Source organism: Desulfoluna sp. CYM3A, assembly GCF_056829965.1.
The window spans coordinates 2,169,795-2,225,336 of record NZ_CP186556.1 but is presented as its reverse complement, the minus strand read 5'-3'; the positions used below and the strand labels follow the sequence as shown (position 1 = coordinate 2,225,336).

The 55,542-nt window shown below is 56.7% G+C and carries 58 protein-coding genes, 6 tRNA genes, 1 pseudogene and 2 riboswitches (2 of these 67 running past the window's edge); of the genes and pseudogenes, 25 read left to right on the top strand and 40 right to left on the bottom strand.

Annotated elements, in window-relative coordinates; translation table 11 throughout:
• The 7 genes from ACOYW1_RS11520 to ACOYW1_RS11490 all read right to left on the bottom strand — a co-directional run.
• Positions 1-305 carry the 5' end (the start) of an HAD family hydrolase gene (locus tag ACOYW1_RS11520; RefSeq protein ID WP_482422905.1) on the bottom strand. Its footprint begins 376 nt before the window's first position, so the window shows 305 of its 681 coding nt (coding positions 1-305); its start codon is at positions 303-305; its stop codon lies off the left edge, out of view.
• Between the two features lie 369 nt (positions 306-674).
• On the bottom strand, positions 675-1,007 hold the full coding sequence (locus ACOYW1_RS11515; RefSeq protein ID WP_482422904.1) for a GNAT family N-acetyltransferase: 333 nt from the start codon (positions 1,005-1,007) through the stop codon (positions 675-677).
• Positions 941-1,258 (bottom strand): hypothetical protein, encoded by a 318-nt coding sequence (locus tag ACOYW1_RS11510; RefSeq protein WP_482422903.1) that lies wholly within the window; start codon positions 1,256-1,258, stop codon positions 941-943. Before ACOYW1_RS11510 ends, ACOYW1_RS11515 begins: the two co-directional genes overlap by 67 nt.
• Before the next feature lie 35 nt (positions 1,259-1,293).
• Positions 1,294-1,935, bottom strand: coding sequence for a hypothetical protein (locus ACOYW1_RS11505; protein WP_482422902.1), 642 nt, complete (start codon positions 1,933-1,935; stop codon positions 1,294-1,296).
• A gap of 239 nt (positions 1,936-2,174) precedes the next feature.
• A complete protein-coding gene (locus ACOYW1_RS11500; protein WP_482422901.1) occupies positions 2,175-2,987 on the bottom strand; it encodes a glycerophosphodiester phosphodiesterase in 813 nt (270 codons plus the stop codon).
• 102 nt (positions 2,988-3,089) lie between these two features.
• A complete protein-coding gene (locus ACOYW1_RS11495; RefSeq protein WP_482422900.1) occupies positions 3,090-3,701 on the bottom strand; it encodes a TetR family transcriptional regulator in 612 nt (203 codons plus the stop codon).
• Between the two features lie 129 nt (positions 3,702-3,830).
• Entirely contained in the window at positions 3,831-4,553 is a 723-nt protein-coding gene (locus ACOYW1_RS11490; protein WP_482422899.1) for a MipA/OmpV family protein, read from the bottom strand.
• Between the two features lie 238 nt (positions 4,554-4,791).
• Between ACOYW1_RS11490 and ACOYW1_RS11485 the strand changes: the two genes are divergently transcribed.
• From ACOYW1_RS11485 to ACOYW1_RS11470, 4 genes are all read left to right on the top strand, one after another.
• Positions 4,792-5,262, top strand: a complete 471-nt coding sequence (locus ACOYW1_RS11485; protein WP_482416347.1) for a MarR family transcriptional regulator — start codon at positions 4,792-4,794, stop codon at positions 5,260-5,262.
• Positions 5,263-5,702: 440 nt separating this feature from the next.
• Entirely contained in the window at positions 5,703-6,263 is a 561-nt protein-coding gene (locus ACOYW1_RS11480) for a class I SAM-dependent methyltransferase (RefSeq protein WP_482422898.1), read from the top strand.
• A gap of 100 nt (positions 6,264-6,363) precedes the next feature.
• On the top strand, positions 6,364-6,780 hold the full coding sequence (locus ACOYW1_RS11475) for a hypothetical protein (protein WP_482422897.1): 417 nt from the start codon (positions 6,364-6,366) through the stop codon (positions 6,778-6,780).
• 433 nt (positions 6,781-7,213) lie between these two features.
• Positions 7,214-8,560, top strand: coding sequence for a uroporphyrinogen decarboxylase family protein (locus tag ACOYW1_RS11470; RefSeq protein WP_482422896.1), 1,347 nt, complete (start codon positions 7,214-7,216; stop codon positions 8,558-8,560).
• A gap of 63 nt (positions 8,561-8,623) precedes the next feature.
• Here ACOYW1_RS11470 and ACOYW1_RS11465 read toward each other — a convergent pair whose 3' ends face one another.
• Positions 8,624-8,992 carry a hypothetical protein gene (locus tag ACOYW1_RS11465; protein WP_482422895.1) on the bottom strand — a complete coding sequence of 123 codons (369 nt, stop codon included), beginning with the start codon at positions 8,990-8,992 and terminating at the stop codon, positions 8,624-8,626.
• 549 nt (positions 8,993-9,541) lie between these two features.
• Here ACOYW1_RS11465 and ACOYW1_RS11460 point away from each other — a divergent pair.
• The 4 genes from ACOYW1_RS11460 (at position 9,542) to ACOYW1_RS11445 (ending at position 12,793) form a co-directional block, all read left to right on the top strand.
• On the top strand, positions 9,542-10,021 hold the full coding sequence (locus tag ACOYW1_RS11460) for a 3'-5' exonuclease (RefSeq protein ID WP_482422894.1): 480 nt from the start codon (positions 9,542-9,544) through the stop codon (positions 10,019-10,021).
• Positions 10,021-11,217 (top strand): DNA polymerase domain-containing protein, encoded by a 1,197-nt coding sequence (locus ACOYW1_RS11455; protein ID WP_482422893.1) that lies wholly within the window; start codon positions 10,021-10,023, stop codon positions 11,215-11,217. The genes ACOYW1_RS11460 and ACOYW1_RS11455 overlap by 1 nt, the downstream gene beginning before the upstream one ends.
• Positions 11,174-11,599, top strand: coding sequence for a hypothetical protein (locus ACOYW1_RS11450; RefSeq protein ID WP_482422892.1), 426 nt, complete (start codon positions 11,174-11,176; stop codon positions 11,597-11,599). The genes ACOYW1_RS11455 and ACOYW1_RS11450 overlap by 44 nt, the downstream gene beginning before the upstream one ends.
• 390 nt (positions 11,600-11,989) lie before the next feature.
• Positions 11,990-12,793 (top strand): DUF3786 domain-containing protein, encoded by an 804-nt coding sequence (locus ACOYW1_RS11445; RefSeq protein ID WP_482422891.1) that lies wholly within the window; start codon positions 11,990-11,992, stop codon positions 12,791-12,793.
• A 35-nt stretch (positions 12,794-12,828) separates the two neighbouring features.
• Here ACOYW1_RS11445 and ACOYW1_RS11440 read toward each other — a convergent pair whose 3' ends face one another.
• From ACOYW1_RS11440 to ACOYW1_RS11415, 6 genes are all read right to left on the bottom strand, one after another.
• The gene (locus ACOYW1_RS11440) at positions 12,829-13,497 is read right to left on the bottom strand and encodes a LuxR C-terminal-related transcriptional regulator (RefSeq protein ID WP_482422890.1); all 669 of its coding nucleotides are present in this window, start codon (positions 13,495-13,497) and stop codon (positions 12,829-12,831) included.
• Positions 13,497-13,685, bottom strand: coding sequence for a hypothetical protein (locus ACOYW1_RS11435; protein WP_482422889.1), 189 nt, complete (start codon positions 13,683-13,685; stop codon positions 13,497-13,499). Before ACOYW1_RS11435 ends, ACOYW1_RS11440 begins: the two co-directional genes overlap by 1 nt.
• A 13-nt stretch (positions 13,686-13,698) precedes the next feature.
• Positions 13,699-14,238, bottom strand: coding sequence for a GNAT family N-acetyltransferase (locus tag ACOYW1_RS11430; RefSeq protein ID WP_482422888.1), 540 nt, complete (start codon positions 14,236-14,238; stop codon positions 13,699-13,701).
• Positions 14,239-14,438: 200 nt separating this feature from the next.
• Positions 14,439-14,909, bottom strand: coding sequence for a hypothetical protein (locus ACOYW1_RS11425; protein WP_482422887.1), 471 nt, complete (start codon positions 14,907-14,909; stop codon positions 14,439-14,441).
• A gap of 77 nt (positions 14,910-14,986) precedes the next feature.
• Positions 14,987-15,667, bottom strand: a complete 681-nt coding sequence (locus tag ACOYW1_RS11420; RefSeq protein WP_482422886.1) for a TPM domain-containing protein — start codon at positions 15,665-15,667, stop codon at positions 14,987-14,989.
• 5 nt (positions 15,668-15,672) lie between these two features.
• Positions 15,673-16,431, bottom strand: coding sequence for a TPM domain-containing protein (locus tag ACOYW1_RS11415; RefSeq protein WP_482422885.1), 759 nt, complete (start codon positions 16,429-16,431; stop codon positions 15,673-15,675).
• Positions 16,432-16,925: 494 nt separating this feature from the next.
• Between ACOYW1_RS11415 and ACOYW1_RS11410 the strand changes: the two genes are divergently transcribed.
• Together ACOYW1_RS11410 and ACOYW1_RS11405 are read left to right on the top strand one after the other, a co-directional pair.
• Positions 16,926-17,609, top strand: coding sequence for a Crp/Fnr family transcriptional regulator (locus tag ACOYW1_RS11410; RefSeq protein WP_482422884.1), 684 nt, complete (start codon positions 16,926-16,928; stop codon positions 17,607-17,609).
• A 98-nt stretch (positions 17,610-17,707) separates the two neighbouring features.
• The gene (locus ACOYW1_RS11405; RefSeq protein WP_482422883.1) at positions 17,708-18,379 is read left to right on the top strand and encodes a GAF domain-containing protein; all 672 of its coding nucleotides are present in this window, start codon (positions 17,708-17,710) and stop codon (positions 18,377-18,379) included.
• Positions 18,380-18,421: 42 nt separating this feature from the next.
• Here ACOYW1_RS11405 and ACOYW1_RS11400 read toward each other — a convergent pair whose 3' ends face one another.
• Together ACOYW1_RS11400 and ACOYW1_RS11395 are read right to left on the bottom strand one after the other, a co-directional pair.
• Complete coding sequence (locus tag ACOYW1_RS11400) at positions 18,422-19,180, bottom strand: hypothetical protein (RefSeq protein WP_482422882.1); 759 nt, start codon at positions 19,178-19,180, stop codon at positions 18,422-18,424.
• A 234-nt stretch (positions 19,181-19,414) separates the two neighbouring features.
• Complete coding sequence (locus tag ACOYW1_RS11395; protein ID WP_482422881.1) at positions 19,415-20,341, bottom strand: transposase; 927 nt, start codon at positions 20,339-20,341, stop codon at positions 19,415-19,417.
• Between the two features lie 377 nt (positions 20,342-20,718).
• Here ACOYW1_RS11395 and ACOYW1_RS11390 point away from each other — a divergent pair, with 377 nt between their 5' ends.
• The gene (locus tag ACOYW1_RS11390) at positions 20,719-20,970 is read left to right on the top strand and encodes a hypothetical protein (protein WP_218951113.1); all 252 of its coding nucleotides are present in this window, start codon (positions 20,719-20,721) and stop codon (positions 20,968-20,970) included.
• A 123-nt stretch (positions 20,971-21,093) separates the two neighbouring features.
• On the opposite strand, the gene ACOYW1_RS11385 is transcribed toward ACOYW1_RS11390, so the two are convergent.
• The 13 genes and pseudogenes from ACOYW1_RS11385 to ACOYW1_RS11325 all read right to left on the bottom strand — a co-directional run bounded on the left by ACOYW1_RS11385 (position 21,094) and on the right by ACOYW1_RS11325 (position 34,805).
• A complete protein-coding gene (locus ACOYW1_RS11385; RefSeq protein ID WP_482422880.1) occupies positions 21,094-21,852 on the bottom strand; it encodes an energy transducer TonB in 759 nt (252 codons plus the stop codon).
• Positions 21,849-22,259: an ExbD/TolR family protein gene (locus tag ACOYW1_RS11380; protein ID WP_482422879.1), complete on the bottom strand. Its 411-nt coding sequence runs from the start codon at positions 22,257-22,259 to the stop codon at positions 21,849-21,851. Before ACOYW1_RS11380 ends, ACOYW1_RS11385 begins: the two co-directional genes overlap by 4 nt.
• Positions 22,260-22,432: 173 nt before the next feature.
• The gene (locus tag ACOYW1_RS11375) at positions 22,433-23,032 is read right to left on the bottom strand and encodes a MotA/TolQ/ExbB proton channel family protein (RefSeq protein ID WP_482416365.1); all 600 of its coding nucleotides are present in this window, start codon (positions 23,030-23,032) and stop codon (positions 22,433-22,435) included.
• A gap of 607 nt (positions 23,033-23,639) precedes the next feature.
• On the bottom strand, positions 23,640-25,601 hold the full coding sequence (locus ACOYW1_RS11370; protein ID WP_482422878.1) for a TonB-dependent receptor plug domain-containing protein: 1,962 nt from the start codon (positions 25,599-25,601) through the stop codon (positions 23,640-23,642).
• Between the two features lie 296 nt (positions 25,602-25,897).
• A riboswitch (cobalamin riboswitch) is annotated at positions 25,898-26,103 on the bottom strand.
• A 207-nt stretch (positions 26,104-26,310) separates the two neighbouring features.
• Positions 26,311-26,631: a sirohydrochlorin cobaltochelatase gene (locus ACOYW1_RS11365; protein ID WP_482422877.1), complete on the bottom strand. Its 321-nt coding sequence runs from the start codon at positions 26,629-26,631 to the stop codon at positions 26,311-26,313.
• Between the two features lie 97 nt (positions 26,632-26,728).
• Positions 26,729-29,897, bottom strand: a pseudogene (locus tag ACOYW1_RS11360) (cobaltochelatase subunit CobN).
• Positions 29,898-29,938: 41 nt separating this feature from the next.
• Complete coding sequence (locus ACOYW1_RS11355) at positions 29,939-30,658, bottom strand: cobaltochelatase subunit CobN (RefSeq protein WP_482422876.1); 720 nt, start codon at positions 30,656-30,658, stop codon at positions 29,939-29,941.
• Positions 30,659-30,900: 242 nt separating this feature from the next.
• Positions 30,901-32,487 (bottom strand): adenosylcobinamide amidohydrolase, encoded by a 1,587-nt coding sequence (locus ACOYW1_RS11350; protein WP_482422875.1) that lies wholly within the window; start codon positions 32,485-32,487, stop codon positions 30,901-30,903.
• Positions 32,384-32,731, bottom strand: coding sequence for a TroA family protein (locus tag ACOYW1_RS11345; protein ID WP_482422874.1), 348 nt, complete (start codon positions 32,729-32,731; stop codon positions 32,384-32,386). Before ACOYW1_RS11345 ends, ACOYW1_RS11350 begins: the two co-directional genes overlap by 104 nt.
• Positions 32,701-32,904 (bottom strand): hypothetical protein, encoded by a 204-nt coding sequence (locus tag ACOYW1_RS11340; RefSeq protein WP_482422873.1) that lies wholly within the window; start codon positions 32,902-32,904, stop codon positions 32,701-32,703. The genes ACOYW1_RS11345 and ACOYW1_RS11340 overlap by 31 nt, the downstream gene beginning before the upstream one ends.
• Positions 32,905-33,039: 135 nt before the next feature.
• Positions 33,040-33,411 carry a DUF2149 domain-containing protein gene (locus ACOYW1_RS11335; protein ID WP_482416370.1) on the bottom strand — a complete coding sequence of 124 codons (372 nt, stop codon included), beginning with the start codon at positions 33,409-33,411 and terminating at the stop codon, positions 33,040-33,042.
• The gene (locus tag ACOYW1_RS11330) at positions 33,408-34,052 is read right to left on the bottom strand and encodes a MotA/TolQ/ExbB proton channel family protein (protein ID WP_482422872.1); all 645 of its coding nucleotides are present in this window, start codon (positions 34,050-34,052) and stop codon (positions 33,408-33,410) included. The genes ACOYW1_RS11335 and ACOYW1_RS11330 overlap by 4 nt, the downstream gene beginning before the upstream one ends.
• Positions 34,053-34,073: 21 nt before the next feature.
• A complete protein-coding gene (locus ACOYW1_RS11325; protein WP_482422871.1) occupies positions 34,074-34,805 on the bottom strand; it encodes a DUF2162 family putative transporter in 732 nt (243 codons plus the stop codon).
• 206 nt (positions 34,806-35,011) lie between these two features.
• Positions 35,012-35,220: riboswitch (cobalamin riboswitch) on the bottom strand.
• 135 nt (positions 35,221-35,355) lie between these two features.
• On the opposite strand from ACOYW1_RS11325, the gene ACOYW1_RS11320 reads away from it, so the two are divergent.
• Genes ACOYW1_RS11320 through ACOYW1_RS11310 form a run of 3 tightly spaced genes read left to right on the top strand, consistent with a single transcriptional unit; the run spans position 35,356 to position 38,116 of the window.
• The gene (locus ACOYW1_RS11320) at positions 35,356-36,270 is read left to right on the top strand and encodes an ABC transporter substrate-binding protein (protein ID WP_482422870.1); all 915 of its coding nucleotides are present in this window, start codon (positions 35,356-35,358) and stop codon (positions 36,268-36,270) included.
• Positions 36,267-37,286: a FecCD family ABC transporter permease gene (locus ACOYW1_RS11315; RefSeq protein WP_482422869.1), complete on the top strand. Its 1,020-nt coding sequence runs from the start codon at positions 36,267-36,269 to the stop codon at positions 37,284-37,286. Before ACOYW1_RS11320 ends, ACOYW1_RS11315 begins: the two co-directional genes overlap by 4 nt.
• A complete protein-coding gene (locus tag ACOYW1_RS11310) occupies positions 37,283-38,116 on the top strand; it encodes an ABC transporter ATP-binding protein (protein ID WP_482422868.1) in 834 nt (277 codons plus the stop codon). Before ACOYW1_RS11315 ends, ACOYW1_RS11310 begins: the two co-directional genes overlap by 4 nt.
• A 6-nt stretch (positions 38,117-38,122) precedes the next feature.
• On the opposite strand, the gene ACOYW1_RS11305 is transcribed toward ACOYW1_RS11310, so the two are convergent.
• Positions 38,123-38,770 (bottom strand): PAS domain-containing protein, encoded by a 648-nt coding sequence (locus ACOYW1_RS11305; protein ID WP_482422867.1) that lies wholly within the window; start codon positions 38,768-38,770, stop codon positions 38,123-38,125.
• A 314-nt stretch (positions 38,771-39,084) separates the two neighbouring features.
• Here ACOYW1_RS11305 and ACOYW1_RS11300 point away from each other — a divergent pair, with 314 nt between their 5' ends.
• Complete coding sequence (locus ACOYW1_RS11300) at positions 39,085-39,681, top strand: hypothetical protein (protein WP_482422866.1); 597 nt, start codon at positions 39,085-39,087, stop codon at positions 39,679-39,681.
• A 136-nt stretch (positions 39,682-39,817) separates the two neighbouring features.
• Here ACOYW1_RS11300 and ACOYW1_RS11295 read toward each other — a convergent pair whose 3' ends face one another.
• Positions 39,818-41,536, bottom strand: coding sequence for a methyl-accepting chemotaxis protein (locus tag ACOYW1_RS11295; RefSeq protein ID WP_482422865.1), 1,719 nt, complete (start codon positions 41,534-41,536; stop codon positions 39,818-39,820).
• 1,197 nt (positions 41,537-42,733) lie between these two features.
• Here ACOYW1_RS11295 and ACOYW1_RS11290 point away from each other — a divergent pair.
• The 10 genes from ACOYW1_RS11290 (at position 42,734) to rarD (ending at position 52,932) form a co-directional block, all read left to right on the top strand.
• A complete protein-coding gene (locus tag ACOYW1_RS11290; RefSeq protein WP_482416379.1) occupies positions 42,734-44,014 on the top strand; it encodes a (Fe-S)-binding protein in 1,281 nt (426 codons plus the stop codon).
• Between the two features lie 11 nt (positions 44,015-44,025).
• On the top strand, positions 44,026-47,061 hold the full coding sequence (locus ACOYW1_RS11285; RefSeq protein ID WP_482422864.1) for an FAD-dependent oxidoreductase: 3,036 nt from the start codon (positions 44,026-44,028) through the stop codon (positions 47,059-47,061).
• A gap of 209 nt (positions 47,062-47,270) precedes the next feature.
• Positions 47,271-47,708: a hydrogenase iron-sulfur subunit gene (locus ACOYW1_RS11280; protein ID WP_482416381.1), complete on the top strand. Its 438-nt coding sequence runs from the start codon at positions 47,271-47,273 to the stop codon at positions 47,706-47,708.
• Positions 47,705-48,652, top strand: a complete 948-nt coding sequence (locus ACOYW1_RS11275; RefSeq protein WP_482422863.1) for a 4Fe-4S ferredoxin — start codon at positions 47,705-47,707, stop codon at positions 48,650-48,652. Before ACOYW1_RS11280 ends, ACOYW1_RS11275 begins: the two co-directional genes overlap by 4 nt.
• Before the next feature lie 150 nt (positions 48,653-48,802).
• On the top strand, positions 48,803-49,627 hold the full coding sequence (locus tag ACOYW1_RS11270; RefSeq protein WP_482422862.1) for a hypothetical protein: 825 nt from the start codon (positions 48,803-48,805) through the stop codon (positions 49,625-49,627).
• A complete protein-coding gene (locus ACOYW1_RS11265; RefSeq protein ID WP_482423706.1) occupies positions 49,567-49,836 on the top strand; it encodes a 4Fe-4S dicluster domain-containing protein in 270 nt (89 codons plus the stop codon). Before ACOYW1_RS11270 ends, ACOYW1_RS11265 begins: the two co-directional genes overlap by 61 nt.
• Positions 49,837-49,848: 12 nt before the next feature.
• Positions 49,849-50,694: an FAD/NAD(P)-binding protein gene (locus tag ACOYW1_RS11260; protein WP_482416384.1), complete on the top strand. Its 846-nt coding sequence runs from the start codon at positions 49,849-49,851 to the stop codon at positions 50,692-50,694.
• Between the two features lie 93 nt (positions 50,695-50,787).
• The gene (locus ACOYW1_RS11255) at positions 50,788-51,099 is read left to right on the top strand and encodes an IscA/HesB family protein (RefSeq protein WP_180145180.1); all 312 of its coding nucleotides are present in this window, start codon (positions 50,788-50,790) and stop codon (positions 51,097-51,099) included.
• A 140-nt stretch (positions 51,100-51,239) separates the two neighbouring features.
• Entirely contained in the window at positions 51,240-51,731 is a 492-nt protein-coding gene (locus ACOYW1_RS11250; protein ID WP_482422861.1) for a hypothetical protein, read from the top strand.
• Between the two features lie 292 nt (positions 51,732-52,023).
• The gene (rarD, locus tag ACOYW1_RS11245; RefSeq protein WP_482422860.1) at positions 52,024-52,932 is read left to right on the top strand and encodes an EamA family transporter RarD; all 909 of its coding nucleotides are present in this window, start codon (positions 52,024-52,026) and stop codon (positions 52,930-52,932) included.
• A gap of 120 nt (positions 52,933-53,052) precedes the next feature.
• Here rarD and ACOYW1_RS11240 read toward each other — a convergent pair whose 3' ends face one another.
• The 9 genes from ACOYW1_RS11240 to ACOYW1_RS11200 all read right to left on the bottom strand — a co-directional run.
• A complete protein-coding gene (locus tag ACOYW1_RS11240; RefSeq protein WP_482416388.1) occupies positions 53,053-53,493 on the bottom strand; it encodes a hypothetical protein in 441 nt (146 codons plus the stop codon).
• 276 nt (positions 53,494-53,769) lie between these two features.
• Positions 53,770-53,845, bottom strand: a tRNA-Lys gene (locus ACOYW1_RS11235).
• 5 nt (positions 53,846-53,850) lie between these two features.
• Positions 53,851-53,926: transfer RNA gene (locus ACOYW1_RS11230), tRNA-Val, on the bottom strand.
• A 36-nt stretch (positions 53,927-53,962) separates the two neighbouring features.
• A tRNA-Lys gene (locus ACOYW1_RS11225) sits at positions 53,963-54,038 on the bottom strand.
• A gap of 6 nt (positions 54,039-54,044) precedes the next feature.
• A tRNA-Val gene (locus ACOYW1_RS11220) sits at positions 54,045-54,120 on the bottom strand.
• A 61-nt stretch (positions 54,121-54,181) separates the two neighbouring features.
• Positions 54,182-54,257, bottom strand: a tRNA-Lys gene (locus ACOYW1_RS11215).
• Between the two features lie 6 nt (positions 54,258-54,263).
• Positions 54,264-54,339: transfer RNA gene (locus ACOYW1_RS11210), tRNA-Val, on the bottom strand.
• A gap of 238 nt (positions 54,340-54,577) precedes the next feature.
• Positions 54,578-55,393, bottom strand: coding sequence for an SDR family NAD(P)-dependent oxidoreductase (locus tag ACOYW1_RS11205; RefSeq protein ID WP_482416389.1), 816 nt, complete (start codon positions 55,391-55,393; stop codon positions 54,578-54,580).
• Between the two features lie 36 nt (positions 55,394-55,429).
• Positions 55,430-55,542, bottom strand: partial view of a hypothetical protein gene (locus tag ACOYW1_RS11200; protein ID WP_482422859.1) — the 3' portion only. The gene runs 73 nt beyond the window's last position; the window shows 113 of its 186 coding nt (coding positions 74-186); the start codon falls outside the window, past its right edge; its stop codon occupies positions 55,430-55,432.

Genomic DNA, 55,542 nt, shown 5'->3' with positions numbered 1-55,542 from the left:
TCCACAACGGCCCTTCGCTGAAAGTAGGCAAAGAAGCTGCGCCCAAAGGCAGCCCCGTCCACTCCCAGCACCGTGGCGATTTTTTGGGTGACCTCCCCTTCTGCGACTTCAAAGGTGCGTTGATGGGTCCGCGTGTTGTAAAAATCCAGGATGGAGACGGCCAGCTCCAGGTCGGGCGTGGTGACGCAGATACTGTTCTTCACCAGAAAATCGTTGATGGCATCGATGTAATGCTCGCTCCAGTTCAGCGGAATGCCGTCATAGGAAACAAGGGTCTCTCCGAGATCGAATACGACGAGGGTCATGATATCCCCACTGCTCACCCGGAGATATTTCCGGGCTACTGTTTAATACAGATAAACACCGAACCGTTCCTGCTCTCGATGGAAATCTTCCCCATTCGGTGAAGGGCAGCGCATTCTCTTTCACCATCCTGGCGGGACATGTGATCCGTCAACCGATCCGCAAGGCCGTCGGGATCCAGGCCTCCGCACTCTTTCAGGGTACTGAGTATCTTCAACTGGTTGTCGGTGAAGGCCGTTTCCGGGTTGCGCTTGTGGAAGGACTCGGCTCGTGATATATCCGGGCAAGGGAATCGAGGCGTTGCATTTACTGCATTCCATGGTTTCCTCCGGAAACAGTGATGAAGACACCTTCGCCCGCCCCCGGAAACATCAGGGGCGGGCTTCCCTCAACATGTAGCGGTTTTCCACATCGAACACCTGTGATGTGGCGATAACCTCAAAGCCGAAAAGCTCATAAAACATCACATTTTCATCCCTGTCTGTTTCCAGGTACGCCCTGGCGGCGCAGGCATCCACCTCGTTGCAGAATCGATCCATGAGCCTTGAGCCGATTCCCAGTCTCCGGTGGGATGGAAGGACGCCGATGGGCCCTAAGTGCCAGTGCAGCTCCTTGGGATCCTGAAGGGCCCATTCCCTCAGCCAGACGAATTTTCTCCACCGGATGTCCGTTTTGCCGTCGAATTCAGGCGGTCCGTCCGGCAAATCACGGCCGGAGCACGAATTAATTCCCTTACTGAGCCTAGGATGTCTCTCTCTTCTTTTGCCAGGAAGACAATGCCCGGCCTCTGAGTCAAAAGGTCATCAAACATGGCCTCGATTTCGAGGCGTTCCTGTTCGCCGCTGCCCAGGAACACGGCCTGATGAAGGGGGTTGTCGAGCATGGCGAGGCTGAGGACCTTTGCCGCTTTTTTGGCCTCGTTTTTTTGCATCAGCGAAATGGTTATGTTACCCATGGTACGCGCCTTCTTTTGAATCGGATCGATCCACGTTACGGGTTTACGGGCTCCCAGATCGATTCATCCGGCCGAAAACCGGATGTCTGGGTCAGCATCGCATAGATAAAGACATCTTCATCCACCCCACTCTCTTTGATTTGCTCTTCAAGGACCATTTCAGTTATCGAGAACATGGAGGTCAAGTCAATGCGCCATGTCTTGTCTTCTTTTCGAAAGGTAAACCCAAAGGGAGCCTCCCCCTCTTCATTGACGACATGGGTTTCTGCAACATTCTTTTCAATGCTTGAGACGGTTATCTCCAGGTTTGAAATGCTTTCCTTGCCGATCCACCCATTTTCAACGGCGTAAATAAACAGCTCTTCCCCGTTCATTTCCCTCAACTGTTGATTGCTGATGGAGTGACGGGCCATGGTAACGATCATCTTCGTGCCGAATGACATATTCTTTGTCTCGGATTCCGATGCTGTCATGACCTTGTCAAGGATCTCATCATAATAGGCCTTTGTGTTGGAATCTACGTAGAAATATGCCGTAAACCCGTCCTGGTTGAGAAGTGCAGATTTGTATTGCTGAAATGACTCTTTGACCATGGGGGCTTGATCCACTTTACTGCATCCGAAAGCAATAAAAGTCAACAATGCGGTTGCACAGATCATCTTTACCAATGACTTCATCGTGTTTCTAGCCTTATCACGTATGGGAAATCGGGCCTGAAAAAAGTGCGGAGACAACGTGTCTGATTGAAGGGGCATGAACATTGAAATTCTGAAGGGTTGAGTTTTAATGCATGACTCCCCTCAATAATAAATCAGGCATAAGAATTCATGTATCATCGATAAGAACATAGTTCCCATGCCTGTGCAAGGGCAAACTCGCTCTTTGAGAAGCAGTAAAACCCTACGTTACAGGCACATCACAAAGAAGGGTCGCCGCCGACCTTATCGGAGATCACCACCCCTACCCCTGCAGCCACCGCCTTTTCCATATCCTCAGGCCCATCGACGGTCCAGGCGTTGACCCGTTTCCCCAGGAGCTTTGCACCTTTCATCCAGATTTTTTCTCCGGCACCGGGCTTGGGAAACAGGGTAATTTCGGGGTGAAGGGTGTCTGCGCCCGCCAGAAACCCCTTGATGCCGGACCGGTTCAGCAGCGTGTTGACTTTGAACCGCCATTTTTTTTTGTCTTCGATCCGTACCGTGCGGTCGTTGAGGCGAAACAGGTAGGCCGTCTCGATGGTGCGATGAAAAAAGCGCGTGGTGATAAGGGTGTTCAGGTCAAAGGAGGAAAGGATCACCCGGTCGTCGATACCGTGATGCCGGATGACGTTGACGGCTTTTCGGGCGGTGTGGCAGACAAAACGGTGGCTTGACTTGATCTCCACATTGAAAATGCTCTCTTTCCTTGATGCAATGAACCCACAGGCATCGTGGAACAACGGGACCTCTATCCCCTCTTCCCGGGCCGTTGCCCGGAGCTCTGCCAGTTCTTTTTCCCAGGGGAAAAAACCGAGCCTCGCCTTGCAGAACCAGCGGTTGATGACAATCAGCTTGCCGTCGGCCGTGGACTCCACGTCGATCTCAATGCCGCGGGCACCCCGCCGGAAGGCCTCTTCAAAGGCTTCGAGGGTATTTTCTGTGACATGGGCGTGCCGGACGCCGCGATGGCCCAGGATGACAGGGTTGTCCGGGCTCTCTTCTACCAGTTTGTCGATAAGAGTGCTTCTCACGGCCGGGTGCCTTTACTCTGTGGGCAACCTTGGCTGAAGAGGGCTCTGTCAGGCAAGGTTGCCGGGTCAATGGGGAAGATAGATCGGGAAAAGGCCGGGGCCCTACCCTTTCATGGTGTTGATGTGCATCTCAAGGAGGGGATATCCGTCTTTGGTAAGGCCCATGATGGATTTATCGAGGAGCCACATCTCCACGATGCCCCAGGTAAAGGAGACCAGGGAGAGCCCGCACAACCTGGGGTCCAGGCCGGGCTTCAGCTCTCCTGCCTCGGCAAGGGCGGCGAACACCTCGGTGACGTTGGCGATTCCCTCCTCGGTATTGAGCTTTTGAGAGGTGAGAAACGAATGCATCTCGTCGGTGTACTCCACCTTGTACTTCAGGACACGGTAGAGCCTGGCATACCGGGTGTTGGTCTCCAGAAGGGCCAAATAGCTGTGGAGAGCTTTCAGCACCGTCTCCCAGGAGTGGGGCCCGGAGTCGGTGAGTTTGAATCGCCGGTCGTCGATGGTGCCTTTGACCCAGTCGCAGCATTGGGCAAGGATGTCCTCTTTTCCCTGGAAATGCCAGTAGATGGCTCCCCGGGTGACCCCTGCCTCATTGGCGATGTCTCCCAGGGTGGTCCGGGAGTAGCCCTTGAGGTCAAAAAGGGTCAGGGCGGCATCCATGATGCCGAGTCTGGTTTTTTCAGCGTCTTCCTTGGTTTTACGTGCCATGCAACGGCCTCCTGATGTTTTGGGTCTTGTAACATATTCGGCGACTCATTTCATCCGTCAACAGGCTCAGCTATTCTTTCATCGGGACCACGGCGACGAGACCGCGGCCCCGACCCCTTGGGCTTTGGGCTACAACAGGGTCACCACCACCCCCAGGTGCCCGGCCACGATGTAGTCCTCATTGACAATGGGGCTGTTGTGGATCTCATTGCCGAAGTACTCTGCCTTGACGCCCCCCACCATGTTCAGGTTGGCTGCCAGGGGAACGTCAAATGATAAAGCGACAAAGCCGCTGACGTCGGCCTCGGGTTTGTATGCTTTGCGAAAGTCGGTGGCCTCGTTTTCCCGCACACCGTAGTAGTAATCCACCTGTTTGCCGCTGCGCCAGGTACTCCCTGCCGACGGGATCAGGGTGAACCGCCGGGTGCGGATGGGCATCAGGTAGGCCAGGGTCGCTTCCCCGCCGTTGTGGGTATCCGATGCGTCCAGGCTGCCGCTGAGCTTGATGCCGCCCACGGGGCTCCAGTAAGTGATCCGTGCCCCGGCTTCGATGGCCTCCTTTCTCTCGGCCATGCCTTCAAGGTAAGGGCTGTCCGAGGCCTCGTATCCGTTGACCCCGCGTGCAATGAACACGTCGAGACGGCACTGCTTCATGTTGACGACCTTGACGCCCGCCTTGATACCTTCCACGAAAAAGCGACGGTCTTCGCCAAAAATCAACGGCATGGGCAGGTAACGTTTGTCGTTTTCCAGGTCTTTATAGAGACGTGAAGAGGCCGCACCTCCGAATCCGATACGGAGCTTGCGGCCGTCGTCGAACGCCTGGGCCCCACCGGTCCACAGCAGGATCATGAAAAACACCAGGACGCCTCGCACACGATAATTGCTTACTTCTTGCATTGCATAACCTTTCTTGGGTGATGTTATTTATACATTCATTAATGTATGTAAAATGTGCGGCAGTTTATATACACTCGTGTATGTATGCGTCAAGGGCTTTCAACGGACCCCCCTGTTTTTTCAGGGCAACAGGAATTTCCATCCCCTCCGGTGTATTGACAAATTTGTTTAGTGGCTATACAGTCAGGCCATGGAATCAGACTACCTTTCAACAAAATTTGCCGCCTTCGATGCCATCTTTCACCGGGTGATGAACAAGATGAAACGCATCGAACAGAAACCCCGTTATTTCGGGACGGACATTCTCCTGTACCCCTCGGAGATCCACACCATTGAGGCCATCGGCAAGAACCCCGGCATCAACGTCACCGATCTCGCCGCTCTTCAGGGCGTTACCAAAGGAGCGGTGTCCCAGGTGATCCGCAAACTTGTGGATAAAGAGATGGTGATCCGGATGAAAGATGAAAAGTCGGACCGGGAAGTCCTTCTGGTGCTCTCCCCCACCGGCAAAACCGCCAACGCCGCCCATCAGAAGTTTCACTCCCGCATGGACCCCATCCTTCTGGAGCTCATCGACGGGGCCGACGAAGAAAAGATCGCCTTTATGGTGTCGGTATTTCAAGCCATTGAGCGATTCTGCGACCAGGTCCTCAGCGAATAAATGCCCCAACGCTTTAACCTTTATTTTGTCCCTCCAGCCCACATACGTTGACGTGCTGCGCCGATTCAAAACGGCGCACCGCAACGTGCCGCCTCCACTGTCTGCATTTGTTGATAGCACGTTTTTTCCCGGGTCTCGGTCATGGTCGGGACCCTTTGCCCATGTGGCGGTACCACATCGCATCGCGGGACCAGGGCCCATGAAAGAAAGGGCCTCAGGCCCCCCCACGGGTCACCTCCATGGAAAGATGATGAGCGCCGCCCCTGCTTCGTCCCCCGGAAGAAACCGCGAAACGCAGGTGCTCCGTGGCTCTCTCTTACCTTCTGCAAAAACCTGTTTTTAAAAAATCGAAAATTGTGTTGACAGCTTTGTTTAGTCGCTATACCGTTTAATTAAAGTTTAGCACCTAAACCTTAAACCCATCTGCAAAGGAAACCGCCATGAACACAACCGTATGCCCTTTCTGGGTCGGCTACCTTCTCTTAAACCCATTGCGAAAAAAACTTCAGAATCCGGAAAACCTTTTAACTCCGTATGTGAAACCCGGCATGACTGTGGGAGACATTGGCAGTGCCATGGGGTTCTTTTCCCTTCCAATGGCTGAAATGGTTGGCCCCACCGGACGGGTTGTCTGTGTGGATATCCAGGAACGAATGCTCAAAAAACTAAAAAAGCGCGCCATCAAGGCCGGGGTGGACGATGTGCTGGAATATCGGGTCTGTTCCCCCACGTCTCTTCACCTGGAGACCCCCGGCCGTCCCTATGATTTCCTGCTGGCATCGGCAGTGGTCCACGAAGTCCCCGACGCAAAGGCTCTCTTTGAAGAATCGTTTGAGGTCCTTAAACCTGGCGGGCGCCTGTTGCTCTCCGAACCCGCCGGTCACGTTTCCCAGGCAACCTTTGATCGCGAAGTGGTCGCAGCCGAAGCGTGCGGGTTCCACGTTCTCAGCATGCGTCCAGGGCGACGGACCCTTGAAGCGATATTTGAAAAAGCAGCCTGATCTTTTTTTACCCTTATTGTTTAGCATCTAAACCTAAAGGCACGGAGACACGAGGGGCTCTACGGCCCCTTGCAGCTCCACAACCCACAGGAGGACATCCATGAAAAAACTGACGTTCAACAAACACCTGTTTCTCACTGCAGCCATGCTGCTGGCCCTTTTTGCCTTTGCCTCCCCGGCGTCGGCCGCAGGGTTTGACTTTCTCTTCGGTCCCAAGGCGACACCGGGAACGGAGCTTCATGCCCTGGGAGCCCGGGCCATGGAACGCAACGCAGGAGGCGCCACCTACTTTACCAACGGAAAGGGCCGGGTTCTTGAGGTACGGGCACGCCACGCCAAGGACGGTGCCCTTCGCGTGGCCGTCAACCGGACCTACATCCCGGAGAACTTTAACGGCAGCCGTACTGCGGAAACCCTGTATCGCCGCCTGGGTCGACTGGCAAAGGAAAACAAAGCCATCAAGGCGGGGCAATACACCCTCATCGACGAGGAAAACGGGTTGGAGGCCTATCAGTGACCAGCGGCGCCACGGCGGCCAAAGCCCTGGACAAGGAGTAAGTTCTGCGGTCATACAGCTTACAGGATTGATTTGCAGTTCATATGGGCCAGGTGAGTTTTTGCCATGACTCCCGGGTCACATATTCATGCCAGAATCACTCTTTGGTGGCCGGAACAGTCATGCCTTACCCGTCCGTTTGTCTGTTCGTTCTATATTGCAGTGCATTCCGTGTGAACACCCCAAAAACACAGCCCGATTCGACGATGTGCTCGGATCGGGCTGTGTTTTGCGCATTTCACAATATGGGATATAATATTTAAAATCCCATATTGTGTTGCGCTGTCGGTTTTCACGTGTCATAGTAGCGACGTTTTGAGGGGGACACCCCCTGCCCGCCCTTTATTAGTGCCGGGCAAAACCATGACACACCACAGACACCAGGAGGATGACGATGAATGGTAAAGCCCTTATAAAAAGCTTGGATCATACTGAAGAGGTCCCCCGCACACCCTGGGTTCCTTACACCGGGGCGCAGATCGCGAACCTCAAAGGGTATGCTGCCGATGAGATGTTTCAGGACGTCGATAAACTCGTGGCGTGCCTCCTTGAAGCCGAAGCCCAGTATGCGCCGGACGGCCTCCCGGTGATGTTCGACCTGCAGGTGGAGGCCGAGATCCTCGGATGCGACCTGAAGTGGTACCCCAACACCCCGCCCACGGTGAGCAGCCACCCCCTGGCCGATGAATTCACCATCCCCACCCGGCGCCTGACCAGAGAGGATGGCCGAATCCCCATCATCATGGAGGCCACCCGCCGCCTCAAAGAGATGAAGCCGGATATCGCCCTGTACGGCTTGGTCTGCGGCCCCTTTACCCTGGCGTCCCACCTGCGCGGCACCAACATTTTCATGGACATGTACACCGCACCGGATCAGGTCAAGGCATTGATCACCTACTGCGAAGAGGTGGTCAGCGAGTATTCGGCGTTTCTCGTGGAGGCCGGATGCGATGTCATCGGTGCGGTGGATCCCCTGGTTTCCCAGATCTCTCCGGTTTCCTTCGAGCAGTTTTTAAGCGAGCCCTTTGCCGCCTATTTCAAAAAACTGCGGGATCAACATATTCCTTCCACCTTCTTTGTGTGTGGGGACGCCACCAAGAACATCCCGGCCATGTGCGCCACCCGGCCCGATGCCATTGCCATTGATGAAAACGTGGACATCGTGGAAGCCAAAAAGGTGACCGACGAACACGGTGTCCTGATCTCCGGCAACCTCCAGCTTACCATCACCATGCTCTTCGGGTCCCAGCAGGACAACCAGAAGGCGGCCATCGACCTCATGGACGCCCTGGGGACCAAGGACTTTATCCTGGCCCCGGGATGCGACGTCCCCTTCAACGTGCCGCCGGAGAACATCGTGGGCATCGGCATGGCCGTCAATAACAAGGAAGCGGTGCGAAAAGCCCTTGAAACCTACGTAAAAAAAGAGGACCTGCCGGACATTGACCTGCCCGACTACCAGAGCCTTGATCACGTCCTCATCGAGGTGGTCACCATCGACGCCCAGACCTGCGCGGCCTGCGGCTACATGCTCGCCTCGGCCCAGGACGGCTCGGCCTCCTTCGGGGACAAGGTCAAGGTGGTGGAACGCTCCATCATGTATCCGGAGAATGTCTCCTTTATGGGAAAGGTGGGCCTTGAAAATGCACCGGCCATGCTCATTAACGGAGAGGTCAAGCACGTCTCCCTGATCCCCACGCGTGAAACCCTGGAAGCGGAGATCAAGGCCGCATTGGGTTAACGAGGAAGTTCAGTTGCCTCCGGCGGCCCTGCCGGAGGCCTGCTTTTATTTTTTCTGAAGCCCCTATTCTCCAAGGCGTCTTAGCGCCTCCATATCCAGTTCCGCCCCTCCGGAGTTCATCTCCGGAGGGTAGCTCCCCTTCCTGAACCCCTCCATTAAGAAAGCGGCTTCGTGACCCACGGTGGATATGCGGCAGTCCCTGAACGAAGAATAGATGCTGTGGACATTGGCGCACGGTTCCCGGGAATCCAGCAGCACCTGAAGTCGCGAAAGATGCTCCTTTGTCAGCCAGGCGTCCGGTATCTCCGGCACCACAACGGTGGGACAGGGATCGTCTTTTTTTGATTGTAAAAACGCCAGAAAGGCAAGGGGGTCTTCGCGGGCCCAGTCAAACGATTCGTGTGGTCGGCGTTGCCCCCATCTGTGTTGCACACGATGCGAGCATCACCATAAAGACAATGGCCGAAAGAATCAGAGGAAGGCGTTTGGATCGGGGCATGGTGTTTTCCTGTGTGCGTTTTTGGTGAGAACAGTTTAGGGTGTTGGCAAGGCAACGCAGGGCGCACACCGCGCAGCCGTTGCCGCCACAGCCCAATGGACCATAGAATCCAGGGAAATACAACGGCAAAGGGACAGGTTTAGAGGAACGGTTTATGGAATCGCTCAAAGGGTACATACTGACGCGTGAAGGGGTGGATGTGCGCGATTCACACCACCTCCGGTATGCCGGGACCAGTGACCGGGGGCCCTTTGAAATCACCATCACCACCCATCGCCCCCTGTTTTTTCTCCTTCGGGGAACCCCGCTTCCCACGGGCCTCCCGTCATGTGAGCGGCGCGCCGTCGAGTTGACCGATTTAGGCTGCCCGGGGACTGCCTCGATTTTGAAAGCCGAAACGCCCACTACAAAGCCCGGAAGCTTTTTGAGGAGTCGAGCATCCAGACCTTTGAAGTGAAGCGCTTACTGAAGACCGCTACCTCATGGAGCGGTTTATTTATGGAGGCGTGGACATCCATGGTCCCTCAAGGGTTCAGGATGGTGTGATCCGGTTCACCGACCCGGTCATCCGCAAAGCCGACGTGGAACCGATTTTTTCCCTTCTCTCCCTGGACATCGAGACCGGCCAGCGCGGCGAGCTCTACTCCGTGGCCTGCCACTTTACAAAACCGGTGTCAGGCGGTGTTGACGGAAGCCAGGTTTCCGAAGGCATCGTCCTGATGCTGGATCCTGGAGCGCAGAATCGAAACACCGCTGCCCCCCGCCTTCACGGCAGGCTCCCGGGAACCCCGTGCGAAGCCCTTCCCGGCGGGGGCGTGATGCACCGGTTTCCTGACGAAAAGGCGCTCCTTCACGGATTTTTCAGGGTGTTGAAAGAGTTGGATCCGGACATCCTCATTGGCTGGCACGTCATCGGCTTTACCTTCCTTGAGGGCAAAGTGAAATTGAGATCCCTTTCTTGATGGGGCGAAACCAAAAACCGCCCAGGATCCGCGAGGTGCGCAAAGGCATCTACCGGGTCGAGGCCTGCGGCAGGATTGTCGTGGACGGTCCCCCTGCCCTGCGGGGCGCCTTTTACACCTTTGACAACTTCCGACTGGAGACCGTGGCCACAGAGCTTCTGGGCACTGGCAAAGAGATCGGCGAAGACGTCGACAAGGTGGCGGAGATCGAGCGCCGGTTCCGGGAAGACAAGGTGGCCCTGGCCCGCTACAACCTCTTGGACTGCACCCTGGTGACGGATATTTTCGCCAAAACCGGCCTCATCGACCATCTCTTCAAGCGGGCCATCATCAGCGGCCTTCCCATGGACAGGGTGGGCATGTCCGTGGCGGCCTTCGATTACTTTATGCTGCCCCAGGTCCACCGCAAAGGGCTGGTGGCCGCCAACGTCCGGGACGTGGAGAGCGCTGGCCACGCCAAAGGAGGCTTTGTTTTCTCCAGGGAGGCGGGTTTTTACGAGCATGTGGTGGTGCTGGATTTCAAGAGCCTGTACCCCTCCATTATCCGAACCTTTCACATCGATCCCCTCTCGCGGCTCCGGGCGGAGACAGCCACTGTGTCCACCCCGCCAGGCATCGACTTTTCCCGGTCCGAGCACGTTCTGCCCGGTTATATCCAGTCCCTCATGGAGAAAAGGGAACAGGCCAAAAAAGCCGGGGACCCGCACCTCTCCCAGGCTATCAAGATTTTAATGAACAGCTTTTACGGGGTCATGGGAACCCCGGGGTGCCGTTTTTATCACCCGGATCTCCCTTCTGCCGTCACAGGTACCGGTCAGTGGGTGCTGAAGACCACGCGGAACCATCTGGAAGATCAGGGTTACGAGGTGATCTACGGGGACACCGATTCGGTGTTTGTCTGCCTCAAGGCTTCTGAAATCGCCGAAGGGGAGGACGCTCCCAAGGCGCTTGTGGCAAAGCTCAACGCCTTCATGGCCAGAACCATCCAGGACATGTTCGGTGTGGCCTCCCGGCTAGAGCTGGAATTTGAAAAGCATTTCACCCGGTTTTTCCTCCCCTCCTTGCGGGGCGGTGGAGAGAGTGCCAAGAAGCGCTACGCAGGCATGGCGCGTACCGGCCATGCAAAAACTTGTCATCACCGGTTTGGAATTCGTGCGCTCCGACTGGACCCACTTTGCACGGGACCTCCAGTTTGAGCTGTTTCAACGGATTTTCAACGACGACGAGGTGGAGACCTGGATCAAGCAGAAGGCTACAGACCTCAAAAACCACGTCTACGACGCGGACCTCATCTACCGCAAGCGCCTCACCAAACCCCCCGGAGAGTACACCAAGGCCATCCCGCCCCATGTTAAAGCCGCCCTTCTCCTGGGCAAGGCCGGTGAAAACGCCCGGGAGAGCCGCTACGTCATGACCCTTCGGGGGCCGGTTCCCGTTGAACTCCCCCACCCCGACCTCGACTACGGCCACTACATCGAAAAACAGCTGGTCCCCATTTTCGATGCGGTGATGATGTTTTTCGGGACGTCCTTCCATGAGATCATCCACGGCCGCCAGCTGAGCCTCTTTGACGATTGATTTAAGGCTTCCTTATTTATTTAAATAAAAGCACAAAAAACAGCCTCCGGCGGCAAGGTGTGCCACCTTGAAAACACCCATGTGGGGCTCTTCCCCCTCGTTCCTCGGGTCAAATCCCAGCGGTATTCCGACGAACCATTGTGTGATTATTTGTTTCCGACAGCTCTCCTCTGGCGGGTCCACGTCGTTCGTAAAACCTGTTTGTTCAAACCCCGGTTTCTATAAATCAGGCTAAACGTTTGGCCCCCGGCAGGGCCGCCGGAGGCTTTTTTTTAGGGCTCTCCCCCAAATGGGGGATGTTTTTTTACGGCCTCTCTCCTATGGATTTGTATGAAAGCACACACGGATCCCTTTCGGCTGCAATACAGCATCCACAATAAGGAGGACGCCATGAGTCAATTCCGCAACGCCATGGAGATTTTCAAGCATTTGCCCCGAACAAACTGCCGGGCCTGCAATGAACCCACCTGCCTTGCCTTTGCTTCCAAGGTGTTTTTGGGTCAGAAACCCCTGGAGCTGTGTCCCCATGCAACGCACATTTCCTGCGAAGAGAAAACAGAGGGAACCAGCATCAAGACCCTGGAGGAACAGCGGCAGGAGGGTCTCAAGGCGCTGAAATCAAAACTGGTCGACTGTGATTTAAAGGAAGCGGCCCAACGGGTGGACGGGGTCTACGAGAACGGCAAACTGACCCTTAGAATGTTTGGAAAGCCCCTGTCTGTGGACAACGCCGGGAATCTTTCGGCGGATATCCATATCAACCCGTGGATCACCTCCGTGGTGCTCAACTACGTCCTCTCCTGTCGCGGCGCCGAACTTACCGGGGACTGGGTTCCCCTGCGGGAGCTCAAAGGTGGACGGGAAAAAAACGGCCTTTTTGTTCAGTGCTCGGAGTCGCCTTTCAAATCCCTTGCCGATATGTACCCCGACCTGTTTGAAGAGCTCATTGTTCTCTTCAACGGAGAATCCATTGAGGAGCAGTTCCAATCGGACATCGCCCTTGTGCTCCGTCCCCTTCCCCGGGTTCCGCTGCTGGTCTGCTATTGGAGCCCCGACGAGGGCATGGACTCCGACCTCCATCTCTTCTTCGACTCGTCGGCCGACGACAACGCCGGTGTGGACACCATCTACACGGTTACCACGGGGATCGTGAGGATGTTCGAGAAGATTGCCCGAAGGCACTGGCGCATATAATTGGGAAGCGCGACTGTTGCAGAGCTGTTTATGGCTCAGATAATTTTGCGTCGGGCGGCCCAGACCGCGGCCTGGGTGCGATCGCTGACGCCCAGCTTGTTGAAGAGATGGATGACGTGGCTTTTGACGGTGTGGGGGCTGATGCCGAGCTCGGCAGAGATTTGCGGGTTGGTAAAGCCCCTGCCCAAAAGGGACAGGACTTCGATCTCCCGAGGGGTCAGGGCGGCAAGCAGGGAGGCGTTGGCCTCATCCACGGCACGGCCCGTGTGCACATCAGGATCGTGGGGTGGGGTGTGCTGTTGCGGAGCTGGGCGGGTGTCCACGTCAAAGGTGATGGAATCCACGGGGCGTCCGGCGGCGTCCAGAACCGGGTAGGTGACCTGCTCACTGATGGGAGGACCGAGGTGGGGACACTGGCCGGGAACGGCCCGTTGTTTGGAGACCATGGAGGCAAAGGCAAGGCAGGTGGGGTATCCGCAGGCCTTGCAGTTGGTCAGGGGAAGCAGCTTTAAAATATCCGGTACGGCAATCTTCCTGAAGACCTTGTGCTTGGGCACGATGGTCTCTTTTTTCTCCAGGATGGTGTTGAGTTTTTCCAGGAGCCTGTCCCTGAAGGCTGCGGCTTCGTCGCGGTCTTCAAAGGGCGTTGCGAGGCAGCGAAACGGGTAGAGCACGCAGAAGGCCCCGTCCAGCTCAAAGCGCATCAGTGCAGGTGTCTCGTGAAGTTCGCCGTGGCTGGTATGACCGCGTTGATATAAGGAAAGAGAAACGAGAGATCGGTGTCGAAAAAAAAGCCTGTCATCACCGAGGCGCGACGGACCGAGCCCGGTTTGGCCATGGGGCCTTCAAGGCAGGTGAAAAAGGTATGGTATTGGATGCGATTCGTCGTCAAGGCGTACCGTTCCTTACTCTGTTTCTTCCCGTAACAGGCCGTAGACCACAAGGTCCCTGTACTGATCGTAGAATTTTTCTACCCTGCGAAGGGTGCCTTCCTCAGTGAACCCGAGCCGTTCGGGGATGGCCCTGCTCCTGATGTTTTCCACACCGCACCGGATTTCCACTTTCTGCAGGTCCCAGTAATGATACCCCATCATGACAAGATCCTTGACGGCCCGTGTCATAATGCCCTTTCCGGTATATTCTTCCCCCATCCAGTACCCGATGTGCCCGATACCGTTGGCGTGATCCAGCAGGTTGTACCCGAGGACCCCTGCGATGCGCCCACGGTAAAAGATCGTTTCATGCAGGGCCAGGCCTTTACTGAAACGGTGCAGCTGGAGATCGATAAAGTGACGGGTGTCTTCCGGCTTTTTGATGGAGTCGAGCCAGGGCAGCCATTGTTTCAGGTAATCGCGGTTTTTCTCCGTGAGTTGAAACATCTCGTCGGCAAAATGAGGCACGGAAAGCCGGAGCTGAATGTGCCTGTCGAGCTGGCGGTAAAACATGGCAGGTTCTCTCCATCCTTTTGGGGACAGGTTCCCCTTGGTTTATCCTCTATAATATGTTTCATGAATCGAGTACGCCCATATTCAAGGCATCAGAGCTGCAGATGTGGTTGCTTCCCTTAAAGCCTTGATAACGAGGACGATGGATACACTTTGCATCTTTCCAACAGGAGGTGGGCGTTTGTCATGAAATGGCCGGGTTATTGCCCTTTCTTTTGCTCCCCCATCGTCCAGAGAGCCAGGGTACCGATTCCATAGAGGACCCCGATGGCAAGGGAGAGCACAGACGAGGCAAAGACAAATAAAATCCTGGTGTTCATCTCTTCCAGGTACGGATGCTCCACAAAGACGATCATCGGGATGCTGCCGATGCCCCGGGTCAGGTAGACACACGAGATCATCACAAGGGCCGCCCTGGTGAAGGGAAGCCTGCGGACATACCCGGCTCCGGAAAACGCATAGAGACCGAACACCAGAAAGATCAGAATAATCGCCGTCGTAATCCCCATGGGGACCCATGAGCCGTTTTCCGCCATGGCTGCCATGGACTCACCGGCGCCGAAAAAACGGTACCAGTCCCCACCCCCGATGACAATGACTGTATGCAGGGCGGCAATGGCCACGCTGCAACACCCTGCGACCGCAAGACATGGATTGCCGGTTTTCATCATGGTCGTCCCCATTGTTGTTGCCCCCGGCAGACCGCCGGGGGCTCAGTCGAACAGGCTCGTTACGGAAAAATTTTCCGTTAATCGATGAGGTACAGCGTATCCACCAGTTCGTTGGCATCGTCCGGGGCAACGGGAAAATGGCTGGCCAGGAGTTCGCCGCATCGCAGGATCCCCTTGCGCATCCCCTCTTCGGGCTTACCGCGTCTGAAGCCGCTGATGATGGTATCGCACAGGGTCTGCCAGTCTTCCCCGGTGAGCTTGGCGTTGATGGTGTCGTCTCCCACCACGTGGACCATATGCTCGTACAGGGAGACATAGATCAGCACGCCGGTGGCGTCTTCGGTTTTCCTGATTTTCAGTCGCTGAAAGGTCTCCCGTGCGCGGCACTCCACCTCCTCCTGCATCTCTCGTTTTGTGATGAGAGGAAGCCTCAGCACGGGAAAATGGCTCGCCAGGGCCATGCCCATAAAAAAGGAGACAGCAAGAACCGCCAGGGCAACGGCCATGGGAAGGCGTGATGCCGTTGAGGCACCCCAGGTATCGACAACGGGTGCCAGGCCCTGAATCCATCCCCAGGTGCACCCGAGGACAATCAGGGAGAACAGGAACCCGAAGAGATCCTCTGCCCTGTCGTAACGCCCGGAAGCGCTGGCAATGACCGGAACCACTTCGGCCGAGGTGTTCTTTTCCACATCGGCAATGGCTGCTTCGATGCTTCGAATTTCGTCGTCTGTCAACAGACTGGTCGCTTTTTTCATACCGGTTACCATGATCCTGTTGCCCCCCCGCCGCCGGAAAAGCCGCCTCCGAAGCCCCCGCCGCTTCCTCCGTCAGAAGAGGAGTCAGCCGAGAGCAAAATCTGGATAATAAATAAAAGAACGACGCCAAGAATTCCCAGGAGCACCCAGGCCCATCCCTTTCGCCCCGAACGGAACAGGTTGATGATAAGCATCACCATAAAAGCGATACCGCCCAGCACCGCGGGAATCACCCACCAGGGCCCTTGGGGTTTGGGCAGGGAGAGCCCACGTGCCATGGCATCCAGTCCACGGACCCCGTCGGCAATTCCTGTTGCGTAATCGCCCCGTTTGAACCCGGGGATAATGAGGTCATTCATGATCTGGCCGGCCTCATAGTTATGTACCCCGCCCCAGTCAGCCCCAAGCTCGATGCGGGCTTTGCGATCCCCTTCGGAGACGAGGAGCAGGATCCCGTAGTTGCGATCCTCCCAGCCGATGCCCCAGTGGTTGAAGAGGGCGGCGGCGTACTCTTCAATGCGCATGGTCACGGCATCCTGGACGGCAAGGGCATGTATGGTGACCACATACAATGGGATGTTTTCTTCGGCAAGGAGAGCCGAAGCGATCTCATCAATTTTGGCCCCTGTCCGGGCATCGATGAGCCCTGCTTCGTCCACGTAAAAATGCTCCGTCGGCGGCTTGTCCGGAAACGTTGCAGCCAGGGCACATATGGGCGTCAGCAACAGAATCGCTGCCCATGCAAACCATTTTTTTCTGTTCATCTATGAATTTCCCTTCAAGGTGTTGAGGTTAACACCTGCGACATGACGTTGAATATCAGATATAATCAAAGATAACCATACGATTTTACGCTGATGCCGTATGAGGTTACCCCTTCAAAACGAGGCGGGAGTGTGTTTCTACCTGCATCTCTAACAGCTGAAAAGGTGCCGGCAAAAGAACCTGTCCCCTTCTCTTCGGCGTGTAGTAATAAGATACGGCAGGTTTGTCAATTGGTTCCGTTTGTCGGGGCTGAGCCGTGCTGATTCAGGCCTGAGCGGTCTGGTGTTTGACGTGTTCCCTCCCCTTGCGCGATGGCTCTATTCCCTGTATTGAGTTAGATTCTTGGTATAGAAAATGCAATGAGTCACCTTTTCACTCCCCATATGTTTTTCACTCTGTTTGTAGCCGCTGCTACAGACAAGAATACTCTTCTATACTTAATAGAAGCACCATCATTATCTACAATCCAGGTGGAGTAAGAAAGGGTTGAATCGTGTGTCATGCTAAACAAATTGCAGGTAATGATATCAACAAATTGTCAATAGATTTTAATTTTGAAAACACGTATTCGCCGGAGTTTGAAGCCTTTATCGTCAAGGCAAAAAAAAAGAGAGCCGCCAAGGGAGATGCCCTGTTTCTGCAAGGGGCTGCCGCAGAGGAGCTGTTTTTGATTACCGCCGGGCGTGTCAAGCTGAACAAGGTGTTTGAGAACGGCAATGAATTGACGCTTGAGATGCGGAAGTCAGGGGATTTTGTCGGTGAAAATATTTTTCTCTCAGGGGCCCAGTACCCTGTCTCGGCGTACTGCATGGAAGACACGACCACGTGCGGTTTCAGCAAAACAGAATTTGAACAGCTCATTTTGGAATCCGAAGATAGGCCTTCCAGAGTAAATAAAAACATGAGCGAACGGATCTCATGGCTGACGCGTCGCGTGAGAAGCCTGTCTCTGCCCAATATCGAGGACCGCCTCTTTCATGTGCTCCTGAACATAGCCAAAGAGCACGGGATACAGAGCCCCCAGGGTATTATCATCAAATTTCCGCTGACCCATGAGGAACTGTCCATTTTAACCGGCGCCCACAGGGTGAGCATTACCCGTGCCATGAAGGTTCTCAAACGAACCGGTAAAATCATATCCGAAGATCGAAAACTCATTGTCCCCACCATCAAATAGATGTCGGGTATTCACACATGATCCTTCCATGGATACGTACGGTTTACTCCGTACCGAGGTACCGTTGGGGTCGGAATTACAGCAGGGCGATACCAAGGATGACAAAGGCAATTCACGTTCCCGAGCATATCAAGAAAACCTGGCAGGACATGACCGACCTCATAACCGAAATCACAGGAGCGCCCGTTGCCCTTATCATGCGGTTTTCCGACCCGTGCGTGGATGTGTTTGTGTCAAGCATCGGCACAGGCAACCCCTACTCCCCAGGTGAGACGATGGAGTTGAACAATTCAGGGTTGTATTGTGAGGCGGTCATTAAAACGCGGGAGCCCCTTGTTGTCTGCGATGCCATGAAGGATGAGAGGTGGCTGGCCAACTCCAGGTCCAATCGGGACATGACCTCCTATCTGGGGTATCCTGTCTTGCTTCCCAACGGCGAGGTCTACGGGACCCTGTGCGTTCTGGACAGGGTCAGCAAAGGCTTCCCCGATCCCGTACGGCACCTTCTGCATCATTTTACCAAACAGATGGAATCCCACCTTGCGCTTCTCTGCCTCAACCATGCCATGGTGGAACAAAATAGAAAAATCACGCGGAGTCTTGCCGAGCGACAGGTGCTCCGGGGGTTTATCACCATGTGCGCCAACTGCAAGAGCATCAAAGACGCCCAGGGCAACTGGCAGGATATAGAGAGCTTTCACCCGGAGGCCAACTTCAGCCACAGCATCTGCCCTTCATGCCGCCGCGTTTTGTATCCCTATTTAAAGTAATCGACAGGGGGAACCCCCACCCTTTCCCTTTTGGCTTATCCGCTATTCCGGGGTGTAGTTGAAATCCATGATAAAGGAGTGCTCCGAGGATTTGGAGGACGCATAGATGTCGTTGAGGACCTCCCGTGTGGAAAATACATCGGGCTGGGTGGCTTTCAGGGCCGCTCCGATAAAATCAAAGGCCCCTGCCCCGGCCTTGGTCTTTCCGCTGAGGACCGTTTTGACAAGGCCAAAGGGCACGTCCGGGTCATAAAAGTTCACCTGGGTCATGTCCGCGTCCACGGTGCCGAAAAACGGGTCTCCGGAGTGGTGAACCATCTGCTGGGTCTGGATGTAGACAACGTTGTACGATCTCCCTTTGATATCGAAATGCTGGGGTACGGCGCATCGTTCAAAGGCGACGCGACGGAAATAGCCTGATTCAGGGTTCTCGCCCTCAACCTTGAGAGGCGTGATTTCCCCTTTGTACTCCAGCTGCGCCTTGAGGACCTGCCCCCCATCCGTGACCCAGTAGAGTTTCCTGAAATCCATCATGTTTCTGTTCTCGGGCTCAATGGACACCAGATTCACCCTGTCTTCCTTGGACACCAAGGTAACCCGGCTCCCGTTTCCGGTCATGTTTTCGTTATCCGAGGTGTAAAACGCCGTGTCCCCCACCTTGGGGTCTGGGTGGATATAAAATCGCTCACAAACCGGCTCTTTTTTCATGCTCGAGACCACATAGCCCTGCAGGAGCGACATGCAGCCCGTGAGGGGAATCAGAAAGAAAAACGTCAAAACAAAGGACATGGCGCGTTTCATAAAAACTCCTTCTTAAGGGACAGGTTCATTTTGCACTTTGTAACACAAAGCCGAAAAATCGTGTGAGTCTCTTTGACTATCTGTGTTTTTTTTGCCCGGTTTGAGGTGGAACGCCTTCTAAGGGGCTATGAAAAAAACACTCACCGGAAAAAACCGATGCAAAAATGAGAAAAAAGGCGCACCCGGACACAAGGCCTCTTTAAGGCCGACAGGAATCAAGCTTTCAAGCATGCGTTAGGCGCCGACAAGCCGTTTTAAGGAGTACATCCCATCTATCCCTTTGACGCTTCGAGGAATTTTATCCCGTGCGGTTTGGTGCTTATCCTTGAACAAACCGTATGTTCTTTCGACAAAGGCCCTTGAGCCGATAATTCCTGAATCCGTGAAGTATCGCGTTTTAAACCGGAACCGTCTCACCCGGGCAATCTCGAAACCATGGGCTGTCTCCTTGGCAAGGATATGCTTTGCAAGGCTCGCCTTGCCCTGCTTTTCAACGGCACCCACATGGTAGAGGAATTTTCGGTAATCCTTCAAGCGAGCCACCCGGTCTGTGGTTCTAGAATCTTCAAGTCCCAAGTCCAATGAAAGAAAATCATCTTTGTTGCCCGTTTGCAGATGGTAACCTATGGAACACCAGCGGTAATCCTCGGGACGCTTCACAATTCCAGCCCGCAGAGGGTTCAGGTCGATATACGCGAGACAATGGATCAAGGAATGCCCCTGCTGAACAAGAACGCTTTTAAAGCGTTCGCCCCAGAGAGTCCCTTTGCGATTTTTTCGTTTGTTGTAATAGACGGAAAAACATTGCTTGATATCTTTGACATAGGCAGACAGGCTGCAGAACCTTTCCCGGTAATCGTTAAGCAACCCGTCCGGAAATTCGGCGTCTCTCCCGTAAAGAATTCTGAATCGCCGTTTTACCTCGTCGTCGGAGACCATGGATTCTGGGGCGATCTCCACAAGCAGGTGAAAATGATTGCCCATCACAGCAAATCCCAATACGTCAACAACATAAATTGAGGAAAGACGCTGAATGATGCTGACCAGCTTATCTTTATCGGCCTGGCCAAAGGGGAGGCCTTCAAGTGCTGTCCGACTGATGATATGGTACGCGGTCTTTTGTCCTGGATCCGTGACAACCAAACGGGGAATTCGCGGCATAACACCCTCCTTCCTGAAAGCCGGAATTGATACGGCGATCGGTTGGTGTGAATCATTTAAAAATAAATTCTTTATAATTCAAGGATGATATCTTCGCAACCACTGTCTCATACATGGCAGAGGAAAGTCCAGCATTAATAGCCTGTCCCCTAATGTGAGATGAGCTTGAAGTCAAATATAAATGTCAGCATAATGGTGAGGTGATGGCCTGCAGTGAACCTTACAGACAAGAGAGGTGTTCCATGAGGCTTGATTTATACCGCCCCCTGGCAGGAGGATGGGTGATCGTTCTGTTGGTCGCCTGTATGACTCTGTCGTGTACAAAAACCACCACAACACCTTTAAACGCGGAACAGGAAACACCAGGAGACGTGATTGTGTTCTACAGCCCCCCGACGGACCGGGAGTACGTGGAGCTGGGGCTTGTGACCACCCAGACAGGGCAGACCATTTTCCATGACCGAAGCGCAGAAGGTATGATTGAAAAACTCAAGGAAGAGGCAGCCAAACTCGGGGCCGATGCCGTGATCGTGCGGTCTGCCAACGAAGGGACCTGGGGACTGAAGGGCGGAGGCACCACCGGCTTTGATCGTGGCAACGCCCAGGCCGTTGCCATCAAGTTCAAGTGAAACATGAAAATCGAATAACCGGTATATCTTGAAATTCTAAAGAAATCACGCCCCCCGCCGGTTGATCCATGGGGCAAGACAAAAAGAACCTGTCCCCAAAAGGAAGCCAACAGAAATAATGAATTACATTCCGCGCAGTTCGAATCTTACGGGCAACGTGACCCAGGTGGGTTGGGTAGATCCGCTGGCGGAAAATCGCCATTTTTTAACCCCTTTTAGGGCGCTGCGATCCAGAACGCCGTGGCCGCTCGACGTCTTCAATTTTACCTCCTCCACGTGGCCGTCACCGGCCACCAGGATATCGAGAAGAACCACACCCTGATATCCCCTGCGGATGGCCGCCTTGGGATAACGGGGCTCCGGCGCGTAGACCGACGTGGGCTGTGCGTCGGTGAGGGTTCCCCCGACGGCAGGTGCAGAGGCAGGCTCAACGGTTTCTTGGGACTCCTGATCGGTCTCTTTGGCCATGGCGACCGCAACCGGGGCAGACGGCTCGTCTGGTGTGGGCGAGGGCTCCGGATCTTCAACCGCCACGGGCGGAGCAGGCGTGGGAAGCTCCTCCACGGGCTCAAGAACGGGGACCTTCTTTTTTGCCGCTTTCTTAGGTTTGATGCGCTTTGCCTGTGTTTTCTTTTTTTGAACAGGAGGCTTTTTGGAAGGAACCGGTTTTTTCTTTTTGGGGGGCGTTTTCTGGGGTTTCGGCTTTGTCACCGCTTTGGGCGGGACAGCGGACTGCACCGACGGAACAGTCATGGAAACGGAAATGGTGGTGCCGTGGGTGGGGGCAGACGGTGGTGTAACCGATGCCGTGGGCAAGGGCACCAGGAAAAAAAAAGCATGCAGTAAGGCGGCTGCACAGGCGGAAAGCATCAGGCGATTCACGACTTTGCCACCTCCGCCTGAAGGGCGATGTCACAGATTCCCGCGCCGCGGATGGTGTCCATGACATGGAAAAGATTTTGGTACGACAGGTCTTTGTGGCCGCTGAGAATGACCTGCTTTTTTTTCTTCCCCTCAAAGTATCGCTTTACCCTGGCACCGAGGTCCGCCAGGGTCACTTCTTCCTTCCCCATGAACACTCGGCCGTCTGCTTCCACGGAGATAATGAGCTCCGTTGTCTCCTCCATGTGCTCGGCCTGGGCAGATTCCGGGAGCTCAAGGCGGATGCCGTTGTGGTAACTCATGGAAAGCATGGCGTAGATAAAAAAAACGAGCAGGAGGAACACCACGTCGATGAGCGGCAACATGTCCGGCTTGTTCTTGATGCTGAAATCTCGTTTGACTTTCATCTGGAAAACCTTTTTCTTAAAAAACACCGCCTGAAAGGGATCCCCCCTTACATGGAGGCGATAGTGCCTTTCCGTACACTACGTAACATGCCCCGGGATTCACCACACAAGGGTATGCTCATACATTGCATGCACCCGGTACCGGGCTATTTAGATGATTTGTTCGCGCATGCTTATCCCCTACCCCCGGCTGCGAGCTTTCCCTCTTCCGGACGTTGCACATCGTGGTTGCCGTTGGCTCTTTTTTCATAGGTAATCTCAAGGGAGGTGGCATATTTTTCGATGGCAAGGGCCGAAGCTTCGGCACAGGCGTTGAAGTAGTTGCAGGGAAGCAGGGTCAGAATACTGATGGAAAGACCCGCAGCCGTCGTAATGAGAGCCTGGGCAATCCCCCCTGTCACGGCCTGGGGATCCCCGATACCCTTGGCCCCGAGCATATCGAAGGAGTGGATGATGCCCACCACGGTTCCCAGGATCCCCAGCAAGGGAGCCACAGTGATGATGGTTTCCAACACGCCCATGAAACGCCTCATCTTGCGCAGCTCATCCGATGCCGCCGATTCCATGGCCATGGCCATGGAGTAATCGCGATGCAGGATGCCGTTGATCAGGATACGGATAATGAAGTTGCGGGAGCCCCGTGCAGCCAGGCGGATCTCGTCCCAGAGCCCCTGCTCGGCAAGGTCCAGGACCCGATAGACCAGCTCTCGGTCCTTATCCCGCCTGATGCGGAGCCAGAAGATGGATCGCTCAATGATAAGGGTCAGTGACACAAAAGAACATAAAACCAGCGGAAGCATCAGCAGGCCGCCGCTTTTCAATAAGTGAATCATGTTGCCTGTACCTGTCTCGGAATGAAAACACCAAAGCCTCGCAGAAACAAAATCATTTCAGCAAGGCGCTGTGATAACAAGGGATCAATTGCCATGATCGCTGCGATATATAGCACAGATCATCCGGCAATGCGAGATGATCCCATCAACAAAAAATCTCCGAATCCAGCCGGATATCATGGGAGGGGGGAGGGACGCCGTTGTCCCTCCCCTGCCCCTGATTCCAACCACAGATCAGGAGATACATGATGCTCCGAGTCAACGGGCGGAGCAACACCCCTTTTCCGGCCCTTTCCTTTGCATTCGGTTCAAAAAGAACCGAACCGCCCTCCGCAAGGAGGATCTCCCGCCCTCTTAGCAGCTGCCCAATCATACAGCCAAAGACGGGAAAAACGGGGGCGGCCTGCCCTGATGCGCCGGGCACGGCCTTCAAGGGGTTTTCAAGGGGGCGACGATGCCCCCCTGATTTTCCGCCGGTGTCACAGGTCCGGCGAAAATTGGTGAGCGGGGAAACCGGTCCCAGCCCGGGTCGTGGGGACAACCCGGATTAGTAGGACCAGGTTACCCCGGCAAAAAATCGGCGGCCCGGGATGGGGTATCCCAGAACATAGGCCGCATCTTCATCAAACAGGTTTTTGACTTCACCGCGCAGGGACAGGCTCCCTAACTTGTCCGTGGTCAGCACGCGTTTGGTGATGGTGAAATTGGTCACGGTGACCGAAGGAAGCGTCACATCGGATGTTGACCAGTCTGGGTTGTACTTAACCACATCCTGGCTGCTCAGGTATGAGACGCTGAGATCCGAAGAGAACCCATCCAGATCGGTCAGGGCGATGCCTGCGGAAATGTCGAGATCCGATGTATACTTGAGGTCTTTGTCGGTCTCTGCATCCTCGTATTTGAAAAGATGTGTCAGCGTGGCGTAGGGCCTGAGTTCCCAGCCCCCGAAGATGTCGGAGAATGTGTAGGAAAATTCGCCTTCAACGCCACTGATGGTTGCTTCATCCAGGTTTTTGTAGGTAGTAAATCCATGCTGTTTGTCCGTCACGATTTTATCATCATATTCGGTGGTAAAAACGGTGAGGCCTGTTTTTAAGCTACCACGGGTAATATCCACTCCCGCTTCATAGGTTCGGCTTTTCTCCGGGTTCAAATCCGGGTTGCCGACATAATGAGTCCCGTAAGACGTAAAATCAGCGGCCAGCTGTTCTGCAGAGGGCATGCGAAAGGCGTCGGCAACGGATGCCCTGAGCTTGACCTGCTTGGAGAGGTTGTAGACAACGCCCAGGCTTGGGTTCAGGTCATCATCGGATTTATCGCTGCCTTGATCTCCGGAAATATCTACGGAGTAGTGATCATACCGAGCCCCACCGATGAGAATTAATTTCTGGTCAAGAAGTTTAACCTTTCCCAGGGCAAATCCGGCTGTGTTGTCAAATGCTGTGTTATTCGGTGCACTGGGCTCGTTGGTCACATCATAATCCACCCAATCCACGCCGGTGGTAAGCCCGAATCGCTGACCATCGTATGAAACTTGGGCCTGAGCGCCCTTGCTGTCTGTTTCATGCACACTGGGAATGCCGTCATCCCACCCCGAGGCATTGCTATCTGAAGGGTCATTCCACGTGTCTTTGTCCGTTCCGCCGAAGTATCGAAGCATCCATGCCAGTGACGATGTGCTGTTTTTCCCGTCATAAGTAACGTCGTAGGAGCTGTTTTCCGAATCTTTTGTGTTGTCCAGGTCGTTGGCGTCGATACTGCCGGGGTTGCCGATGTCGTCGCCATCAAAGAGCGTATACGTCAATCCGATGCGGTGTCCGGGAGAAAACTCATACCCTGTGTTCAGGCTGGCACGAAGGATTCCATCATTACCCGTGTTCAAGTATTCCTTGCCGCTGCCTGTTTCGTAATCGCCTTCTTCGGAATGGGATACAGACGCAGAGAAATCGATTTTGCCAGCGGTTCCCGACACGTCAGTTCCAAATTCGTTGTAGTCATAAGATCCGGTCTTTGCGTAAGCTGAAACGGTGGGCTTCCCGGTCCCTTTTTTGGTAATAACGTTTACAACGCCACCCATGGCCGCCGAACCGTACTGAACGGCTGCAGGCCCCTTGATAATTTCCACTCGTTCAACATTTTTTGTGATCAGTTTGGCCGCGTTGCCGGTCCCTGCACGGCGACCATCAATGAGGATAAGCACATTACCCATCAGGTCGTTTCCATGGGTGTCTGTGCTGAACCCACGGATCTTCACAGTCGTCAGAGCTCCGGGATACTCGCGTATTTGAACGCCGCCCTTTTCCACAAGCAGCTCTCCCAAGTTTCTTGCCGAGGAGTTCTCGATTGTTTCCGAGTCAATCACCGTCACAGCCGCCGCCACTTCCGTAATGCTCTCTTTGGCTCGCGACGCGGTCACCACATATTCATCCAGGGCAGCGTCGGTTGCCCAGGCCGGGGAGCTGGCCGCCACCCAGGCGGCGACAGCACCGATCATCAGACTTTTTCTCATTACTTTTCCTTCCACAAGCATCAGACTTCGTTTTGCACCGGAGGCGGCGATCCTCCATGCAGAACGACCACCTGAACCACTGCTGTTTCGAGTTGCGGGGGGCTTCCATTCAAGGGGGCTGGGTATAAGGAGAGAAGAGAGACACCTCGGGCGTTTCGCCCAAACAAAAAAAGCCCCATGCAGCCTACAATAAAAAGGGGGCATGGGGCCGTTTTTCCCATGTCGTCTGATCAGGTCTCCAGTTCCTACCGCGAGAACGAAACCCCTCACCTGATTGTACTTTACAAAAAGCATAAGCAGGTGAATTCACCCTGGCAGGTCTTCTGACTTCCGGATCGTCCGAACCCTCGCGCCTTCCCGCTCAGATCATGAGCAGTGGCGTATATACGAAGTTCGTCCCCGGTTACAGCGGCGGGCCCGTCCCCGATTCTCACGGGGTTCCCTTTTAAGCAGCATCTCTTTTGTTAAAAAAGAAGCGTGCACCAGAGATCAATTTGTATGTTTATCTACACAAGATATTCGACGTGTGTCAAACACTTTCTTATCTTTTTTGTCACCCCCTCTGTGCGTGAACAAGGGGCGCCGTTTTTTCCTTTTGCTCATGCCTGCAGTTAAGAGTGTAACGGTTTTATGTTACAGTAAAAATAAAAATGCATAACAATAAAAAAACAGATCCTGCGGCTTGACTCACCACGTCAATAGAAAGGCCTCACACCGTTTCCGCTTCAAGGACCATGTCCATAGCCTCTTCCAGGTGCCGGACAAAGAGCCGCACAATCTCCGGCATGTACCCGATACCCCGCTCGATGAAGGTGGCTTCAATGCCTTCTGTTGCAAAGAGGTTTTTCCAGGAGTCTTCATCGTCGCCAGCCAGGTCTTCCAGGTAATGCACCCCGGCCACCAGCATCAGCGGAACGATCTTCACCCGTATAAAACTGTCTGCTTTAACAGTATTTACGATATCCGCAGCCTCGGGAAAGCCCTCCACCACCCCCGTAAAGGCACTGGGGCCGTAGGTGCTTTTCAGCATCGCGTCCAGGCCGGGTGATCGGTGCCGTGGCCGATAAACAGGGTGGCTTCGTGTTGGAGGCGGTTTGCGGTTGCATGGTTTCCAGGAAATATCCGGGTTATGCATTGGCTTTGGTCATGCCCCATGCAAACAACCCGATAAAGCCCAGGAGAAAAATTGCCGCATACCACATCACCCCGGATGAGGAGAGTTTTGTGGTCTCTTCCCTGGTCTCGATTTTTTCCATCTTGTACCCCTGGACCTTTCGGTCGCCGCTGCCGGTTTCTGTCACCTCAAGGGTTTCGGCTTCTGACGGAGTTGCAGGATCGGATACCTGAGAGGCGTCGGCTTTTTCAACGGGCGCATTTGCATGGGGCTTTGCGGCCGCCAGGACCTTGTCGTGGACCGCTTTTTGTTTGGCTCGCTGATTTTCAAGGGTCGTTCCCACGGCCTCTTCCATGGCCAGGGTGAATTTTTCCACCATCTCCGGGGAGAGCATGCCGGGCATGGAGATAAGGGTCACCACCATCTGATTCAATAAGGGGTTGTTGCAGGTGTGGTCGCAGCAGGCCACGCCCTTTTCAATGACGCCCACGGCGTATTCTTTGGCCAGGTTCTTCGTCACGGATTCGTCCGGGGCCCAGTACCCTTTCCTCACGGACTCAAGCATGCGGGCCGTAAGGGATTGATAGGCCCAGGGGTTGGCCTTGTTGAAAAACGTTTTCAGGTCCAGGCCCAGGCTGTCATTCACATAGACGTCGTAGGTCTGCTGCCAGGAGGTCTCTTTGACGGCATGGGGAACCGTTACCTGCCAGCCCCACATATACTCCACAAAATGGGCCATCTCACGTGCCCCGGCGTAATCCTCTTTTTTCATGGCCGCAATCCATTTGGGATTGATGTAGCGACTCCTGAGCTCCCGGCCGATGGTTTTGTCGATGCCCTCCACGGTGACGGCGTCCGGGCGATCCTGGCGGGTCATCACAACGTCGGGGCGGGTGCCCGTCTCTTTTTCCACGGCAAGGGAGAGGCCACCCAGGTACTGAAAGACATCGTCGTTGTCCATGGTGCCGTACAGGGCAGACGAGCTGCTGTGGACCGTTGCAGAAACGTTTTTAAGGTTCTTCGTCAAGAACCCCAGCCTCCTCGCCCCAGAGGTCCTGGCCGAAAGCAAACCCCATGCGTCGCTTCCACACATCGGCGATCTCCTGATCGGACTCCCAGAATCCGCTCATGCCCGTCATTTCCGACACACCGTTACCGTAGCTCCCGGGTTTGCCCGTAAAAATGCGGACCCGGGAAAGGGTCTCGGCCCGTTCAGGGGAAATGCCCTGCTCTTCCAGCGCACTTCGGGTCCGTGCGCTATGCTTTGCCAGGAAATTCTCCACATCGTTGGCTGCGATGGCCTGCTGAACGGCCTTGTCCAGAAGCGTCATCTTTTCGGGAAACAGATCCCGGTAGAGCCCTGAAGGGTTGATAAGCACGTCAATGCGCGGTCGCCCCAGCATGGCACCGGGCACCACCCGCGTCCCGGAAACGCGCCCGGAGGCGTCCCACACCGGCTCCACACCCATGAGCCACAAAACAGTGCCCTCGTTGATGCCCTCGTTTCGAAGGGTCTCCGTGGCCCAGAGAACCACGGCCACCTTTTCCGGGTACTCCCCTTTTTCACGGAGTTGCCGCTGAAGAATCTCTTCGCCGGCTTTGGCCCCAAGCTTCCAGGCCTCCCTGGTGGGAATCTTACAGGACGAAATACCGTAGAAATTTTTGCCCGTAGGAACCGACAAAGGGTTTCGAATGGGGTCGTTCCCCTCCCCCGCCGGAACAAACCGGCCGGACAGGGCCCGCACCGTGCGTTCCAGCTCCAGATTACCGGAGTTCCGGATCCCCCGGGCCATGGCCTTGGTATCCAGGCCGGGCCGGAGTTCCGCCGCCAGCGCGGAAAAATCCTCGGCCTCCTGGTCCGACGGCGAGATACCGAAAGTATGGAGTCCATGGGGCATGAGGGTCTCTTTCAGCTCCAGGATGGCGTGCTCCAGGGTCTCAATCTCCTCCTCGTCGTAGCTGGAAAGGGAGAGCTCTCCGTGGAACCCGGTCTTGACGGAGAGGGCCCTGATCTCCTCTAAAATGGCAGGCACGGTGGCGCTGCCCACGGCCTGCCCCCGGGTGAGCCGGTTGATGAGCTCATACAAGGTGGCGTAATCGCTGTGGAGGCCAGCTTTCTGAAACAGGGGCGTCATGTGATCGATGATTACCCCGCGGCCACGCCGCTTGGCCTGAATCCCTTCGCCCACGTCATCGACAATGTAGGGATAGACATTGGGAAGGTCCCCCACCATCACCTCCGGCGGGCAGGACGGGGAGAGCCCGGCCTGCTTTCCCGGAAGCCATTCGTAGGTGGCGTGGGTGCCCAGGTGGATCATGGCGTCGGCTTTAAATCCGTTCTGGATCCAGAGATAGGCAGCAATGTACTGGTGATGGGGCCAGACGCTGGGGTCGTGGTAGAGCTTCATGGGGTCGTCCCCCCAGCCCCTGGAGGGCTCGGGCATCATCACCAGATTCCCGCTCATCACCACCGGAAGGATGAACTGCCCGTCTTTGACCATGATGGTGGAAGACTCCGGAGGGCCCCATTGCTTAATCACCGCGTCCTGAAAGGCCTTGGGAAGCGTTCGAAACCAGCCCGTGTAGGTGGCCACCGGAATCCGCACCACCTTTCCGGCTGCCAGCAGTTTATCCAGCTCTCCGGGGGCCCAGGAGCCGATGTTGCGGCCGGTGCGCAGAATCATCTCCTTGATGGCGGCCTCGGAAAGATCTGCGTCAGCCCCCATCCGGTACCCCTCCTGCCGGAAACGGGCGATGAGAGTTTCGATGGATCGGAAAACGTTCAGATAACTGGCCCCGATGTTCTGTTTCCCCTGGCTGTGGTTGTAGTAGAGAAGGGCCAGCTTTTTTTCAGCGTTGGGCTTTCGCTGCAGGGCGATCCACCGCTTGAGGCGGGGCATGAGCCGATCCATGTTCTCCTCGATGGGCACGGTTGCAAACAGAGGTTTTCCTTTTTTCGGCCCCTGGACTTTCACCTTGCCTTCCAGGGGCGTCGGCTCGATAAGGCCCGAAATCTCGGGGTTTCCCACCGCCCACATCAGATCGGTCACAGGGATTCCCACAGGGTCCTTTCGCCATGCGTTGATTTTTGTGGAGTAAAGTGTGACGGCATTGATCACGGGCACATCCAGATCCCGCAACCCGTTTTTGGTGGGCTCGGAAAGGGCCGAGTAGAACTTCATGGAAAAGGCAAGGACAAGGTCTCATGTGGTCCTTTTGGTGATTATTCGTCCAGGAGAAACCGGTCAAAGAGAACCTTCTCCCGCCCGAAACAGGGCAACACGTTAAAGCCCTCCTTTTCCAGGCGCTTTATAATGGCTGCTGCCGAGCCGTGGGCTCCCCGCAGGACAGACGGGGTGTAAAAGGTGACCCCGATCCAGGGTGCGCCGGAAACCGGGTGGTACCAGTTGCGGTACGCCTCCCAGGAACCGAAGAGCTCCGGTGCATCGGGGTGGTAGATGCCGCTTTCAATGCGCACCGGCTCACCTGCGCACCCCTCGGGACGATCCAGGGCCACAGCCACGGCGCACCGGACCATGGAGGCAACATTGGCCTCGGTGAGCACCGAATACCACCCCCGGATCTTGTCATCAAAGCGGTACCCTTTTTTCTTGAGCCCCTCGGTGTCCCGGGAGCCCCGCAGGGCAAACACACTCTTTTCTGAAAAGTCCACATGGGTGTCCAGGTAGGCGGGAAGCTCCCGGTGCATCACATCCACCAGAATCACGTCCGATGAGCGAAGGAAGGTGCGAGCCTTTTCAGAGGCATGGAGTTCGGCGTGGGTGAAGTAACGGGCCTCGATGTCCTCGGTGTCGCTGAGCCCGGAAAGCCCCCGGCTCACCACCCCGGTGTCCGATTCGCTGATGACAAGGGAAACCGTTGTTGCGTGGACGGACACGGCAAAAAACAGACAGGCCAGACATGTGGTGACAAATACTCTCAATGACAATGCCTTCTCGTGGATAAATCAGATTTCAAAAAAACATATAAATGCGATGCCTCCGGCGGCCCTGCCGGGAGCCAAACTTTTGAAAAGTTTGACAAACAGGTTTGGGCTTATTCCATGAGAATTTTCGCAAATGCTTCACCCCGAGGAACGAGGGGGGAGGCATTCGTAACCTGGGGTCCAGGGAATTTATTCCCTGGCCGCCGGAGGCATGCTTTTGCAAACCGAACAGCCCCTGTCTACTTTTTGTATTCAATCCCCTTAAGCAGGGCATCCACGGCAAGGCCAAGGGGCTTGGGCAGGTCGGTGTCTCCGGTGAAGCTCTTCTCGGGAACCTGTCCCCCTGCGATTTCCGTGGCCATCTGGTTGCACCAGCCTTTGTAGGCGGAAAGATCGGTGACCAGGCCGCGCTCCCAGGCATCGGAGAGGGCCATGGCGGTCTCCAGAAAGGCGGCGTACTTCGGTTCCAGCAGCAGGGTTTCCAGCTTGGCGTAGGCGGGGATGCCCGTACCGCCGGAAGATGCGTTGCAGGGGCAGGAGCTGTCTCCCACAAGATCGGAGACGGTAAGCTGCCGATCCTTGAGACGCCTGAACACGCTGCGATCCGCCGTGAGGCCGTTCTGCTTGAAGATCGCCTCTGTAACGGCTTCATAGACCGCCGTGGCGATGAGCTCGCCCATCTTGGTGTGGCCCCCGGCGTTGTCCACGGCAACGCCCTCCCCTTCGGCAATGAGGATGTTGTCTGTGCCCGTGCCTGTGGCAGCGTTTACAAGGGGGGTGTAGCTGCTTCGCACGTCCAGGTCCTGGAGGGCGGCGGTCTTGCCTTCGGTGGCCGAGATAACGGCGCGACTCATGGCCCGCTTTGAAAGGTGCATGTTGGGCAGGATGAGGATGTTGATGGTGCCGGGCTCGTAGTAGCTGCCCGTGTCCTTGCCCATGCGCATGGCGTTGGAGCAGACCCCGGCCGTTGCCAGCACCGTGACGCTCATGTCCCGGAAAGAGGCGGTTTTTTTGCTGAAGTTGTCCATGTCGGCACCGGTGAAGAGAAAGCTCGTGGTCTCCCCCTTGATCCCCAGCATGGCAAAAATGTCCTGCTTCATACCCTCAAAGCCCCCTTCGTGGGCCAGGCGCCAGCACTGGGGCGGCATGTAGTTGTTGCCCACGGTGGTGATGTTCTCCCGCCAGCCGTCCAGGGTGGAGAGAATGGTCTTGGGGGATGTGAAGGTCACCTCCAGGCTCCTGGAGGGAAAATCGTAGAGGGTGGCGTGGTTTAAGCTGGCTTTCTTTACATACGCCAGGTCCAGGGGAACCGGCGTACGATCGATTATCGCATCGGGGTGGATCTGGTTTTTCCGAATGGAAAATTCTGCGGAATAGAGGTTTGCTGAAAGCCAGGAGACAAAATAGCCCACATGGGTAGAGGCCCGACAGGTAAGCTCGCAGGGGTAATAGTCGATGCGCTTGTTTTTGACGGCGGGAATCGATTCAAAGGCCGGGTTGGCGTAAAGAAGCTCTGCGGCCTCTTTGTCTCCCCCGCATCCATAGATGACGTCCGGTTTGAAGTCGATCAACTCTTTGTCCGTCATGGAAATGACGGCGCCGTCCCGTTTGATCCCGTGGGGGATGCCCCCGGCCAGCTTGATGAGTTCCTGCTGAAAGGAGTCGGCCCCGGGGGTCATGATGCTGGTGCGGCCCATGAGGCGCATCACCCGTTTGCGTTTGTCAGCCGGAATCGCCGCCACTTTTTTCCGGATATCGGCAAGGACCTGCCGGTTGTCCGTGATGATTTTCTCCGCTCCGGCCTCGCAGCCCATGATGCGTCCCATGAGCCGCATCTGCCTGAAAGGCATCGTCCACTGTGGCGGGGTCGAACTGAACCAGGGGCACAGACCCTTCAAGGGCGTCTGTCATCTCCTTCTGGATGCCGGAGACAAATACCAGGTCGGGGTTGAGTGTAAGCACCTTGTCCACAGAGGGCCTGAAGAATCCTCCCACCACGGTTTTGGTGTTGGCCTCAGCGGGCCAGGTGTCGTGGAGGGTCACCCCCACCACCCGGTCCCCGGCTCCCATGACAGGGTCTGCGGCAGGGACGGTACCAGGGACACCACCCGTGTGGGCGGCTGGTCAAAGGTGACGGTACGGCCCGTGGAATCGGTGATGGTGACAGCCCGGGCAACGGGTAGAAAAACAAAGAGAAAAAGAGTAAGGACGGCCGCTGCCATCCCCCGGCGGATCCATGTCATGGTCGGGTTCCTGATTGCGTGGCGTAAACGATAATGACTCCGCTTGTCTCCAGCGGCCCTGCCGGGGCAACACGTTTGGAAAAATTGACAAACAGGCCTTGAATATGGGGGCACTCGATTCGAGAAATATCCGGGTTAGTCCGGTGCAGCCTCGTTTCCATCGGGAACGTACACCATGGAACCGTCTTCCAGACGATAGGCCACGCCCATGCGATGCCCTTCACCTTCCCCCATGGTTTTGGAGACCTTCAGCGCTTCGATTTTTCGCTTGGATTTGGTAATGATCTCCATCTCCCCGTTTTTGTTTTTTTTGACGATGGTCATCTCGCTCTCTTCGTTGAAGAGGTCGTGGAGGCGATAGGTGGAAAACAGGGTCACGATGAGCCCCACAATAAAGACCAGGCCGATGTCAAACAGGTTGGCCACCCCGTCCATGGGGTCCGAGGCCATGGGCCTCCCCTGATTCCCGCCCCCCACGGCGTAGCGTCGTTTTTTCAGGTACCTCATGCCGCCTCCCCGGCGGGTGCCCCTGTTGTCCCGTTGCCCGATGAGTCTTGCGGGGTTCCGGCCAGGGCTTCGGTGGCCACCTCCATGTTCAGGAGGTCCTCATCGGCCCAGCGGGTCTTGATGACGAGGAACAGATAAGCCAGGAGTCCCACGGCAAGGCCCACCACCGTGGTGGTAAAGGCAATGACCAGCTCCGAAGAGAGCATGGAAAGGTCCCCCTGTCCCAGGGCGGCCAGCCCCGTTCCCATGGGGATCAGTGTGCCGATGAGGCCCAGACCCGGCCCCACGCGAACCACCAGGCGATACATGTCAAGAGAGGAAAAGAGCCGGCGTGTGGTGTCCTGAAGGAGTCCCTCCACCTCAAGGGTCGAGGCGCCACCGTTTTTTTCCAGGAGGCCTTTGAGCCGGGCCACATAACGGCTGACCCGGGGCGTGGTATGCAGGTCATGGTCAGGCCTGAAGAACACATCCGGGCCGTCGTTTTCCACCGCCATGCGATGCCTTCGTACCCATTCGGAAAAAAGGGCCCCGGCACACACCACGGCCCAGAAGGTGAGAAAGGCCAGAAGGATCAGGACCGGGTAGAGAAGGGATGATGAGACCACATAGATATAACTTTTGATGAGAGCTGCCGTTTGCACGTACGAATCCTTAAAAAAACGTCAATGGGTATGGACAAAACGATCCAGAAAGATGCCGCCCCCAAAGAGGCAACATGCAACAATGGCCGCAGCAATAGATGCGTTTTCCTCGCCGCGGGCCGAATCGGCTGCGCCGGATGCCATGGCAAACACATCCGGCAACTCGGAGACATGGGGAACCACCAGAATCGTCAGGAGAAACCAGAGCGCCGCAAGGACCATCATCGTTCCCATGACGTGGTGAGGGGTACCGAACCGGGCCCCCAGGCATCGGGTGGTCAGAAAACCAACCGATGCAACGAGGACGAAAATCCCCCAGGCCATGGCGGTCATGCCAAAGGCATTCTCCGGGAAAAGCCCGATAACAAAGGCGATGGTCAGCAGAATCACCCCCATGCACACCGGGCACGGCAGGGCAAAGAGCAGCCATCCCCGCACGGGCCCTGATCCCTCGGCAGGTTTTTTCAGCAAGGCGGAGCCCCACACGAGGAGAAGCGAGGCCATGGCCGCGTGAACGGCCATGGCCCACTTCACCAGGTGTTCTACGATAAGGAGCTTGTTTAACAGATTGACACGGGTAAGGAGCAGGTAACACCCGGCGAACAGGAGGGTATAGGCCAGAGCCGCCACTGCGATGAAGGCAAGGCGGCGGCTCTTTCTTTGCGACCACCCGCAGGCCAGGCCGATGCCGCATTTGGCGGCGTACATTCCCATGGTAAAGACCAATCCGGCAATCAGGCTTTTCCATTCCATGGTACGTGTACTCCTTCCAAATGATACGGCAACGGAGTGGTCTCCGTCGGGTTGCGTAAAGCCGGGATGGAGGGTGCGGGCGTGAAAACAAAAAAATCCCCGCACCTGTAGGTTTAAGGTGCGGGGATCCGTATTTTCCCACAAAAAAAGCGTGACACACAATCTGTGCATGCATCGCGGCATATCTCAGCCTTTACCACGGGCATCGAGACATCTCCATCCAGGCAGGTCTTCTGACTCGCGGATCGTCCCGTCCGGCGCGCCTTCCCGAGTGCTTAACAACACCCAGTGGCATGGTGGCCGAAACAGTCCCCACTTACAGCGGCGGGTCCGTTCCCGAATTTCACGGGATTCCCTATTCTCTTCTCCCCTTGAGCCATGCAAAGGGAAAAGCACCTGAATTTCTCGTTTACTATTCCATAGAAATGTCCTATGTCAAGGATAATTTTCCCTGTGGGGAGAATCCGGCAATCAGGCTCGAACCCTTTGGATTCAAGCATATCCAAAGATATGCGCGGACCCGGTTTCGTGGGAGGTCATGGATAACATCATGAAAAATCGAGCCTTACGCACCCTTTTCCTTCTCGCTTTGGGCGTGGCCTGGTGCGGCCTCTTCGCTGCCCGTGTGCAGGCCAAAAGCGTTACCGACACCACAGGCTGCATCGTTGATCTGCCGGACGCCCCAAAAAGAGTGGTGTCCCTTGCCCCCAGCATCACCGAGATCGTTTTTTCCCTGGGCAAGGGAGATCTCCTTGCCGGGGTTACCCGATACAGCGACTACCCTGCGGCAGCACAGAAACTTCCCCGGGTCGGCAGCTATATCCGACCGGAGCTGGAGACCATTGTCTCCCTGAAGCCCGACCTCTGCCTGGCGGTGAAGGACGGCAACCCGGATAAAGTGATCCAGCGTATCAAGGCCTTCGGCATCCCCGTGTACACGGTCAATCCCGACGGTATCGACACGATTATCCGTTCTATCAATGAGATAGGCAACCTCCTTAATGCAACGAGTGAGGCCAGAGCCATCACCGATGCCATGGGCGCCCAGCTGGAGGCCATTGACCGGACCATTGCCAAGGCATCCCATAAACCCCGCCTCTTTTTCCAGATCGGGATCTCCCCCATCGTCTCCGTGGGCAAGAACACCTTTTTAAACGAAATGATCCGCCGGGCAGGGGGAGAGAACGTCGTCACCAGCAAAACGCCCTACCCCCGGTTTTCCAAGGAACAGGTCCTGGCCCTGGCACCGGAGATGATCATCATCACCTCCATGGCGAGAAACGACGACTTCGACACCATGAGACAGGAGTGGGCAAGCTGGCCGTCCCTTCCCGCCGTTCAAACCAACAACATCCATGTCGTGAATTCGGACATCCTGGATCGCCCCACCCCGCGTGTGGTGGAGGGCCTTGCCATGCTGGCGGCCCTGATCCATCCCACCCTTTTTGAGGAGGCGGCCCGGTGAACGACACATCCAGGGTACGGGGGCGCCTGCTGAAACGAATCCTCCTCATCACCGCCCTGCTCTCCATGGTTCTTGGGGCTGCGGTTCTCCTGGGCCTGGCCACTGGGCCTTCGGGTATCGACCTTACGCCTGTGGCACAGCTCGTAACGGGTGATTCCCAGGCAGACAGCCTCCAGATTGCCATCATCGAGCGCATCCGGTTGCCCCGGGTGCTCATGGCCCTGTTCTGCGGGGCAGTGCTCTCCTTAGGGGGGCTGGTTTTCCAGGCCCTTCTGGGAAACCCCCTTGCCGAGCCCTATATCCTTGGCATCTCCGGCGGTGCGGCCACCGGTGCCATCATGGGGATCCTTGCCGGATTTGCCCGTGTGCCGGGGGTCAGCCTCACCGCCTTTGCCGGCAGCATGGTCACCCTCTTCCTGGTGCTTGTCCTTTCACGGGGCGAAAGCCGGGTGGGCCGGGACGCCATGCTGTTATCCGGCGTCATGGTCAACGCCTTCTGCTCGGCGGTGATTATGTTTCTCATCTCCATTTCCGAAGAGAACAAGCTCCACGACATCATGTTCTGGCTCATGGGAGACCTCTCCTCAGCAGACATGCCCCAGGTGGGCATGGTGGCCCTTCTGGTACTGCCCTGCTTTGTGGTGATCTTTCTTCTCTCCCACAAGATGAACCTCATGCTCATGGGGCGCGAGATGGCAAGGGCCATGGGGGTCTCCATCCGGCGGACCACCCTTATCCTTCTTATCGCCACCTCGTTCATGGTCAGCGCCATGGTCTGCCAGAGCGGCCTCATGGGGTTTGTGGGCCTGGTGGTGCCCCACATCCTCCGGCAGGTGTTTGGTTCGGACCACCGGGTGCTGGTGCCTGCCACCATCGTGGGCGGAGGCGCCTTCATGGTGATCTGCGACCTGCTGGCCCGTTGGATTCCCCGGGAGGGAGAGATTCCCGTGGGGGTGATCACTGCCATGATCGGGGCCCCTTTGTTCATCATGCTTCTTAAAAGGAGGGCCCGATGATGATACGCAACAATGCGGCCACGGCAGCCAGCCTTTCCACCCGTGAACTCTCCACGGGCTACGGCAGCCATGAGGTGCTGACGGACATCACCCTTTCCGTTCCCCGGGGCTCCTTTTTTATCATCGCAGGCCCCAACGGCACGGGCAAAACCACCCTGCTGAAATGCCTGGCCGGGCTTTCCCGCCCTCGAACAGGCGAAGTGTCCCTGGAAAATACCCCCCTGTCCCGGATGACGCGGCGGGAACTGGCACGGCGCATCGCATTTTTACCTCAATCGGTGGAGAGCGCTTTTTCACTGACGGTACGGGAGGTGGTGCTCATGGGGCGGGCGCCCCACCTGGGCATGCTGGGCTTTCACAAAGATGAAGACATGGCCCTTGCCGAAGAAGCCATGGCCTTTACCGATGTCCTGCACCTGGCAGACCGTTCGGTGGAGGCGCTGAGCGGTGGGGAAAAACAACGGGTCTTTATCTCCAGGGCTGTGTGCCAGCAGCCCGAGTTCATTCTCCTAGACGAACCCACCTCGGCCCTGGATCTGGCCCATCAGGTGCGTGTCATGGATTTGATGGAGAGGTTGAAGGTGGAGCGGGGAACCGGGGTGGTGATGGTCTCCCACGATTTGAACCTGGCGGCCATGTATGCCGATACCCTCTGCCTGATCCATAAGGGCACCGTGTCGTCCTTGGGGTCGCCGTCCCAGGTCCTGGAAAAAGAACGGCTGGAAGCCGTCTACGGGTGCCGCCTCTTTGTGGAAGAGAGCCCGGCGGCCTCAAGCTTGCGCATCACCCCCGTCCCCGCTCGATTGAGCAAGGGCGTGGCGAGCCGTTGAGGGGGCTCACCCCTTGCCGGACGATTCTCCACCAAACTCCGGGTAAAGAAGGTTCCTGCACTCCGGGCAGATCCCATGGGAGAAATCCGCCTCGGAATGACGGGAGATGTAGGCCTCCAAAGGATGCCAGACGCCCTGTTTGTCCCGGATTTTTTTGCAGGAGCTGCAAATGGGAAGGATCCCCTTGAGGGTCCGGATTTCAGCCAGGGCTTTTTCAAGGTCTGCCATGGCCCTGTCCCGCTCAAGCTCGGCCTTCTTTTTTTCCGTGATGTTGATGACGGTCCAGAGGATAAAAGCTGGTGGCCCTTCGTCGTTTAACAGTGGGGAAATGCGCCCCTGGAACCACTGAAGGTCCGATGGCCCGCCCCCGGGGTTGTCTTTCAACGTGTCGGGCACGAGGCTGTACTCCACCACCTGGATGGTTTCCGTATCAAGGGTGAGATGAATCATGGAAAGGTAGTGTTCGGCCAGTTCCACGGGGAGCACCTCGTGAAGCGTTTTGCCTTTGAGATACGCAGGGTCATCGTAAAGGCTCCGCTCGATGCCCCCGAACACCTCCAGATAACGCCCTTTCCGATCCATGATAAAAACCGGATCCGGAAAATGTGCCACAATGGAAACAAGGTCCTGTTTCCCCCACGTTAAATCCTGCATCCCTCGTAACCTCCCCCCAGTCAGCCGAGACAGCGCGTTAACCCATGGTTCCCATGGTGTGTTCCCCCTATGTCGAGCCTGCCTGAACAACTCAAAGAGGTCAACCTGAAACATCTGGCAAGGCGCTCCGGACTTGCCTAAGGAACCATATTGTTATTGCCATTCATGACGAGTTTGTTTAATGTTTGCCCGAACGCGTGCCGTCATCTAATCAATGCCGCACGTCTTCAGGGTATCCTCCCTGAGGGATTGTTTTTGCCAGAGCCTTGGATGCCAAGTCATGTATGTAAACCCAGCCATCTCCGGAGGGATGCATGGAGATAGAACAGAAACGCTACCTGAACAGGACGCGCTTCACCTTTGAAAAGGAACGCCTGACCTACGCCATGGGTCAGGAATCAGGATCTCGGTCTTTCGGGGTGTATTACGCCGACATCCCCATGGAGACGACCATGGTGGAAGCACGAAATCCCTGGTTTCGAAACACAGCGGCCGTGCTCATGATCGTCTGGCTGTGCAGCCTCCTCACATGGTTTGTCGTGCCGTCTCAACAGGCGGGCCCAGCCCTCTACCTTCCCCTTGCAGCATCCATCTGCCTGCTCATCTACCGGTTTGCCTTCACCCGGTATACGGTGCTGAAAACCGAATCCGGGGAGATTTACCTGATCAACGACAATCGCTATGACGAAATCTTTGACGAGCTCATGAAGCGACGCAAAAGCCAGCTTCTCTCCTGGTACGGAGAGATCGATTACGCCAACGACCCCGGCGAAGAGATCCGCAAATTCCACTGGCTCAAAGTTCAGGGCGTCATCGGCGATGAAGAGTTCGAATCCATCCGCACCCGCATCGAGGTGTTCCACGGTCCCATGCAGGAGACTGATTTTATGGAGGGGCCGAGTATAAATTAGGAACAACAGGAAAAAAAGGTTATAGAAAAACAAAGCGCCTCCACAGCACATGTGGAGGCGCTTTTTTTGTTTTCGGCAAATGCATACTTTTTATTTGCCTATGACCTATCGCCTCTTACCTGTTTTTCCCGTTTTGTCATACCTTAAACCTCGACACCATGGACGTCAAAGACTCCGAAAGCCGGGAGAGCTCTTCGGCGCTGGTGCTCACCATGGTGCTGCTGGATGCGATCTCGGCACTTCCGGCGTTTACGGCGCTGATCTCCCGGGCAATGTTCTCCGAGACCATGGAGGTCTCGGCCACGTTACCATTGACCTCTTCGATGCCCTGGGCGGCCTGGGCCACGTTGCCGGAAATCTCCCGGGTGGTAACGGCCTGCTCTTCCACTGACGCGGCGATGGTGGAGACGATGTCGTTGACCTCGACGATGACGTCGGAGATGGAGCGGATCTGGGTGCCGGTCTGCCGGTAGTCCCTGGATGCCCTCCACCTGGCGCTTGATCTCCTGGGTGGCCTCGGAGGTCTGGGCGGCAAGGGCCTTGATTTCGTTAGCCACAACAGCAAACCCTTTGCCCGCTTCACCGGCCCGGGCCGCCTCGATGGTGGCGTTCGGCCAGGATGCATGCTGTTCCAGATGTCGGTGATGGCCTCGGTGACCTTGCTGATCTCATCAGCCGACACGCCCAGAAGATCCACTTTTTCCGTGGCTGTCTTTGCCTTTGACACGGCGCCCTGGGTAATTCCGCTGGCCTTTTCGGAATTTGAGGCGATCTCCTGGACCGTGACGCTCATCTCCTCGGAGGCGGCGGCCACCATGCCCACGTTGGTGGAGGCCTGCTCGCTGGCTGCGGCCACAGAGGTCATGGTGACGTTCATCTCTTCGGCGGCGGCCGCCACGCTGTCTGAACGGGAGGAGGCTTCGTCGGCACCCTGGGAGAGCTGGGTGGCCACGGCAGAGAGTTCCGTGGAGGCGCTGTTAAGGCCCATGGCATTTTCCGCCACGTCCCGGACAATGGTCTGCAGATTTTCGATAAACACGTTGATCCAGCGGGCGAGCTCCCCGGTTTCATCTTCATTGGTGATGGCAAGTCGCGTGGTCAGGTCCCCTTCCCCTTCGGCGATGTCCTTGAGGCCGTTGATGGCCTGCCGCAGGGAACGGGTAATGGCAACGGCCATCATCAGGGTCACGGGCAGGATAATAAGAAGAAAGAACCCGCCTGCGATCCCCGCCACCAGGGTCACGCCCCGGGAGACGTCTCCCGCGATCACGTTCTGGATAACAGCTTTTTCTTCTTCGATGTTGTCGATGTAGACGCCGGACCCGACCCAGAAGGATGTTCCGGGAATCTTCTCGGCGTAGCCGATCTTGGGCTGCACCCCTTTTCCGGGTTTCTGGAAGCTGTAGGAGACGAACCCGCCCCCGGCGCTGGCGGCTTTTTCAAGCTCAATGAGGTAGTAGACGCCGTTGGCGTCCTTGGAATTTTTTCTGTTTTCTCCGGTCAGGGACAGGTTGGCTGCATTGCACACCACTTTAAACCCGTCATAGACAAAAAAATAGCCGGACCGGTCTTCTTCAAACCGAATGGGAACGATGATCTCCCGAACGACGTCCTCCACCGACTCGGATTCCGGCGCTTTTTGAAGGGCATTGCCCAGAGCCAGGGCCATGGCGTGGGTGGCCACCTTGAGCTTTTCCTTCTGCCCCTTCAGCATCACCTCTCCGGCTTCATGGATCCCGGCGTCCCTTGCCATGGAACCGATCTTGAATGACCCGACCAGCATGCCGCTGAAGAGAAGAAAGACCATACCGATGATGATATAGATCCTTGCCTTGATTGAGACCTTCTTGAACATTACAACTCCTTATCATCTTTGATGTGACATCCGTGTCACGGCAGCATGGGATGCTGCCGACCAAATCTGAGGGATCCCCTCAACGGATCCGAGGCGAGACCGCAGTCACTCCCGCACGTGGTGAACATCTCGGTATATTTCTTTTGTATGTTCTTACTTTCCTAAAATTCTCTTCGCTATTTCCCCCCGTTTAGAAGAATCATTTCCCGGAATGGACACCAATACCGGCCCATGCCCAATGGTTTGTGAGACTGTTCTTCTTTCCATTTTGTAAATGATAGTGATTAAAATACGTATCGCCAAAAGGAACCCACAATTTAGTAAAATTTACCAAATTAATTTCCCTCGACACCTATCACGCCTTAAACACAGAACATACAGGCCATGGTTCAGCAATGCATGACAGGTTCCCTGAACAGCATCATCCGAACCGTGAGCACACCGTCAGTGGCGAGGCTTTGCCGCGCTGAACCCAAGGTAAAAACAGGTCGACGCCCTTCGACGTCTGGCAGTTGCCTCCCGAACCGCAGCTCCCTCAAGGACGATATGAATCCCGTTCAGTTTTTCCAATGCAAATTATCCTAAGGTACGTGTGCCCCTGTGCTTCCAAAGAAGACAGGTAAATTTCAGGGGTGAGTGCGCGTTTATTCCGCCACGTTCCGGAGATGAATAACTGGCGGACAGAGGCTCTCCCGCCCCATGACGTCACTTTTTTTGCCCGCAACGGAACAATTTATTTCCTCGATATTTTCTGATAGCAATATTCAATATTCCTATTTGACATATTTAATACGTCTATATATCACTAAACCGAATCCCATGGACCGACCCGTTGCCCGTATACATAAGGGGCTCCAGGGACTTTCGTTCCCCCATACCTCACTGCACTGGAGACAAGATGCGATTTCCATCCGGGTACAACTGACAGAGCAACAAAATCCGCCCGTGCTCGGCGGATTTCCGTTGCCGGTAAGCACGCCCCTCGTGCGTGCGTCAGGTGATACCCGGAAATGTGCCCGCCTTTTTTCCAGACGGCCCATTTCCTCTTCACCTCCCCTGCCTGGTCTTAACGGACCGGGCTCCTGACAATTGTGGACACCATTTCCGTCGACCACGGGAATCTTACATCCCGCCCACCCGAGGTGCATGCATCGGGCGGCGGAGCGAGACGTTGTTTGAAGAGGAGACGACCACACAATGATTGAACCACTGGAAGTAACCGGAACCCCATCGCGCATCCGAGACAAGGCCCTGGCCATGATCCCGGACGGGAACTTGAGCGCCTGCCTCACCTGCGGCACCTGCGCAAGCGGCTGCCCGGCAACAGGACAGATGGGCATGGACCCGCGCAGGTTTTTGCGCATGGCGGTCCTTGGCATGGATGAACAGCTGGATCGGCACCCCTGGGTATGGGTCTGCACCATGTGCAAACGGTGTTACGACGCCTGCCCCATGAGCATCAACATCCCCCAGCTCATCTACGACCTGCGGGCGGAGTGGCCACGGGAGGAACGACCCAAAGGGATCCTCGGCTCCTGCGACCACCACATCAACTCCGAGGGCGGCGCCATGGGCGTCCCCCTGGAGGATTTCAAGTTCACCATCGAGGACCTGGCCGAGGAGTGCCGCGAGCAGCCCGGGTTTGAAGAGCTCCGGGCCGACCTGGATCGGGAGGGCGCCTATTTTGCCCTCAACCAGAACTCACGGGAGCCCGTCACCGAACCGGATGAGCTCCTCCCCTTGTGGAAAATCCTCCACACCGTGGGGGCGGACTGGACCTACTACTCCAAAATGTGGGGCGGCGAGAACTACTGCATGTTCCTGGCCGATGACGAATCCTGGGAAAAAATCATCCGCGCACAGGTGGAGCACATCGAAAAGCTCGGCTGCAAGGTGTTCATCAACACCGAGTGCGGCCACTCCTTCTATGCGGTCTGGCAGGGACTGCGGCGGTTCAACATTCCCCACAACTTTGAGTTCCGAAGCATCATCGAGTACTACGCCAAATGGATCCGCGAAGGAAAACTCCCGGTCAACTCCGACTGGAACACAGGCGGCATCAAATTCACCGTCCAGGACCCCTGCAACGTGGTCCGCAAATCCCTGGGGGACAAACTGGCCGACGACCTGCGTTTTGTGGTGAAAAAAGTGGTGGGCGAGGAGAACTTCATCGACATGGTGCCCAACCGCTCCATGAACTTTTGCTGCGGCGGCGGAGGGGGCTCCCTCCAGGCCGGCTTCACGGACGAGCGGCAGGCGTATGGCAAAGTGAAGTTCGATCAGATCCAGACCACCGGAGCCGACTACGTCATCACCCCCTGCCACAACTGCCACGCCCAGGTGGAGGACATCGGCCACCACTTTGAGGGAACGTACCACACCGTGCACCTCTGGACCCTCATCTGCCTCTCTCTGGGGATCCTGGGAGAAAACGAGCGCACCTATCTCGGGCCGGACCTGGCCGACTACGGGCTGTAAGGAGACTGGAAATGACTGCAAAACAAACCATCGGATCGGTACTCATTGCCGGGGGCGGCATCGGCGGCATCCAGGCCGCCCTGGACCTGGCCAACTCGGGGTACAAAGTCTACATGGTGGAAAAGGCACCTTCCATCGGCGGGGTCATGGCCCAGCTGGACAAAACCTTCCCCACCAACGACTGCTCCATGTGCATCATGTCCCCCAAGCTCGTGGAGGTGGGGCGCCACATGAACATCGAGCTCCTCACCCTTGCCGAGATCAAAGGGGTCTCAGGGGAAAAGGGTGATTTTACGGTGGAGGTCTTCCAGAAGGCCCGCTACGTGGACATGGACAAATGCATCGCCTGCGGCGCCTGCACCGAGAAGTGCCCCAAAAAAGTGGAAGACGTCTACAACCAGGGCCTGGTGAAACGCAAAGCCATCTACGCCCTCTACCCACAGGCCGTGCCCCTGAAGTACTGCATCGACGCCGACAACTGCATCAAGCTCACCAAGGGCAAGTGCGGCATCTGCGAAAAAACCTGCCCTGCCGGGGCCATCAACTATGAGGACACGGACAAGACCCTCTCCCTCAACGTGGGCTCCATCATCCTGGCACCCGGGTTCAAGGCCTACGACCCCAGCGGCAAGGCCATCTACAACTACGACAAGAGCCCGGATGTGGTGACCTCCCTGGAATTCGAGCGCCTCCTCTCCGCCTCGGGACCCAACCAGGGCCACGTGGTGCGCATGAGCGACCACGCCGAGCCCCGGAAGATCGCCTGGCTGCAGTGCATCGGCTCCCGGGACATCAACACCTGCGACAACGGCCACTGCTCCAGCGTCTGCTGCATGTACGCCATCAAGCAGGCCATCATCGCCAAGGAGCACGACCCGAGCCTGGACTGCACCATCTTCTACATGGACATGCGGACCCACGGCAAAGGCTTTGAGAGCTGCTACAACGAGGCAAAGGAGAAGCACGGGATCCGTTTTGTACGATGCCGCGTTCACTCGGTCTTCAGCCAGGTTGGAGACGAGGTGGGACAGGTCATCGACTACGTGGACGAGGCCACGGGCAAGGTGACCCGGGAAATCTACGACCTGGTGGTCCTCTCCGTGGGTATGGAGATCTCAGACGAGGTGAAAGAGCTCGCCCACACCATGGGCGTGGAACTCACCCCCGGAGGCTTTTGCAAAACCGACTCCTTCAACCCCGTGGCCACAACCCGGGACGGGGTCTTTGTCTGCGGCGCCCTCCAGGGGCCCAAGGACATTCCCCAGTCGGTCATCGAGGCGGGCTCTGCCGCCCTGTCCGCAGGGGCTGCCCTCACCTCGGCCCGGGGCACCCTCACCAAGGCCATGGCAACTCCTGAAGAGACCGACATCTCGGGCGAGCGCCCGCGGGTCGGGGTCTTTGTCTGCCACTGCGGCATCAACATCGGCAGCGTGGTGGATGTTCCCGGCGTGCGGGATTTTGCCAAAGACCTCCCCTTTGTGGAGTATGTGGGGGACAACCTCTACTCCTGCTCCCAGGACACCCAGGACGCCATGACCAAGGTGATCAAGGAGCAGAAGCTCAACCGCATCGTGGTGGCGGCCTGCTCTCCCAGGACCCACGACCCTCTCTTTCAGGAGACCCTCATCAACGCAGGGCTCAACAAGTACCTCTTTGAGATGGTCAACATCCGGAACCACAACTCCTGGGTCCACAAGGACCACCCGGCCGAAGCCACGGAAAAAGCCATGGAGATGGTGCGCATGGCCGTGGCCAAGGTGGCTCTTTTCACGCCTCTCACCGAAGCCGAACTCTCCATCGACCAGAACGCCCTGGTGGTGGGCGGTGGGCTCTCGGGTATGGCCGCAGCAAGAGCCCTCTCCGGCCAGGGGTACCACGTCTCCATCGTGGAAAAAGAAGAGCGTTTAGGCGGCCAGGCCAACAGCCTGTTCACGACCTCCAAGGGCGAGTCCATTCAGCAGGGCCTGAAAGCCATGAGCGCCGAGGTGGAAGCCGACCCCAACATCGACCTGTTCCTGGGGGCCGAACTCTCCGAAGTGGAAGGCTTTGTGGGCAACTTCTCATCCACCATTTCCCAAAAGGACAAGAACACACAGACCGAGCACGGGGTCACCGTCATAGCCACCGGCGCTTCCGAGCACACACCGGACGAGTACCTCTACGGCAAGGATCCGCGTGTCCTGACCGGCCTGGAGCTGGACGAAAAGTTCATCGCAAACGATCCCATGCTGGAGAAGGCAAGCTGCGCCGTCTTCATCCAGTGCGTGGGTTCCCGGGAGCCGGGGCGTCCCTACTGCTCCCGCATCTGCTGCACCCACACCATGTCCTCGGCCCTGCACCTCAAAGAGAAGAACCCCGAGATGAAGGTGTTTGTGCTCTACCGGGACATCCGAACCTACGGCGAGCGCGAAGCCCTCTACAAAGAGGCCCGGGAAAAAGGCGTGATCTTTGTCCGCTACAACGTGGATGACAAACCCGTGGTGGATAACAGCGGGGACTGCCTGACGGTCACCGTCACCGACCACGTGCTCAATCGCCCCCTGGCCATCAAGGCAGACCTGCTCACCCTGGCTGCGGCCGTGGTTCCCCACCGGGACGAAAAGCTGGCCCAGTTCTTCAAGGTGCCCATCAACGACGAGGGCTTCTTTGCCGAGGCCCACGTGAAGCTGGCGCCCTCGGACTTTGCCGTGGACGGTGTCTTCCTCTGCGGCCTGGCCCATTATCCCAAGCCCGTGGACGAATCCATCGCCCAGGCCCAGGCCGCCGCCTCCAGCGCCACGCGCCTGCTCTCGGGCAAGACCATCAACACCAGCGGAAACGTGGCCGAGGTCAACCCCTCCCTTTGCAGTGGGTGCGGGGTCTGCGTGGCGGTCTGTCCCTACAACGCCCCGAGCCTCCAGGCATCGGGCAGGGACGAAGGCAAGGCCATCATCAACCCCGTGATCTGCAAAGGGTGCGGCGCCTGCGTCGCCTCCTGCCGCTCCGGCGCCCTGCAGCTCAAAGGGTTTGAAGAGGCCCAGCTCATGGCCATGATCGACAACATTTAGGTCCGTAACCATGTAACCACTCAGCTGGCCTCCGGCGGGTCGCTTTTTTGAAAAAAAGCTCCGCAAAAAACTTTCCATAATAGAAAAGTCGAAATTATTTCGGCGAAGCCTGGAAAGACTTGCTCAAGACCTGTTTGTCAAACTTTTCAAAAGTTTGGCCCCCGGCAGGGCCGCCGGAGGCAAGGCGTTTAAGATACAGGAGAACACCAATGAGTTCGTTTGAACCGAAAATTGTCACGTTTCTCTGCAACTGGTGCAGTTACGGCGCCGCCGACCTGGCGGGTGTGAGCCGTTTTCAATATCCCCCCAACATGCGGGTGATTCGCGTGCCCTGCTCGGGCCGCATCTCGCCCAAAATGGTCCTGGCGGCCCTTCGCAAAGGGGCCGACGGGGTGTGGATCTCCGGGTGCCACCCCGGGGACTGCCACTACATCGAAGGAAACTATTATGCCCGGCGCAAGTTCACCCTCCTCAAGGAGATGCTGGAGTTCAACGGCATCGAACCGGGGCGTCTCCACTTCTCGTGGATCTCGTCAGCCGAAGGGGTGAAGTTTGCCGAGGTGGCCAACAAGGTCATTGACGAGGTGAAAGCCCTCGGGCCCGCCACCGTATTGATCAAAGAGAGCCCCGAGGAGACTGCCGCATGAATGCCATCGTAGAAACAATCCGGACCACGGCAAAGGAGCTCCTCGCCAAAGGAAAGGTGGAAGCGGTCATCGGCTTTAAAAAAGGAAGCCTGCCCCTCTCCACCGAGCCCTTCATGGCCACGACCCCCGACGACGCAGAAAAGCTCACCTGGGATGCCAACTGCCGACTCAACCTGGCCGCTTACCTCAACAAAGAGATGGGCAAGGTGGCGGTGGTTGCCAAGGGGTGCGATTCCCGAAACATCGTGGGGCACATCGTTGAAAACCGCGTGAAGCGTGAGAATGTGGTGGTCATCGGCGTCCCCTGCACCGGCATGATTGATCCCCAAAAGGCCATGGATGCCGCTGGGGGCGAGATCCTGGCCATGCAGGAAGACGGAGAGGTGCTGGTCCTCACGTCCGCCACGGATGAGAAGCGCATTCCCAAGGCAGAGCTGCTGCGCCAGAACTGCACCCTCTGCGCCCACCCCAACCCGGTGATCTCGGATACCATGGCAGGCGATGCCGTGCCCGAGCCCCAGGGCATCGACCGCTACGCCGATATCCGGGAGATCGAGGCCAAGCCCAGTACGGAAAAATGGGCGTTTTTCGAAGAGGCCCTCTCCGCGTGCACCCGGTGTTACGCCTGCAAAAACGCGTGCCCCTTGTGTTACTGCCCCACCTGTTTCACGGAGGAATCCCGTCCCCAGTGGGTGGGCAAGGGCACCGACCCTGTGGATGTGCGCACCTACCATATGCTCCGGGCCATCCACTGCGCCGGTCGCTGCACCGACTGCGGGGCCTGCGAATCGGCCTGCCCCATGGGCGTGCCCGTGCGGCTCCTGACGCGCAAGATGGAAAAGACCGTGGAAGAGAACTGGGGATTCGAAGCGGGCCTCACCATCGAGACCCGCCCGGCACAGGACACCTTCCGCCTCGACGACCCGGAAGCGTTTATTCTGTAACCAGGGCATGCCCAGGTTGCAGCCTGCCTTTTCCGGTTTTCCGGGCAGAGCAGGGTCTGGCGCTATGGCCGGAACCAGGAAACTCACTGACCGATGCGGTTTACTGGAACTCATCGAATCCTGGGTGACAGCACATAAAGGATCATACCGATGACCATATTACGTATCGATAAATCATGTTGGACCGAGGGGCTGGACCGTGCGCGGCAAGCCTACGCCCTTGTGGGACCCGCTCCGGATGGAGAGGTCCCGGGCTTTCGGGAGCTGAAAGAGAGCGAGTACCCCATCATGGACGGCAGTCAGACCCGTCTGTCTCCCAAAGGCGTCGTGTTTCCGCCTTCCCAGGTGATGATGACCTGCTCGTTCAAGGAAGGGGACCCGAAAAAAGATATCTACGAGGCCGTAAAGATTGACACCCGCCCCCGTGCGGTGGTGGGAATCCGCCCCAACGACGCCAAAGCGCTTCAACTTGTCCGCCTTAACTTTGACACCGAGGAGTACAAGGATCCCTATGTGGTGGAAGCCTTTGAGGCCTGTACCTGGATCGGCCTGGCCGTGCAGGCGCCGTCTGCCACAGATTTTTCCACAAGCTGCGGCACCGGGCCCTTTGACGAGACCTGCCTGGACGTGATGCTGGTGGACAACGGTGAGCACTACCTTGCCAGGGTGCTCACGGACAAGGGCGCGGCCTGGGCCGAGGCAGCAGGGTTTGAGACCCCGGCCGAAGAAGGCGCCGATGCCCGCATTGCCGACCTGAAAGCATCGGCGGAGAAAGCCATCTCCTCTTCCATGGCCTGGAACCGGATTTTCAGGTTCTGGACCTCTACGAGGCCGATCACTGGAACAAGACCACCTTTGCCTGCCTCAACTGCGGCACCTGCACCTATGCCTGTCCCACCTGCTGGTGTTTCGACATCCAGGACGAGGTCCACGGGGAGACGGGCTACCGCATTCGAAACTGGGACTCCTGCATGACCTCTCTGTTCACCCGGCACGGCTCCGGCCACAACCCCCGGGAGACCCCCATGCAGCGGACCCGGCAGCGGTTCATGCACAAGCTGAAGTATTTTCCGGACAAATACGGTCAGGGCATCATGTGCGTGGGATGCGGACGGTGCATCGAGCAGTGCCCCGCCGGCATCGACATCCGAGACGTGTGCAACACCATGAACAGCCAGGCATAGGGGGAGCCCATCATGCAGAATCCGTACGTACCCTACCCGGTCCGCATCGACGCCGTCGATACGGCCACCGAAGACAATAGCTTAAAGACCTTTACCTTCAGCTTCCTGAATCCCGGCGATGAGGAGAAATTCGCCTACCAGGCCGGGCAGTTTGCCGAGCTTTCCATCCCCGGCCAGGGGGAGATCCCCATCGGCATTGCCTCTTCCCCTACGGAAAAAGGCTTCGTCATGTTCACCGTGTTCAAGACAGGCAAGGTGACCGCCTGCCTCCACGACATGAAGGAGGGGGACATCATGGGCATCCGGGGGCCCCTGGGCAACTGGTACCCCTGGGAGACCCTCACCGGTAAGAACATTCTCATCGTGGGCGGTGGGTTTGCCTTCACCACTCTGCGTTCTTCCATCAAGATGATGCTGGAACCGGAAAACAGGTCCAAATTCGGAACCATCGACGTGGTCTACGGCGCCCGGACCCCGGGGATGCTTCTCTACAAAGAGGAGCTCATGGCCTGGGAAAAACGCGACGACATCAACATGCACATCACCGTGGACGCCACCGACGACCCGGACTGGGGCTACCACACGGGCTTTGTGCCGGCCCTCACCGAAAAAGTGGCTCCGGCCGCCTCCGAGGACACCTACGCCATCGTCTGCGGGCCGCCTGTGATGATCAAGTTCACCCTGCCGGTCCTTGAAAAACTCGGCTACAGCCACGACCGCATCATCATGAGCCTTGAAAACCGCATGAAATGCGGCATCGGCATGTGCGGCCGCTGCAACATCGGCAAGGAGCTGGTCTGCAAGGACGGTCCGGTCTTCAGCCTTGCAGAGATCAACATGACGCCCGGCGAATTTTAACTTCATACAATCAAGATGTTATGCGCAACTATTGATGCGCTTGTTTAACCAGTGGGGCATCCCCCCCATGGACACAAAGGAGTACACAAACACATGTTTACCGTCACCGAAGCGGCTCAAACCGAGATCGCCCGTTACTTTGAAAACCGAACCCCTGCCCCCATCCGCGTCTTCCTCAACTCCGGCTGCGGCGGTGCCCAACTGGCCATGGCCGTTGATATGCAGAAAGACGGGGACACCCTTTATACCATCGGGGGCATGGAGTATGTCATCGAGACCGATCTCCTCAACCAGGCCCAGCCCCTGGTGGTGGACTTCAAGGATGTCGGCTTCAAGCTCAGCTCGAGCCTGAAACTCTCAAGCGGCTGCTCATCATGCGGCAGCCACGGCTCCTGCTGTTCCTGACCCACACAGATAACGTGCCGGATGTATTCGCCCAGCGGATGATCGGCACCTGAAGATTTGTCCTGTCCGACCCGGCGGGCGCATGGCTGAGGGCTTACAGCCTTGCGCCTGCCGGGGACGACATTTTTTCCGGAGGCACCATGATTCGCTGCATCCATCTCACCCATCGCTTTGAAAAACAGCTCAGCGCCATGCGGCGTTCCTCAAAGATGGCGGTTGCCGCAGGTCGCAAGGCTGACACCATCATCCACCGCCTTACCGCCAACGGCCAGGGCCCCCTGCACGAAGCCGGAAAGCTCAGCAACCACGGCGAGCGCCGGATCCGCCATGCCGTGAAGTTCGATATCGGCAAGGGCTACCGCATGCTGGGGGTCAAAAAAGACGACGAGCTGTTCCTGCTCTTCATCGGGCCCCACGACAGCTGCGCGGCCTGGATCGAAAACAACAGGGGCGTGGAAAACCCCGGGGACCTGGCGCGCATCAGGACCCTTGCAGTGGACCAGCCCGGCCCCGAACCGGCAGCAGCCTTCGATGGCTCCCGCGAACCCGATTACGACGACCTCCTCCTTGCCCGGGTCACCGAGCAGGACCTCTGTGTTATTTTCAAAGGGTTGAGGGGGCAGAACGGTTGAATGGCGTGAGTAGTGAGTAGTGAGTAGTGAGTAGTGAGTAGTGAGTAGGTTAACGGCGAAGGGGGTGGTGTCAACCACAAAGGCACGTCGAAACCTCCTGGCCATTGCACCGGTGCGACGGTGCGACGGATGCCGTTATTTCATGTGTGTAGCACTCCGTAAAAAACCCCGCAGCTTTTCCTGAAAAACGTCCTCCCTTTTCCTCGACAGCCCCGACGGCCCATGTTATCACACTATCTTTAACGCCTTGCCCCTTGACGTCAAGGCAACCCATGACTTACAGGAATGTCCCATGCCGTCTCGTTCAGAATCCGCCGTCGGCCTGCTTGTTGCCATGCAGGCTTTTCTTATTTGGGGGCTCTCTCCCCTTTACTGGAATCACCTCTCCCATGTCCCCGCCTTTGAAACCCTGATGCACCGCGTGGTGTGGTCCCTGGCTTTTCTGGTTCCCATCCTTGTCTTCCAGAAGAAAATGGGGCCGTTTTTAAAGGCCCTGACCAGCCTTCGCACCCTGGCCGTCCTCACCGTCACCACCTGCCTGGTGGGGGGGAACTGGTTTCTCTTCATCTGGTCCATCAACCATGGCCACGTGATGCAGACCAGCCTGGGGTACTATATCAACCCCCTGGTCACTGTCTTTTTAGGGATGATTTTCCTTAAGGAACGGCTCACGACCAGGCAGAAAATCGCCGTGGTCCTCGCAGGGGTCGGCGTGGCCTGGCTCACCATCGATTACGGCACCCTGCCCTGGATCTCCCTGGCCCTGCCCTTCAGCTTTGCCTTTTACGGCCTTATCCGCAAAGTAGTGGACGTAGGGCCTCTGGTGGGCCTCACCGTGGAGACCCTGCTCATGGCTGTTCCGGCCTCACTCTACCTGGGGAACCTGGCCGCAAGCGGAGAAGGCGTCTTTCTCCACACAGGGGCCATCACGGACCTTCTCCTCGTGGGCACGTCCCTGATGACGGCCCTGCCCCTGCTTCTTTTCAACCTGGGCGCCAAGGCCCTGACCCTGTCTACCATCGGGTTTATCCAGTACCTGGCCCCCACCTGCACCTTTCTGCTGGCGGTGTTCTATTTCAAAGAACCCCTGGACCCGTCCCTGGTGCGCACCTTTCTCCTGATCTGGAGCGCCCTGGCCCTGGTGACCTGGGACTCCATTGCGGCCTACCGGCGTCAGGGAAAACCCGCGGAGGCGGCCTGACCCGGCACAGGCGGTTCTTTTGCCGGAAGAGACACAAACAACAAAGCGGAGACCGGTTACCCGGTGCTCCGCTTTTTTTATGATCCGTGGAAACGCCCCGCCTGCCGGGGCGTTTTTTTATTAGAACTGGGGCTCCATCACGTCTCCGCTGTAGGCACCGATAAGGATGGTCAGGTCCCCTGAGGTGAAGTGATAATACGGCTCCTTGACGTCCGGGTGCAGGGCCCAGTACAAGTCGCAGGAGGCCCCCTGGAGGTCAAAGCCCGGCGGCAGCTTTTTGGCGGCATCAATGGCGCTGATCATGCGGCTCACATCAATGGGCCGCATGCCGATGGGCAACGGGATCTTGTCGTGCTGAAGCACCCCGCCGTATCGCCAGGTCTCGGCCCAGGGTTCGGGATCGGGAACCACGGGGATGACTTTCATCATCACCTGGACCCAGTCGTAAGGGGGTTGGGAGACATGGCTGTCCTTGGCTGACAAGAGTTGAACGCTCACGCCCGTCTCTCCGAACTGCTCGAAGGTTTTCTTGATATCCTCGTCAAATCGTTTGGCATCCATACACGGCACTCCTTGCTTGTTTTGGATGGAATGTAGGGAGGGCCTTACCGGGTGGCAGAAGGGATCGATGGGGACGTCACGGACGGTGGGATCCGGTTTGTGAAAACGGATGAGAGACGCGTGGTGTCTGTCAGGGGCCCTTTTCGGGTGATCTGTGGCAGATCATTTTTTCCTTAGTGAAGTTTACCATACAGCCCCTGTGTCCACAAGGGATGTCGATACCGGAAAAAGGCCCAACGAAAAAAGCCGAAGCAAATGCTTCGGCTTTTTTCATAATGGTGGGTCGTACTGGGCTCGAACCAGTGACTCTCTGCTTAAAAGGCAGATACTCTACCGACTGAGTTAACGACCCGCGGATGGTGGGCGAAACAGGGCTCGAACCTGTGACTTCAACCTTGTAAGGGTTGCACTCTTCCAACTGAGTTATTCGCCCGGTCAACCGGGGCGACACCGAAAGGTGCCTTATGTATGGTGGGTCGTACTGGGCTCGAACCAGTGACTCTCTGCTTAAAAGGCAGATACTCTACCAACTGAGTTAACGACCCGGAAGATGGTGGGCGAAACAGGGCTCGAACCTGTGACTTCAACCTTGTAAGGGTTGCACTCTTCCAACTGAGTTATTCGCCCGGACATCCGGAGCGACGCCAAAAGGCGCCATATGTGTTGCCAGCCATGCCGGCTTGTCTTCTGGTGGGTCGTACTGGGCTCGAACCAGTGACTCTCTGCTTAAAAGGCAGATACTCTACCGACTGAGTTAACGACCCATTGGGTGGTGGGCGAAACAGGGCTCGAACCTGTGACTTCAACCTTGTAAGGGTTGCACTCTTCCAACTGAGTTATTCGCCCGAAGAACGAGGAAACTTTTACAGGACCCTCCCATGCATGTCAACACCTGAAAGCCACATTTTTCGATGCTTTCAGCCTCTGGGAACTATGGGGCCGGAATATCAATCGATATTGTACCATTATTTTAAAACCAGTCGAAGATCCAAAATGGACTCCCTTCCCACCCCGTTTGGGGCCGGTTTCAGCCCCCACGGGACCGGCCGGAAGGCACCCGCAGCGTTCCCGGACACGCCACATATTAATTTGCCCGTGCGGCCCCCAGCATGGCCGTGAAGTCCGCCCCGAACCGATAGATGGGCCCCGGGGTGAGGCGACGCACCCAGTACAACAGCTTGGTGCGCACACCGGGAACAATAAGGAACCGGCCCTGCTCAATGCCCCGGATCAGCTTGGCCGCGGCCACATCCACGGGAAGGACACCGGCAAAATCCTTGAGGGCCCGGGTCTCTTTGGGGATGGTGGGCTTTTCCCGCTCCAGCATGGGGGTGTCCACCTCGGAGGGGCAGAACAGGCTGACCTGCACCTCAAAACGCGCCAGTTCGCAGCGCAGCACCTCGGCAAAACCCATGACGGCAAACTTCGAGGTGCTGTACGCCGAATATCCGAACACAGGGATAAAGCCGGCAGAGGACGCAATCAGGACAAGAGCGCCCTTGTTCTTTTTGAGCCAGGGCAGAGTGGCCGCGGCCATGTTGCGACTCCCCGAGACGTTGATGGCCAGCACCTTGTCAAAGGCCTCGGCATCGATGTTTTCGAAATGGTCGGCAATCCCCACCCCCGCGCAATTGATCACCACATCCGGTGCCCCGAAGTCGGCGACGGCCTGAGCGATTTTGCCGTTCACATCCTCCCAGTCGGACACATCCATGGGCAGGGAGAACACCTCTGGCTCATCCGATCTCGCCCTGAAGGCACCGGCCACGGCAGTCAACGCCTTCTCCCCCCGGGCAAAAAGCGCCACACGGGCCCCGTTGTCAAAAAGCTGCCTGGCTGTCTCCAGCCCAATACCGCTTGAACCGCCCGTCACATAGACGGTGATACCCTTCCAGTCCATGGTCGCCTCCTTTCGTAGTAAGAATGTTGCCGGTGGTTACAAGGTCTCGATCCCTCGCTTTTCAAAACAGGTTTCCCATCGTGCCACTTCCTCCGGTGCCATGAACCCGCCCGGGGCACCGGGCATGCGGCCTCCGATTTTAACAATTT

Bases quoted from the DNA above. Each gene is read 5' to 3' on its own strand.
- ACOYW1_RS11295 (WP_482422865.1), bottom strand. From the start codon at position 41,536: ATGTTCAAGAAGGTCTCAATCAAGGCAAGGATCTATATCATCATCGGT.
- ACOYW1_RS11270 (WP_482422862.1), top strand. From the start codon at position 48,803: ATGACCATATTACGTATCGATAAATCATGTTGGACCGAGGGGCTGGAC.
- ACOYW1_RS11470 (WP_482422896.1), top strand. From the start codon at position 7,214: ATGAATGGTAAAGCCCTTATAAAAAGCTTGGATCATACTGAAGAGGTC.
- ACOYW1_RS11365 (WP_482422877.1), bottom strand. From the start codon at position 26,631: ATGCTGAAAAGCACCTACGGCCCCAGTGCCTTTACGGGGGTGGTGGAG.
- ACOYW1_RS11395 (WP_482422881.1), bottom strand. From the start codon at position 20,341: ATGCCGCGAATTCCCCGTTTGGTTGTCACGGATCCAGGACAAAAGACC.
- ACOYW1_RS11455 (WP_482422893.1), top strand. From the start codon at position 10,021: ATGGGGCGAAACCAAAAACCGCCCAGGATCCGCGAGGTGCGCAAAGGC.
- ACOYW1_RS11490 (WP_482422899.1), bottom strand. From the start codon at position 4,553: ATGATCCTGCTGTGGACCGGTGGGGCCCAGGCGTTCGACGACGGCCGC.
- ACOYW1_RS11205 (WP_482416389.1), bottom strand. From the start codon at position 55,393: ATGGACTGGAAGGGTATCACCGTCTATGTGACGGGCGGTTCAAGCGGT.
- ACOYW1_RS11495 (WP_482422900.1), bottom strand. From the start codon at position 3,701: ATGGCACGTAAAACCAAGGAAGACGCTGAAAAAACCAGACTCGGCATC.
- ACOYW1_RS11415 (WP_482422885.1), bottom strand. From the start codon at position 16,431: ATGAACAGAAAAAAATGGTTTGCATGGGCAGCGATTCTGTTGCTGACG.
- ACOYW1_RS11240 (WP_482416388.1), bottom strand. From the start codon at position 53,493: ATGGATGCCAAACGATTTGACGAGGATATCAAGAAAACCTTCGAGCAG.
- ACOYW1_RS11325 (WP_482422871.1), bottom strand. From the start codon at position 34,805: ATGGAATGGAAAAGCCTGATTGCCGGATTGGTCTTTACCATGGGAATG.
- ACOYW1_RS11440 (WP_482422890.1), bottom strand. From the start codon at position 13,497: ATGCGCTTTGAGCTGGACGGGGCCTTCTGCGTGCTCTACCCGTTTCGC.
- ACOYW1_RS11505 (WP_482422902.1), bottom strand. From the start codon at position 1,935: ATGAAGTCATTGGTAAAGATGATCTGTGCAACCGCATTGTTGACTTTT.
- ACOYW1_RS11320 (WP_482422870.1), top strand. From the start codon at position 35,356: ATGAAAAATCGAGCCTTACGCACCCTTTTCCTTCTCGCTTTGGGCGTG.
- ACOYW1_RS11290 (WP_482416379.1), top strand. From the start codon at position 42,734: ATGATTGAACCACTGGAAGTAACCGGAACCCCATCGCGCATCCGAGAC.
- ACOYW1_RS11345 (WP_482422874.1), bottom strand. From the start codon at position 32,731: ATGGGAGCCGGGGACCGGGTGGTGGGGGTGACCCTCCACGACACCTGG.
- ACOYW1_RS11255 (WP_180145180.1), top strand. From the start codon at position 50,788: ATGTTTACCGTCACCGAAGCGGCTCAAACCGAGATCGCCCGTTACTTT.
- ACOYW1_RS11400 (WP_482422882.1), bottom strand. From the start codon at position 19,180: ATGAAACGCGCCATGTCCTTTGTTTTGACGTTTTTCTTTCTGATTCCC.
- ACOYW1_RS11380 (WP_482422879.1), bottom strand. From the start codon at position 22,259: ATGAAAGTCAAACGAGATTTCAGCATCAAGAACAAGCCGGACATGTTG.
- ACOYW1_RS11420 (WP_482422886.1), bottom strand. From the start codon at position 15,667: ATGAAAAAAGCGACCAGTCTGTTGACAGACGACGAAATTCGAAGCATC.
- ACOYW1_RS11305 (WP_482422867.1), bottom strand. From the start codon at position 38,770: ATGCAGGATTTAACGTGGGGGAAACAGGACCTTGTTTCCATTGTGGCA.
- ACOYW1_RS11480 (WP_482422898.1), top strand. From the start codon at position 5,703: ATGAACACAACCGTATGCCCTTTCTGGGTCGGCTACCTTCTCTTAAAC.
- ACOYW1_RS11275 (WP_482422863.1), top strand. From the start codon at position 47,705: ATGAATGCCATCGTAGAAACAATCCGGACCACGGCAAAGGAGCTCCTC.
- ACOYW1_RS11335 (WP_482416370.1), bottom strand. From the start codon at position 33,411: ATGAGGTACCTGAAAAAACGACGCTACGCCGTGGGGGGCGGGAATCAG.
- ACOYW1_RS11280 (WP_482416381.1), top strand. From the start codon at position 47,271: ATGAGTTCGTTTGAACCGAAAATTGTCACGTTTCTCTGCAACTGGTGC.
- ACOYW1_RS11405 (WP_482422883.1), top strand. From the start codon at position 17,708: ATGACAAAGGCAATTCACGTTCCCGAGCATATCAAGAAAACCTGGCAG.
- ACOYW1_RS11510 (WP_482422903.1), bottom strand. From the start codon at position 1,258: ATGGGTAACATAACCATTTCGCTGATGCAAAAAAACGAGGCCAAAAAA.
- ACOYW1_RS11370 (WP_482422878.1), bottom strand. From the start codon at position 25,601: ATGAGAAAAAGTCTGATGATCGGTGCTGTCGCCGCCTGGGTGGCGGCC.
- ACOYW1_RS11445 (WP_482422891.1), top strand. From the start codon at position 11,990: ATGAGTCAATTCCGCAACGCCATGGAGATTTTCAAGCATTTGCCCCGA.
- ACOYW1_RS11285 (WP_482422864.1), top strand. From the start codon at position 44,026: ATGACTGCAAAACAAACCATCGGATCGGTACTCATTGCCGGGGGCGGC.
- ACOYW1_RS11350 (WP_482422875.1), bottom strand. From the start codon at position 32,487: ATGGGACGCATCATGGGCTGCGAGGCCGGAGCGGAGAAAATCATCACG.
- ACOYW1_RS11460 (WP_482422894.1), top strand. From the start codon at position 9,542: ATGGAGCGGTTTATTTATGGAGGCGTGGACATCCATGGTCCCTCAAGG.
- ACOYW1_RS11340 (WP_482422873.1), bottom strand. From the start codon at position 32,904: ATGACATGGATCCGCCGGGGGATGGCAGCGGCCGTCCTTACTCTTTTT.
- ACOYW1_RS11310 (WP_482422868.1), top strand. From the start codon at position 37,283: ATGATGATACGCAACAATGCGGCCACGGCAGCCAGCCTTTCCACCCGT.
- ACOYW1_RS11250 (WP_482422861.1), top strand. From the start codon at position 51,240: ATGATTCGCTGCATCCATCTCACCCATCGCTTTGAAAAACAGCTCAGC.
- ACOYW1_RS11425 (WP_482422887.1), bottom strand. From the start codon at position 14,909: ATGATGAAAACCGGCAATCCATGTCTTGCGGTCGCAGGGTGTTGCAGC.
- ACOYW1_RS11475 (WP_482422897.1), top strand. From the start codon at position 6,364: ATGAAAAAACTGACGTTCAACAAACACCTGTTTCTCACTGCAGCCATG.
- ACOYW1_RS11300 (WP_482422866.1), top strand. From the start codon at position 39,085: ATGGAGATAGAACAGAAACGCTACCTGAACAGGACGCGCTTCACCTTT.
- ACOYW1_RS11260 (WP_482416384.1), top strand. From the start codon at position 49,849: ATGCAGAATCCGTACGTACCCTACCCGGTCCGCATCGACGCCGTCGAT.
- ACOYW1_RS11485 (WP_482416347.1), top strand. From the start codon at position 4,792: ATGGAATCAGACTACCTTTCAACAAAATTTGCCGCCTTCGATGCCATC.
- ACOYW1_RS11430 (WP_482422888.1), bottom strand. From the start codon at position 14,238: ATGTTTTACCGCCAGCTCGACAGGCACATTCAGCTCCGGCTTTCCGTG.
- rarD (WP_482422860.1), top strand. From the start codon at position 52,024: ATGCCGTCTCGTTCAGAATCCGCCGTCGGCCTGCTTGTTGCCATGCAG.